The sequence below is a fragment of the Anaeromyxobacter diazotrophicus genome (assembly GCF_013340205.1).
GTDB lineage: Bacteria > Myxococcota > Myxococcia > Myxococcales > Anaeromyxobacteraceae > Anaeromyxobacter_A > Anaeromyxobacter_A diazotrophicus.
This window is the reverse complement of the sequence record NZ_BJTG01000002.1, coordinates 525001-580323: the sequence shown is the minus strand read 5'-3', so window position 1 is coordinate 580323 and position 55323 is coordinate 525001. Positions and strand designations below refer to the sequence as shown.

Annotated in this window: 49 protein-coding genes, 1 tRNA gene and 2 rRNA genes (2 of these 52 cut by a window edge); 20 read left to right on the top strand and 32 right to left on the bottom strand. The window is 74.6% G+C overall.

Features of this window, described 5'->3' with window-relative positions:
* The 4 genes in view from HWY08_RS05675 to rfbB are tightly spaced (at most 3 nt apart) and all read right to left on the bottom strand, a layout consistent with a single transcriptional unit that may run on beyond the window.
* Positions 1 to 274: the 5' portion of an ABC transporter ATP-binding protein gene (locus HWY08_RS05675; RefSeq protein WP_176063797.1), read on the bottom strand. The gene continues 491 nt to the left of window position 1, outside the view; only the first 274 of its 765 coding nucleotides appear in the window; its start codon is at positions 272 to 274; its stop codon lies beyond the left edge, outside the window.
* Positions 275 to 277: 3 nt separating this feature from the next.
* Positions 278 to 1075: an ABC transporter permease gene (locus HWY08_RS05670; protein WP_235969469.1), complete on the bottom strand. Its 798-nt coding sequence runs from the start codon at positions 1073 to 1075 to the stop codon at positions 278 to 280.
* The gene (locus tag HWY08_RS05665) at positions 1072 to 1971 is read right to left on the bottom strand and encodes an SDR family oxidoreductase (protein WP_176063794.1); all 900 of its coding nucleotides are present in this window, start codon (positions 1969 to 1971) and stop codon (positions 1072 to 1074) included. Before HWY08_RS05665 ends, HWY08_RS05670 begins: the two co-directional genes overlap by 4 nt.
* The gene (rfbB, locus tag HWY08_RS05660; RefSeq protein WP_176063792.1) at positions 1968 to 2981 is read right to left on the bottom strand and encodes a dTDP-glucose 4,6-dehydratase; all 1014 of its coding nucleotides are present in this window, start codon (positions 2979 to 2981) and stop codon (positions 1968 to 1970) included. The genes HWY08_RS05665 and rfbB overlap by 4 nt, the downstream gene beginning before the upstream one ends.
* Positions 2982 to 3138: 157 nt before the next feature.
* Between rfbB and HWY08_RS05655 the strand changes: the two genes are divergently transcribed.
* From HWY08_RS05655 to HWY08_RS05645, 3 genes are all read left to right on the top strand, one after another.
* Positions 3139 to 6375 (top strand): glycosyltransferase, encoded by a 3237-nt coding sequence (locus tag HWY08_RS05655; protein ID WP_308469064.1) that lies wholly within the window; start codon positions 3139 to 3141, stop codon positions 6373 to 6375.
* A gap of 115 nt (positions 6376 to 6490) precedes the next feature.
* Entirely contained in the window at positions 6491 to 7915 is a 1425-nt protein-coding gene (locus HWY08_RS05650) for a DUF2142 domain-containing protein (protein WP_176063788.1), read from the top strand.
* Positions 7916 to 8006: 91 nt separating this feature from the next.
* A complete protein-coding gene (locus HWY08_RS05645; protein WP_176063785.1) occupies positions 8007 to 8792 on the top strand; it encodes a glycosyltransferase family 2 protein in 786 nt (261 codons plus the stop codon).
* Positions 8793 to 8815: 23 nt separating this feature from the next.
* Here the strand turns inward: HWY08_RS05645 and HWY08_RS05640 are convergent, their stop codons facing one another.
* From HWY08_RS05640 to HWY08_RS05620, 5 genes are all read right to left on the bottom strand, one after another.
* The gene (locus HWY08_RS05640) at positions 8816 to 9208 is read right to left on the bottom strand and encodes a hypothetical protein (protein ID WP_176063783.1); all 393 of its coding nucleotides are present in this window, start codon (positions 9206 to 9208) and stop codon (positions 8816 to 8818) included.
* Positions 9209 to 9277: 69 nt separating this feature from the next.
* Complete coding sequence (locus HWY08_RS05635) at positions 9278 to 9667, bottom strand: DUF2304 domain-containing protein (protein ID WP_176063781.1); 390 nt, start codon at positions 9665 to 9667, stop codon at positions 9278 to 9280.
* Positions 9664 to 10386 (bottom strand): glycosyltransferase family 2 protein, encoded by a 723-nt coding sequence (locus HWY08_RS05630; RefSeq protein WP_209005118.1) that lies wholly within the window; start codon positions 10384 to 10386, stop codon positions 9664 to 9666. Before HWY08_RS05630 ends, HWY08_RS05635 begins: the two co-directional genes overlap by 4 nt.
* Positions 10387 to 10478: 92 nt before the next feature.
* Positions 10479 to 11501, bottom strand: a complete 1023-nt coding sequence (gmd, locus tag HWY08_RS05625; RefSeq protein WP_176063778.1) for a GDP-mannose 4,6-dehydratase — start codon at positions 11499 to 11501, stop codon at positions 10479 to 10481.
* Positions 11498 to 12448, bottom strand: a complete 951-nt coding sequence (locus HWY08_RS05620) for a GDP-L-fucose synthase family protein (protein ID WP_176063776.1) — start codon at positions 12446 to 12448, stop codon at positions 11498 to 11500. Before HWY08_RS05620 ends, gmd begins: the two co-directional genes overlap by 4 nt.
* 176 nt (positions 12449 to 12624) lie before the next feature.
* On the opposite strand from HWY08_RS05620, the gene HWY08_RS05615 reads away from it, so the two are divergent.
* The gene (locus HWY08_RS05615; RefSeq protein ID WP_176063774.1) at positions 12625 to 13710 is read left to right on the top strand and encodes a glycosyltransferase family 4 protein; all 1086 of its coding nucleotides are present in this window, start codon (positions 12625 to 12627) and stop codon (positions 13708 to 13710) included.
* Here the strand turns inward: HWY08_RS05615 and HWY08_RS05610 are convergent.
* Together HWY08_RS05610 and HWY08_RS05605 are read right to left on the bottom strand one after the other, a co-directional pair.
* Entirely contained in the window at positions 13676 to 15061 is a 1386-nt protein-coding gene (locus HWY08_RS05610; RefSeq protein ID WP_235969468.1) for an O-antigen ligase family protein, read from the bottom strand. The two genes, HWY08_RS05615 and HWY08_RS05610, sit on opposite strands and share 35 nt — an antisense overlap.
* 2 nt (positions 15062 to 15063) lie before the next feature.
* Complete coding sequence (locus tag HWY08_RS05605) at positions 15064 to 16530, bottom strand: glycosyltransferase family 39 protein (protein WP_235969467.1); 1467 nt, start codon at positions 16528 to 16530, stop codon at positions 15064 to 15066.
* 78 nt (positions 16531 to 16608) lie between these two features.
* Here HWY08_RS05605 and HWY08_RS05600 point away from each other — a divergent pair, with 78 nt between their 5' ends.
* The gene (locus HWY08_RS05600) at positions 16609 to 17823 is read left to right on the top strand and encodes a glycosyltransferase 87 family protein (RefSeq protein ID WP_176063771.1); all 1215 of its coding nucleotides are present in this window, start codon (positions 16609 to 16611) and stop codon (positions 17821 to 17823) included.
* On the opposite strand, the gene HWY08_RS05595 is transcribed toward HWY08_RS05600, so the two are convergent.
* The 9 genes from HWY08_RS05595 to HWY08_RS05555 all read right to left on the bottom strand — a co-directional run bounded on the left by HWY08_RS05595 (position 17814) and on the right by HWY08_RS05555 (position 27039).
* Complete coding sequence (locus HWY08_RS05595; protein ID WP_176063769.1) at positions 17814 to 18893, bottom strand: LptF/LptG family permease; 1080 nt, start codon at positions 18891 to 18893, stop codon at positions 17814 to 17816. The genes HWY08_RS05600 and HWY08_RS05595 overlap by 10 nt on opposite strands.
* A complete protein-coding gene (locus HWY08_RS05590) occupies positions 18890 to 19996 on the bottom strand; it encodes an LptF/LptG family permease (protein ID WP_176063767.1) in 1107 nt (368 codons plus the stop codon). The genes HWY08_RS05595 and HWY08_RS05590 overlap by 4 nt, the downstream gene beginning before the upstream one ends.
* Before the next feature lie 2 nt (positions 19997 to 19998).
* Positions 19999 to 20511 (bottom strand): 5-(carboxyamino)imidazole ribonucleotide mutase, encoded by a 513-nt coding sequence (gene purE, locus HWY08_RS05585; RefSeq protein WP_176063765.1) that lies wholly within the window; start codon positions 20509 to 20511, stop codon positions 19999 to 20001.
* Positions 20508 to 21782: a phosphoribosylamine--glycine ligase gene (purD, locus tag HWY08_RS05580; RefSeq protein WP_176063763.1), complete on the bottom strand. Its 1275-nt coding sequence runs from the start codon at positions 21780 to 21782 to the stop codon at positions 20508 to 20510. Before purD ends, purE begins: the two co-directional genes overlap by 4 nt.
* 11 nt (positions 21783 to 21793) lie before the next feature.
* On the bottom strand, positions 21794 to 23368 hold the full coding sequence (gene purH, locus HWY08_RS05575; RefSeq protein WP_176063760.1) for a bifunctional phosphoribosylaminoimidazolecarboxamide formyltransferase/IMP cyclohydrolase: 1575 nt from the start codon (positions 23366 to 23368) through the stop codon (positions 21794 to 21796).
* 98 nt (positions 23369 to 23466) lie between these two features.
* Positions 23467 to 24036 (bottom strand): sigma factor-like helix-turn-helix DNA-binding protein, encoded by a 570-nt coding sequence (locus tag HWY08_RS05570; protein WP_176063758.1) that lies wholly within the window; start codon positions 24034 to 24036, stop codon positions 23467 to 23469.
* Between the two features lie 69 nt (positions 24037 to 24105).
* Entirely contained in the window at positions 24106 to 24618 is a 513-nt protein-coding gene (locus HWY08_RS05565; RefSeq protein ID WP_176063756.1) for a MerR family transcriptional regulator, read from the bottom strand.
* 165 nt (positions 24619 to 24783) lie between these two features.
* Positions 24784 to 26376 (bottom strand): serine/threonine-protein kinase, encoded by a 1593-nt coding sequence (locus HWY08_RS05560; RefSeq protein ID WP_176063754.1) that lies wholly within the window; start codon positions 26374 to 26376, stop codon positions 24784 to 24786.
* A 96-nt stretch (positions 26377 to 26472) separates the two neighbouring features.
* Entirely contained in the window at positions 26473 to 27039 is a 567-nt protein-coding gene (locus tag HWY08_RS05555) for a hypothetical protein (RefSeq protein ID WP_176063753.1), read from the bottom strand.
* A gap of 246 nt (positions 27040 to 27285) precedes the next feature.
* On the opposite strand from HWY08_RS05555, the gene HWY08_RS05550 reads away from it, so the two are divergent.
* The 3 genes from HWY08_RS05550 to HWY08_RS05540 all read left to right on the top strand — a co-directional run bounded on the left by HWY08_RS05550 (position 27286) and on the right by HWY08_RS05540 (position 31643).
* Positions 27286 to 29379, top strand: a complete 2094-nt coding sequence (locus HWY08_RS05550) for a heparinase II/III family protein (protein WP_176063751.1) — start codon at positions 27286 to 27288, stop codon at positions 29377 to 29379.
* A 78-nt stretch (positions 29380 to 29457) separates the two neighbouring features.
* A complete protein-coding gene (locus HWY08_RS05545; protein ID WP_176063749.1) occupies positions 29458 to 31161 on the top strand; it encodes a TldD/PmbA family protein in 1704 nt (567 codons plus the stop codon).
* On the top strand, positions 31158 to 31643 hold the full coding sequence (locus HWY08_RS05540; protein ID WP_176063746.1) for a hypothetical protein: 486 nt from the start codon (positions 31158 to 31160) through the stop codon (positions 31641 to 31643). The genes HWY08_RS05545 and HWY08_RS05540 overlap by 4 nt, the downstream gene beginning before the upstream one ends.
* Before the next feature lie 10 nt (positions 31644 to 31653).
* On the opposite strand, the gene HWY08_RS05535 is transcribed toward HWY08_RS05540, so the two are convergent.
* Together HWY08_RS05535 and HWY08_RS05530 are read right to left on the bottom strand one after the other, a co-directional pair.
* On the bottom strand, positions 31654 to 32517 hold the full coding sequence (locus tag HWY08_RS05535) for a hypothetical protein (protein ID WP_176063744.1): 864 nt from the start codon (positions 32515 to 32517) through the stop codon (positions 31654 to 31656).
* An 8-nt stretch (positions 32518 to 32525) separates the two neighbouring features.
* Complete coding sequence (locus HWY08_RS05530; RefSeq protein ID WP_176063742.1) at positions 32526 to 33473, bottom strand: alkaline phosphatase family protein; 948 nt, start codon at positions 33471 to 33473, stop codon at positions 32526 to 32528.
* Between the two features lie 26 nt (positions 33474 to 33499).
* Between HWY08_RS05530 and HWY08_RS05525 the strand changes: the two genes are divergently transcribed.
* Positions 33500 to 33796 carry a hypothetical protein gene (locus HWY08_RS05525; protein WP_176063739.1) on the top strand — a complete coding sequence of 99 codons (297 nt, stop codon included), beginning with the start codon at positions 33500 to 33502 and terminating at the stop codon, positions 33794 to 33796.
* Between the two features lie 19 nt (positions 33797 to 33815).
* Here the strand turns inward: HWY08_RS05525 and HWY08_RS05520 are convergent, their stop codons facing one another.
* On the bottom strand, positions 33816 to 34688 hold the full coding sequence (locus HWY08_RS05520) for a hypothetical protein (protein ID WP_176063737.1): 873 nt from the start codon (positions 34686 to 34688) through the stop codon (positions 33816 to 33818).
* A 2-nt stretch (positions 34689 to 34690) separates the two neighbouring features.
* Positions 34691 to 37261 (bottom strand): TonB-dependent receptor plug domain-containing protein, encoded by a 2571-nt coding sequence (locus tag HWY08_RS05515; RefSeq protein ID WP_176063735.1) that lies wholly within the window; start codon positions 37259 to 37261, stop codon positions 34691 to 34693.
* Positions 37262 to 37343: 82 nt separating this feature from the next.
* Here HWY08_RS05515 and HWY08_RS05510 point away from each other — a divergent pair, with 82 nt between their 5' ends.
* From HWY08_RS05510 to proC, 4 genes are all read left to right on the top strand, one after another.
* Positions 37344 to 38573 carry an MFS transporter gene (locus HWY08_RS05510; RefSeq protein ID WP_176063733.1) on the top strand — a complete coding sequence of 410 codons (1230 nt, stop codon included), beginning with the start codon at positions 37344 to 37346 and terminating at the stop codon, positions 38571 to 38573.
* A gap of 72 nt (positions 38574 to 38645) precedes the next feature.
* A complete protein-coding gene (locus HWY08_RS05505; RefSeq protein ID WP_176063731.1) occupies positions 38646 to 39941 on the top strand; it encodes a 2Fe-2S iron-sulfur cluster-binding protein in 1296 nt (431 codons plus the stop codon).
* The gene (locus tag HWY08_RS05500) at positions 39928 to 41415 is read left to right on the top strand and encodes an FAD-dependent oxidoreductase (protein WP_176063729.1); all 1488 of its coding nucleotides are present in this window, start codon (positions 39928 to 39930) and stop codon (positions 41413 to 41415) included. The genes HWY08_RS05505 and HWY08_RS05500 overlap by 14 nt, the downstream gene beginning before the upstream one ends.
* 79 nt (positions 41416 to 41494) lie before the next feature.
* Entirely contained in the window at positions 41495 to 42328 is an 834-nt protein-coding gene (gene proC / locus HWY08_RS05495; RefSeq protein ID WP_176063727.1) for a pyrroline-5-carboxylate reductase, read from the top strand.
* A 38-nt stretch (positions 42329 to 42366) separates the two neighbouring features.
* Here the strand turns inward: proC and HWY08_RS05490 are convergent, their stop codons facing one another.
* Complete coding sequence (locus HWY08_RS05490) at positions 42367 to 43176, bottom strand: deiodinase-like protein (RefSeq protein ID WP_176063725.1); 810 nt, start codon at positions 43174 to 43176, stop codon at positions 42367 to 42369.
* Positions 43177 to 43305: 129 nt separating this feature from the next.
* Here HWY08_RS05490 and HWY08_RS05485 point away from each other — a divergent pair, with 129 nt between their 5' ends.
* On the top strand, positions 43306 to 43635 hold the full coding sequence (locus HWY08_RS05485; RefSeq protein ID WP_176063724.1) for a (2Fe-2S) ferredoxin domain-containing protein: 330 nt from the start codon (positions 43306 to 43308) through the stop codon (positions 43633 to 43635).
* Between the two features lie 7 nt (positions 43636 to 43642).
* On the opposite strand, the gene HWY08_RS22085 is transcribed toward HWY08_RS05485, so the two are convergent.
* Positions 43643 to 44479: a SirB1 family protein gene (locus tag HWY08_RS22085; RefSeq protein ID WP_176063722.1), complete on the bottom strand. Its 837-nt coding sequence runs from the start codon at positions 44477 to 44479 to the stop codon at positions 43643 to 43645.
* 128 nt (positions 44480 to 44607) lie between these two features.
* Here HWY08_RS22085 and HWY08_RS05475 point away from each other — a divergent pair.
* Positions 44608 to 44683, top strand: a tRNA-Asn gene (locus tag HWY08_RS05475).
* A gap of 155 nt (positions 44684 to 44838) precedes the next feature.
* Positions 44839 to 45192, top strand: a complete 354-nt coding sequence (locus tag HWY08_RS05470; RefSeq protein WP_176063719.1) for a response regulator — start codon at positions 44839 to 44841, stop codon at positions 45190 to 45192.
* 14 nt (positions 45193 to 45206) lie between these two features.
* On the opposite strand, the gene HWY08_RS05465 is transcribed toward HWY08_RS05470, so the two are convergent.
* Positions 45207 to 45800 carry a class I SAM-dependent methyltransferase gene (locus HWY08_RS05465; RefSeq protein WP_176063717.1) on the bottom strand — a complete coding sequence of 198 codons (594 nt, stop codon included), beginning with the start codon at positions 45798 to 45800 and terminating at the stop codon, positions 45207 to 45209.
* A 67-nt stretch (positions 45801 to 45867) separates the two neighbouring features.
* Positions 45868 to 46971, bottom strand: coding sequence for a methyltransferase (locus HWY08_RS05460; RefSeq protein ID WP_176063715.1), 1104 nt, complete (start codon positions 46969 to 46971; stop codon positions 45868 to 45870).
* A gap of 136 nt (positions 46972 to 47107) precedes the next feature.
* Between HWY08_RS05460 and HWY08_RS05455 the strand changes: the two genes are divergently transcribed.
* Genes HWY08_RS05455 through HWY08_RS05445 form a run of 3 tightly spaced genes read left to right on the top strand, consistent with a single transcriptional unit; the run spans position 47108 to position 51043 of the window.
* Complete coding sequence (locus HWY08_RS05455; RefSeq protein ID WP_176063713.1) at positions 47108 to 48481, top strand: carbohydrate porin; 1374 nt, start codon at positions 47108 to 47110, stop codon at positions 48479 to 48481.
* A gap of 11 nt (positions 48482 to 48492) precedes the next feature.
* Positions 48493 to 49773, top strand: coding sequence for a magnesium transporter MgtE N-terminal domain-containing protein (locus HWY08_RS05450; protein WP_176063710.1), 1281 nt, complete (start codon positions 48493 to 48495; stop codon positions 49771 to 49773).
* The gene (locus HWY08_RS05445; protein WP_176063707.1) at positions 49763 to 51043 is read left to right on the top strand and encodes an Nramp family divalent metal transporter; all 1281 of its coding nucleotides are present in this window, start codon (positions 49763 to 49765) and stop codon (positions 51041 to 51043) included. The genes HWY08_RS05450 and HWY08_RS05445 overlap by 11 nt, the downstream gene beginning before the upstream one ends.
* 5 nt (positions 51044 to 51048) lie before the next feature.
* Here HWY08_RS05445 and HWY08_RS05440 read toward each other — a convergent pair whose 3' ends face one another.
* A complete protein-coding gene (locus HWY08_RS05440; RefSeq protein WP_176063705.1) occupies positions 51049 to 52377 on the bottom strand; it encodes a DUF763 domain-containing protein in 1329 nt (442 codons plus the stop codon).
* Between the two features lie 118 nt (positions 52378 to 52495).
* Here HWY08_RS05440 and HWY08_RS05435 point away from each other — a divergent pair, with 118 nt between their 5' ends.
* Positions 52496 to 53194, top strand: a complete 699-nt coding sequence (locus HWY08_RS05435) for a UdgX family uracil-DNA binding protein (RefSeq protein ID WP_176063703.1) — start codon at positions 52496 to 52498, stop codon at positions 53192 to 53194.
* Here the strand turns inward: HWY08_RS05435 and mtnP are convergent.
* The 3 genes from mtnP to HWY08_RS05420 all read right to left on the bottom strand — a co-directional run.
* Positions 53191 to 54069 carry an S-methyl-5'-thioadenosine phosphorylase gene (gene mtnP, locus HWY08_RS05430; RefSeq protein WP_176063701.1) on the bottom strand — a complete coding sequence of 293 codons (879 nt, stop codon included), beginning with the start codon at positions 54067 to 54069 and terminating at the stop codon, positions 53191 to 53193. The genes HWY08_RS05435 and mtnP overlap by 4 nt on opposite strands.
* Positions 54070 to 54182: 113 nt before the next feature.
* Positions 54183 to 54299, bottom strand: a 5S ribosomal RNA gene (rrf, locus tag HWY08_RS05425).
* 136 nt (positions 54300 to 54435) lie between these two features.
* Positions 54436 to 55323, bottom strand: a 23S ribosomal RNA gene (locus HWY08_RS05420) (it continues 2112 nt past the right edge of the window).

The following is a 55323-nucleotide window of genomic DNA, read 5'->3' as shown; positions in this document are numbered from 1 at the left end:
AGATGCGGCCCTCGACCCGCGCCGTCCCCTCGGTGGGCCTCAGCACACCGGCGGCCACCTTGAGGAGCGTCGACTTGCCCGAGCCGTTGTGGCCGATGAGCCCGACCGACTCGCCGGGGCGCACCTCGAAGGAGACGTGCCGCAGCGCCCAGAAGTCCTCGTAGCTCTTCCGATGGCGGAAGCGTCCGAGCACCGCCTCCTTGAGCGTGTCCACCCGCTCCCGGTAGAGCCGGAAGGACATCCCCACGTCCTTGAACGAGAGCTTGCCGGGCATGGGTCAGAAGTGGTGGATGTGCTCGGCTTCCCGGCTCGTGAAGACGAGCACCCCCAGCCCCAGCACGAGCGCGGTGGCGAGGGCCGCCGGACCGAGCACCGAGGCTCCGGGAAGCCGACCCTCGTAGAGCGACAGCTGGAAGCAGCGGACGATCGGGGTGGCCGGATTGGCGGCGAGGATCCAGCGCAGCGATCGGTACGGGAGCTTTTCCAGATAGGACACCGGGTAGATGACGGGTGTCACGTAGAACCAGACCTGGATGAGGATGTCGATGAGGTGCCGCATGTCGCGGTAGAAGACCGTGAGCGAGCTGAAGAGCAGCGCCAGCCCCGACGAGAACAGCGTCACCAGGACCAGGGAGGGGAAGAGCCCCAGCCACGAGAGCCCGGGCGGCCTCCCCAGGGCCGCCGCGATGATGGCGAGCGGCACGAGCGAGAGGAGGAGGTCGACCAGCTTGGAGGCGACCACCGCCAGCGGGTAAACCATCTGCGGCACCGCCACCTTCCGGATCAGCCCCTGGTTGTTGAGGAGACAGTGGGCCGCACCGGTCAGCGAGACGGAGATGAGCGTCCAGGGCAGGAAGCCGGCGAGCAAGAACACCGGAAACTGCGGGACGTCGACGCGCATGATCGTCTTGAAGACGAGCGTGTACACGAGCATCTGGAGAAGCGGACTGAGGAGCGTCCAGCCCATCCCGAGCACGCTGCGCTTGTAGCGGACCTTGAGATCGCGCGAGACGAGCAGCGCGATGAGCTCGCGGAACTTCCACAGCTCGCCGAGCGGGCGGGCCAGCGTCGTCACGCGGCCCTCCGGGAGCGCCACTGCGCGTGGAAGGTGTCGAGCGCTGCCTCGATCGCGAGCGGCCGGCTACGGAGCAGCGCCGCGGCCCTATCGATCCGCAACGCCGAGCGGAGCGGCCGGGGCGCGAGCAGCTTCACGTCCGCGGTGCGGACCGGCACGATCTCGCCGCGCAGGCCGAAGCGCGCCGCGACCCGCTGCGCGAAGTCCACGCGGTCGAGGGAGGTGGCGCCGGCCGTGTGCAGCACGCCCTGGTAGTCGTGCTCGAGCAGCAGCTCGAGCGTCATCGCGGCGGCGCTCTCGGCCAGCGTGGGCGAAACCACCTGGTCGCAGAAGGCCGTCACCGGCTCGCCGCGCGTGAGCTTCTCCACCACCTGCGTGGCGAAGGTGTTCTTGGCGCCCGGGCGGCCGCTGTAGACGACGGCCACCCGCGCCACCGCGCGATCGGGCGCGAGGAGCAGCGCCGCCTCCTCTCCGCAGCGCTTGGTGCGGGCGTAGGCGCCGCGAGGGTTCGGCGTGTCTTCCTCGCCATACGGCCCCGCCTCGCCGTCGAACACATAGTCGGTGGAGACCGCCACCAGGCGCGCGCCGAGCGCGCGGCAGGCGCGCGCCACCTGCTCGCTGCCGCCGACGTTCACCCGCCAGGCGGCGTCCGGGTCGCGCTCGCAGCCGTCCACGTCAGTCAGGGCGCCCGCGTGCAGCACCGCATCGGCGCGGAACGCGCGGAGCGCCGCCTCGACCGTCTGCCCGTCGCCGAGATCGGCGTCGGCCCAGGAGAAGCGTCCGGCCGGCAGGCGGCAGGCGCCGCGGCCGATGGCCAGCACCTCGTGCGCGCCGGCGAGCTGCGCCACCGCAGCGCCGCCGAGGAGCCCGTTGGCCCCTGTGACCGCGACCCTCAACCTCGCACCCCGTACTGCTTCTCGTAATACTTGAGGTACTCCCCGGTGAGGATGCGCTCCCACCAGCCGCGGTGCTCGCCGTACCAGGCCACCGTGGCGGCGAGCGCGTCCTCGAAGCGGTGCCGCGGCGCCCAGCCCAGCTCGCGCTTCGCCTTGGCGGCGTCGATGGCGTAGCGCCGGTCGTGACCGGGGCGGTCCTTCACGTACTCGATGAGCGACTCGGGCTTGCCGAGGAGCCGCAGCACGGCCTTCACGATCTCGATGTTGTGCCGCTCGCTGGAGGCCCCGAAGTTGTAGACCTGCCCGGCCTTTCCCTGCTCGAGCGCCGCGAGCAGGCCGCGGCAGTGGTCCTCGACGTGGATCCAGTCGCGCACGTTCATCCCGTCGCCGTAGACCGGCAGCGGCCGGTCGCGCAGCGCGTTCGCGATCATGAGCGGGATGAGCTTCTCGGGGAACTGGTACGGGCCGTAGTTGTTGGAGCAGCGCGTCACCGTCACGTTCATCTTGAAGGTGTGCGCGTAGGCGAGCGCGAGCAGGTCTGAGCCGGCCTTCGAGGCCGAGTACGGCGAGGAGGGATCGAGCGGCGTCTCCTCGGTGAAGAAGCCCGTGGGGCCGAGCGAGCCGTACACCTCGTCGGTGGAGACGTGCAGGAAGCGCTTCACCTCGAGCTCGCGCGCCGCCTCGAGCAGCACCTGCGTCCCGCGGACGTTCGTCTCGATGAAGATGGCGGGCGAGAGGATGGAGCGGTCGACGTGGCTCTCGGCCGCGAGGTGCATCACCGCGTCGATGTGCTCGGAGCGGATGAGCTCGGCGACCAGCTCGCCGTTCGAGATGTCGCCGCGGACGAAGCGGTAGCGCGGGTTTCCGGCCAGGTCGGCCAGGTTCTCGGCGTTCCCGGCGTAGGTGAGCTTGTCGAGGTTGACGATGCGCCACTCAGGGCGCTCGGCCAGGAGGAGGCGCACCAGGTTCGAGCCGATGAAACCCGAGCCACCCGTGATGAGGATATTCATGGAAGTCTCGGACCTGGCGCTGCAAGCCGTTCGAGTCGGCCGCACGGCGCGCTTCACTCACGGGCCGCGCGCCTGAAACCCCTAGAAAGTTCCCGCTTCTAGCGCGCTCCGCTCGTCAGTGTCAAACCGAGCGCACACCGGCCTCCATGCCTTGACCATGAGAACACTGCCGGGTACTAAGGTCGGTCCTGCGAGGGGATTCATGAGAATCGTACAGGTCTCGACACTTTATCCGCCAGAGTTCTTCTCCGGCGGAACGCTGGCCCCGCATCAGGTCGCGCTCACGCTGAAGCGTCGAGGCCACGAGGTCAGCGTCTACTCGGGATCGTGCGTATTTGGAGTGCCCGCGCTCACCGAGAAGAGCTGGACCTACGAAGGACTCCCCGTTCACGCGCTCACGGTGACGGAGGGCTACGGCCACGTCCCCGCCAATTATCGCAATGCGTCGGCGGCGCAGCGTTTCGATAGATATCTCGCGGCCGTCCGCCCGGACGTGGTGCACTTCCACAGCATCCAGGCGCTGGGCGCGGACCTCCTGGAAGTCGCCCGGCGGCACGGAGCCGCGGTCGTCGTCACGATGCACGACGGCTGGTGGGTCTGCGCGCGTCAGTTCATGTTCACCGGGCCGCCGGCGAACCGGATGTGCCAGCTCGTCGTCGACCCTGCGACGTGCGATTGCATCGACGGCTTCGACTTCGTCGCCCGGCGGAAGTACCTGGCTTCCGCCCTGGAGAGTGCCGATCGCGTGCTCGCGGTGTCCGACGGGTTCGCCCGGGTGCTGGTGGAGAACGGCGTCGCGCCCGGGAAGGTGGTCACCTGTGAGAACGGGGTGGCGCCCGCCAAGCCGATCGCGCGGCGGCCATCGCCACGGGTGCGCTTCGGGCACTTCGGAGGACCCGATCCATGGAAGGGGGCCGCGACGCTCGCGCGCGCCATGGCGCTGCTCGACAGCGACGTCGCCGCCGAGGTCTTCGGGATCGAGGCCGACGCGTGGCGGAGCATGGGCGGCCGCTGGCCCGACCCGCGCGTTCACCTCCGGCCGCGCTTCGGCCCGCGAGAGCTGCCGGCGCTCATGGCGGATCTCGACGTCGTCGTCGTGACCTCGATCGGCATGGAGACGTTCTCGATCGTCGCGCGCGAGGCGATGCAGTACGGCCTCCCGGTGATCACGTCGACCACGCTCGGCCCGCAGGGCCTGGTGCGCGACGGCGAGAACGGCCTCGTCTACGAGCGCGGGGACGCGGAGGGCCTGGCCGCCGCCATGCGGCGGTTCGCCGAGGACCCGGCCTTCCTGGCGAGCAGCAGCGCGGCGGCTTCCGCCACGCCCATCCGAACCATCGAGCAGCAGGTCGACGACATCGAAGCGATCTACCGCGAGGTGGCCGCGAACCGCGACGCACCGATCGACGCTCCTCCGCTGCCCCGCTCGGTCCTGTTTCTCGCCGGGATGGACGGCGCGCCCTACCGCTATCGCGTCATGCACCTCTGCGAGCAGCTCGAGCCGCTCGGGATCCGCACGACCGCGCGGTTCGCTCGCGACGAGGAAGCGCTCGCGCTCGCGGGCGAGCACGAGATCGTGGTGCTGAACCGGGTGCCCTGGGATCCCTGGGTCGAGCGGGTCGTCGCGCGGGCCCGCGCCGCCGGGGCCGTCCTCGTCTTCGGAGTCGACGATCTCATCTTCGATCCCACCCTCCAGATCGAGGCCCTCAAGGCCTTGCCGCGGAGCACCGCGCGCGCCTACCGCCACGGCCTCAAGCTCTTCCACGAGACCTTCAAGGCCTGCGACGCGTTCCTGGGGAGCACCCCGGCGCTCACCGAGGCGGCGAGCGCGCTCGGCAAGCCGGCGTTCATGCACGGCAACACCCTCGGGCGCGAGCTCGTCCGGCTGTCGGAGGCGGCGCGTCTGGCGGCCTCGGAGGAGCGCGCCCGGCGCGCGAACGGCGTGGTCCGCGTCGGCTACTTCAGCGGGTCCTACGCGCACGACGCCGACTTCATGACCGCAGCGGCGGCCCTCGCGGAGGTGATGCGGCAGCGGCCGTCCGTGCGGCTCGTGCTGGGTGGGCACCTCCGCGTCCCGCCGGTGCTGCAGCCGTTCGAGGAGCGGATGGAGCGCCTGCCCTTCGTCTCCTGGCGCGAGCTTCCCGGGCGCATCGCGCGCATCGACATCAACCTCGCCCCTCTCGAGACGCCCTCTCGCTTCAACGACGCGAAGAGCGCGCTCAAGTGGTTCGAGGCGGCCGCGGCCGGCGTGCCCACGATCGCGTCACCCAGCGCCGCTTTCCAGGAGGCGATCCGACACGGTGAGACGGGCATGCTGGCCGCCACCTCGGAAGAGTGGTCGTCGGCACTCCTCGCCCTGGTGGATGACGCCGCGCTCCGGGCACGGATCGCCGACGCCGCGCGGACCGACGCGCTCGCACGCTTCGGCCCGGAGGTCGGCACGCAGGCCCTGGCCGACACGATGCGCGCGCTGTATGCGCTCGCCCCCGGCCCGATGCGGCGCCTGCCGGCGGTCACGGACTCCGAGCTGGCGGCCATTCGCGCCCGCGGCATCGGGATCGGACGGCCCGCCCTCGAGCCGTTCGACGCCGTCGCGGGGACGTCGCAGCTCTTGATGGAGAACGTCACACCGCCGCTCGGGCGCATCACGGCCAATCAGCCCGTGTTCCTGCCGACCGGGCTCCTGTATCGGGTCGACTTCTGCGTCGGGACCTACGGGCGCATCCACCGATACGATCTGGTGCTGCGCGTCATCGACCTCGCCACGGGCGAGGAGCTGGGCCAGGCCTCGCTCCCGGCCGAGCACGCTTGCGACAACAGCTGGCTCGCGTTCGAGCTGGACGAGATCCCGGTCCAAGAAGGTCGCCAGGTGCTGTTCGTGATCGAGGCTCCAGCGGCGCCCCGTCGCGAGGGCCTCAGCCTTTACTGTCACATCGGTGGGTGGCCGGGGGGCGTGGGCTGGGCCGGGGGTGCCCACGGGTTCAATCTCGCCTACCGGACGTGGTTGCGTCCGCCCGGCTGGCGCTCCGCCGCGGCGGTCGAACCCGCGACCGACCCCGAGCAGGTGGCGAGGGATGCGCGCCGCGCCGCCGCCCGCGCGGCCCGGCTGGAGCAGCGCTTGGCGATGACGGAGGAGCGCCTGAGGCGCATCGCGGCGGAGCCCTCGGGACTCGCTCGGGCGCTGCTGCGGACGCGACCGGGTCGCGCGCTGGCGCGCCTCGCCACCTTGGCGGAGGAGCCGGGTCCCTCGATGCCAGCGCGCGTCGTGCGGGGCGCCATCGCCAAGCTCGGCCGCGGTGACGACCAGGACGTCGATCGCAGGATGGAACGCGTCCGCGCGACGCTCGCCTACCGCGTGGGACGCCGGGTGTACCGGGGGCTGCGCCGGCGATGAGCCGCCGGCTGGGAGTCCCCACCTCGGCGCCTGGGAAGCTGCCCCCGCGTCCCGGCGCCGAGGCGAACAGCACCGCCCGCCGCGCTCGCCTTGCCCGCCAGTGCTGGACCCCACGATGACGAGTCCCGCCTCGCACCCCGACAAGCTCTTCCTCTACCTGGCCCTCTGCTTCGGCATCGTCTTCGCGTTCGTCGTACCGCCGATCCAGTTCGCGGACGAGGATAGCCATTACAAGAAGGCCTACGCGGTCTCGACCGGAGACGTGCTTCCGCATGCGGTCGTCGACGCGTCGGGAGCGCACTTCGGGAACCGCCTGCCGCGATCCGTCCTGGAGTTCGTCGATCAGCACCGCTACATGATCGGCCGCCCCGAGGCCAAGTACCGTTACTCCGACCTCTACCTGAGAACGGCGGCTCCCGCAGGGCACGGCGATCGAGCGTTCAACAGCCACTCGGCGGCCGCGCTCGATCCGCTCGTCTACCTGCCGTCGGCGCTCGGCATGCTGGCGGGCCGGCTGCTCTATGGCGCCGTCGGCGCCAGCGCGCTGTACACGCCGGCGGCGAACCTCTACTTCGGCCGACTCTTCAACCTGTTCTTCTTCGTGGCCTGCGTCACTGCGGCCATCCGCCTGACGCCCATCGCGAAGACGGCGTTCGCCGTGGCCGCCCTCCTCCCGATGTCGCTGGCCCTCGCGGCCAGCGTGAACCGTGATGCCACGGTCATCGCCGCCGCGTTCCTCTTCACCGCCTTCGTCCTGCACCTCGCCCACCGGAGCGAGCCGATTCGCCGCCGGGATCTCGTCGGCCTCTTCGCTCTTGGACTCGTGCTCCTGCTGGGGAAGCAGATCTACTTCTCCTTGATGGGCCTCCTCCTGCTCGTGCCGCCCGGGCAATGGGGGCCGGGGCGAGCCAAGTGGAGGTCCATCGCGGTCCTCGTCGGCGCTTGCCTCGGCCTCTACCTGCTCGAGTCCGTCTACGTCGCGGCGCTCGGACGTGGCGCAGCCTCCCCGGAGGCTACCGCCGTCCACCAGCAACTCGCGTACGTCCTGCACAACCCGGCGCGCTGCCTCTCGCTGATGGTCGCGACGCCGGTGCGCAGTCGCATCGGCTGGACGGTGGGCTTGATCGGCAACCTCGGGTGGCTGGACACGAACTTCCCCTACCCGTTCCTCGCCGTCCCCGGCGTCGCGCTCGCCGCGACGACCCTGTTCGATCCCGGAGGCGCCGTCGGACTGGCGCCTCGCCCGAAGCTCGTCGCGCTCGCCATCCTCCTCGCGACAGGGCTCGCGATCGAGCTCGGATTCTACGTGCTCTGGACCTCGCTGCCGAGCGAGGGCGGCGTCGGCGCGGACACGATCACCGGAATCCAGGGCCGGTACTTCCTCCCGCTGCTGCCACTCGCGATCGTCCTCGTCCGAAACGGCTGGACCGCGGGCTGGACCAAGGCGGGTGAGCTCGTCGACCTGCTCCTCCCCCCCGTGCTCACCGCGGTCCAGGTCGTGACCCTCTTCATCCTGGTGCTCAGGTACTGGATCCCCTGACGCCGCAAGGCCGTCGCTGCACCGGGGGCCCAGCCACCCGGCCGTTTGCGATGGTCTCCCGGCGGCGAGATCACTACACTCCGCGCTCCCCATGCCACGCCCGCTCCGCATCTCCGTGGTCACCCCGTCGTTCAATCAGGCGGCCTTTCTCCCCCGCACGCTCCAGAGCGTCCTCGGCCAGCAGGGAGAGTTCGAGCTGGATTACCGCGTCCAGGACGGCGGGAGCCGCGACGGGAGCGTCGAGTTGCTGGAGCGCCACGCCGGCCGGCTCCGGTTCAAGACCGAGCCCGATCACGGCCAGGCGGACGCGGTGAACCGCGCGCTGCGTGAGGCCGACGGCGACGTGGTGGGTTGGGTGAACAGCGACGATCTCCTCCTCCCTGGCGCTCTCGACCGCGTGGCGAAGGCCTTCCGGGAGCGGCCCGGGACGCAGTGGGTGCACGGTCGGTGCGAGATCATCGACGCCGAGGACAGGCCCATTCGCCGCTGGCTCTCGGCCTACAAGGACCGGCGCTGCCGCCGCTACAGCTACCGGAAGCTCCTCCTCGAGAACTTCGTCTCCCAGATGACGGTGTTCTGGCGCCGCGACGCGCTCGACGCGGGCCCCCTGGACGAGGCGCTTCACTACGCGCTGGACTACGACCTCTGGCTCCGCCTCGGGAAGCGCTCTGCCCCGGTCTTCATCGACGCCCCGCAGGCGGCGTTCAGGTGGTACGACACGAGCAAGAGCGGCGCCCGCTTCGACGTTCAATTCGAGGAGGACCTCCGGGTGTTCGAGCGCCACGCGCCGCCAGGCGATCGCCTGCTGCGCCTCGAGAAGCGCCTCCACACGGCCGGGATCGTCGCCGCGTACCGGGTGCTCAGGGCGTTCCGGTAGTCGCCCCGGGCGAGCGGTTCGACCTATTTCGCCACCAGCAGCAGGATCCCCCCGAGCACGACCGCGGCACCCGAGATCTGGCGAGCGGTCAGCCGCTCGCCGAGGATGAAGACGTTCGCGGCGATGACCGCGATGATCGAGGCGGAGGTCACCAGCGTGGTGATGGTGGTCGAGCTCCGGGACAGCACTGGGTCGCGGTAGAGCGCCTGGTTCATGAGGATGAAGCAGAGCCTCGCCGCGAACGCGAAGGCCGCTCCCAGGATGAAGTGCCAGTCCCAGATCAGGTTCCACACCGCGAGCGCGACGGACGGCGTGTCCTTCGCGAGGAAGCTACGGGCGCCGGTGAGCAGGATCGAGATGACGGTGACGGCCGAGAACAGCAGGGCGTAGGCGGCGACGAGCAGTCCGGTGGGCATGGGCGGAGCCGCGGAGCGGCGACGTGGAGCGAGGTGGAACGGCGTCGGGTGCGGCGGGGTGGGACGGCGTCATTCGCGCGCTGCCGCTCCGTCGAGCCGTTCGCGCAAGGTGTCGAGCTCCGCGCGCAGGAGCGCGCACTCCTGCGTCAGCCGACGGGTGCGGGCTGCCTGCCCCGACATCGAGACGGTGAGCGCCAGCAGGTTGAGGAGAACGTACACGAAGGCCAGCGCGAACAGCGCGTTCGACGGGACCTCGATGTTGAGCCCACGGGCGAACCACCGCAGGGTGCCGGGAAACAGCGTCGCGACGAGCGCGCCCGAGGTCGACACGAGCCACAGCAAGCTGTCCCGCAGGCTCAGCCGGTGGTAGCGGATCAGGTACACGAGCCAGCCGACGAACAGCAGGAGGACGGCAGCGGCGAAGAGCTGGAGATGCAGCGGCAGCCCAGGCGCGTTCATCTCGTCGCCTCCGTGCCGACCTGCTCACGCGCCACGCGCGCCGGCAGCAGCATGAGCGCGAGCGACACCTTGACGAGGTAGTACACCGTTCGCCAGGCCGTGATGGAGCTGCGGCCGTGCAGCCGCTCCTCCATGCGCACCGGGATCTCGCGGACCGCGAGTCCGCTCCGCACCGCCAGCGCGATGGCCTCCGGCTCCGGATAGTCGGACGGGTACTGTCGTGCGAACAGCGCGACCGCGCGCGCCCCGGCGGCGCGAAAGCCCGACGTCGGATCGGTCACGCGGGCGCCGCACCTGGCCCGAAGGAACCACGCCAGGTACCGGATCCCCGCGCGCCGAAGCGGCGTCGAGCGGAACCCGCCCTCGGCGAGGAACCGCGAGCCGATCACCACGTCCGCGGCCCCGGCGGCGAGCGGCGCCAGCGCCTCCGCGATGAAGCGCGGATCGTGCTGGCCGTCGCCGTCGACCTGGACCGCGGCGTCGTAACCGTGATCGCGCGCCCACAGGTAGCCCGTTTGAACGGCCCCGCCGATCCCCAGGTTCAGCGGGCTCCGGAGGACACGCACCCCGAGCGCGCGCGCGACCTCCGCCGTCGAGTCGGTTGACCCGTCATCCACCACGCAGAGATCGCACGCGGGGGCCGCCGCCCTGACGCTGGCGATGGCTCGGGGCAGGTTCCTTGCCTCGTTGTAGGCAGGCATGATGACCAGGGTGCGCACGTTTCACATTTAGCACGGTCCGCGGCGAACGTGCCGAGTCTGACCGGTCGTCTCCCCGTCCCTGCCGCCGCCGCGCGACGACGGCCTCGCGCTCAGCCGTGCCGCGACACCGCAGGCCCCGCGCCGGCACGCTGCTCGCGCGCAGCCAGCTCGAGATCCGACTCCACCATCATGGAGACGAGCGCCTTGAAGCTCGTCCTCGGCTTCCAGCCGAGCTGCTGCTCGGCCTTGGAAGCGTCGCCGAGCAGGAAGTCGACCTCGGTCGGCCGGTAGTAGCGCGGGTCGATGTCCACGAACTCGCGGTAGTCGAGCCCGAGGTGGCCGAAGGCCAGCTCGCACAGCTCGCGGACGGTGTGGCTCTCGCCCGTGGCGCAGACGTAGTCGTCGCCCTTGGGCTGCTGGAGCATGAGCCACATCGCCTCGACGTAGTCCTTTGCGAAGCCCCAGTCGCGCCTCGCCTCGAGGTTGCCGAGGTAGAGCTTCTTCTGCATCCCGAGCTTGATGCGAGACGCCGCGCGGGTCACCTTGCGCGTCACGAACGTCTCTCCGCGCCGCGGCGACTCGTGGTTGAACAGGATGCCGTTCGAGACGTGCATCCCATACGCTTCGCGGTAGTTCACGCCGATCCAGTACGAATAGACCTTCGCGCAGCCGTAGGGGCTGCGCGGGTAGAACGGGGTCTTCTCGTTCTGCGGCGGCGGCGAGGCGCCGAACATCTCGGACGACGAGGCCTGGTAGATGCGGGTGTCGCTGAGGCCGATCTCCCGGACGGCCTCGAGCAACCGGATGGTCCCGGTGCCGGTCACCTCGGCCGTGTACTCGGGCACGTCGAACGACACGCGGACGTGGCTCTGCGCGCCGAGATTGTAGATCTCGTCCGGGCGGACCTTCTTCAGGATGATGTTGAGCGACGACGCGTCGTTGAGGTCGCCAAAGTGGAGGAAGAGCCGCGTCCCCGGCAGGTGAGGGTCCTGGTACAGGTGGTCGATACGTCCCGTGTTGAAGGAGGACGAGCGACGGACCATGCCGTGCACCTCGTACCCCTTCTCGAGGAGCACCTCCGCCAGGTAGCTGCCGTCCTGCCCGGTGATCCCGGTGATGAGCGCCTTCCTCACTGGATCTCCCCGCGGTGCGCCTCGAACCAGGCCACCGTCTCGCGCAGCCCCTCCTCGAACCCGATCCGCGCCTTCCAGCCGAACTCCCGCTCGGCGCGGGAGGTGTCGAGCATGCGCCGGGGCTGACCGTTTGGCTTCGAAGTGTCCCACACGATCCGGCCGTCGAACCGGCACAGGCGCGCGACGAGCGGGACGAGCTCGCTGATCTTGATCTCGAACCCGGCGCCGAGGTTCACCGGCTCGCTCTTGTCGTAGCGCTCGCAGGCCGTGACGATGCCCTCCGCCGCGTCGCGGGCGTGGAGGAACTCGCGCGAGGCCGAGCCGTCGCCCCAGACCACTATCTGATGGTCGCCGCGCTCGCGCGCCTCGATGCACTTCCTTATCAGCGCCGGGATGACGTGCGAGCTGTGGAGATCGAAGTTGTCGCGCGGGCCGTAGAGGTTCACCGGGAACAGGACCGACGAGTTGAACCCGTACTGCTGCCGGTAGGCCTGGCTCTGGACGAGCAGCATCTTCTTCGCCAGGCCGTACGGCGCGTTCGTCTCCTCGGGGTAGCCGTTCCAGATGTCCTCTTCCTTGAACGGCACGGGCGCGAACTTCGGATAGGCGCAGATGGTGCCGAGCGCGACCAGCTTCTTCAGCCCGACCTGCCGGCCCACCTCGATGAGCTGAACGCCCATCATGAGGTTGTCGTAGAAGAACTTGCCCGGGTTGTCGCGGTTGGCCCCGATGCCGCCCACCCGCGCGGCCATGTGCACGAGCAGCGTGGGCCTCGCATCCGCGTAGAGCCGCCGCACGGCGGCCATGTCGACGAGGTCGTACTCCCTCGAGCGCGGCACGACAACCTCGCGGGCGCCGCGCCGGCGCAGCTCGTCGAGGACGAAGCTCCCAAGGAAACCAGCACCACCCGTGACGACGACCCGCTCGGTCGACCAGTCGAAAGACACTTGAATTCCCCCCGGAGATCGCCCGGTCTTCGGCGCGTTACGCGCTTCCTTACCGCAGCACCTGCGTCGCCGGCAACCGGTGGATCTTCGCGATGCCGGGGGCGCGCGGTGTGTGTGCGAGCCTCCCTCGGCGCGCGTGTCTTCGCCCCCCGCGCGTGCTATCTCTCCCCCGCCCCATGCGCATCGGCATCGACGCCACCCTGGTTCGCCCCGACCGGCTGACCGGGATCGAGCGGTACGCGCTCTCCCTCACCACCGCGCTCGCGCGGCAGGCGCCGGGGGAGCTCGTCCTGTTCACGCGGCCGGACGCACCCGAGGCGCTCCGGGCGCTGCCGGTGGAGCAGCACCGCTCGCCCTTCCGCCAGCGCGTCCCCACCGAGCAGGCATGGCTGCCGCTCGCCGCGGCGCGGGCGCGGGTGGACCTCCTCCACACCCTCGCCTTCCCCACCCCGCCCCTCTGGCGCGGGCAGGCGCTCCTCACCGTCCATGACGCCACGCCCTGGCTGCACCCGGACACCTGCTCGGCGGGCATGCGCTACTACTACGGCCCGCTCTTCCGGCAGGCGCTCGGGCGCGCGGCGGGGATCCTCACCGTGAGCGAGGCCTCGCGCGACGACCTCGTCCGCACCCTGGGCGTGCCGCGCGAGCGGGTGCACGTCACCCACAACGGCGTCGACCCGCGCTTCTTCGACGCGCGCGCGCCGGAGGGGCCGCGGTCGCCGTACCTCCTCGCGGTGGGGACGCTCGAGCCGCGCAAGAACGTGCCGGTGCTGCTCGACGCCCTGCGCCTCCTGCGCGCCGAGGGGCGCGACCTGCAGCTCGTCATCGTCGGGCGTCAGGGGTGGGCCGACGCCCTGCCCTGCCGCGAGCTCGCCGCACACGTCCGCCTCACCGGGCCGGTGCCGGATCGCGAGCTGGCGGAGCTCTACGCGGGCGCTACCTGCTTCGTCCTGCCCTCGCTGTACGAGGGCTTCGGGCTGCCGCTGGCCGAGGCGATGGCGGCGGGCGCGCCGGCGGTGGTGAGCGACATCCCGGCGCTGCACGAGCTGGGGGGCGACGCCGCCCTCTACGCGCCCCCCGACGCGCCGCGCGCCTTCGCGGACGCGATCGCCCAGGTCCTCGACCGGCGCGACGAGACCGCGGCCCGGGTCCTGCGCGGGCGGGAGCGGGCGCGGGGCTGCTCCTGGGACGCCTGCGCCGAGGCGACGCTGGCGGTCTACCGCACGCTCACGGCGGCGCGGCCGCGCTGCTGCGCGGGGTAGCCGCCCCGGCCCGGGGCCGTGCCAGCACGTAGCCGGCGCCCACCAGGCCTCCGATCGCGAACGCCGCCTCGCTCGCCCAGATGAGGTCGTGGACGAGCGACAGCACGAACAGGCCGGTGAGGCCCGCCAGCACCGCCGCGGCCGCGGCGCGGCCGAGCGGGTCGGCCTCGCGCCGAAGCCGCAGGAAGGCGCGGAAGAGCAGGAACCACCACGCGGCCACCGCCAGCGCGAACAGCGGGCCTCCCTCGGCCCAGGCCGAGAAGAGCACGTCGTGGCACCGGTCGCGCGTCTGGCCCACCGGGGCGAAGCGCTCGAAGTAGGGGTCGATGCGGACGCCCAGGGCGTTGAAGCCGGTGCCGGTCCACGGGTGCTCGCGCACCAGCTCGCGGCAGACGCGCCAGGTCATGGCGCGGTCGCCGTTCGCGTCCTCCGAGGTCGCGAGCCGCACGAGCCGCGCGCGCAGGCCGGGCGAGGCCGCCCCGGCCACGAGCGAGACGACCACCGCCAGCGGTACCGCCACCCGCGCCACCCGCCTCCCGGCGAGGAGCGCCACCGCCACCGCGACCACCGACAGGGCGCCCCAGGCGGCGCGCGACCCGCCCAGCACCACCGCCGAGCAGGCGGCGAGCGCGGCCACCGCGAAGAGCAGCCGGAGCCTCCGCCCCACCGGCGCGAGCAGCGCGAAGGCCCCCGAGAACGCGGCCACGACCAGCATCGCGTAGGAGAGGCGCGTGTACCACATGAAGAACCCGATGGCCGCGAACCGCCCGGGCGCGTCCGGCGCGGGCACGCGGCGCGCCACGCGGCGCAGCCCGAGCGCGTGGTTCGGGTCGAAGCCGGTGCGCACCTGCACCCAGGCCACGGCCGCCGGCAGGAGCGCCGCCGCGGCCCACAGCGCCAGGAAGGTCAGCGCGCGGCGGCGCGGGGCGGCCGGGTCCTCGCCGTCCGGGCCCGCCTCGAGCGCCAGCACCACCGCCAGCGGCGCCGCGAAGGCCCGCCAGAAGACGAGGTCCAGCGCGTGCAAGGGCGGGAAGCCGGCCAGCCACGGGACGACGATGGCGGCGATCGCGCCGCCGCACAGGATGAGCACCGGGGCGGCGACGAGGCCCGGCCGCCAGACGCGCCGGCCGCAGAGGGCGAGGCCGACGACGGCCCCCACCGCGACGGCGAGGCCGATCTGCATCCCCGCCACCGAGATGGGCAGGAAGACGGCGTGCGCGGCCAGGCCGGCCCAGGCGGCGCCGGCCAGGAAGCGGCGCGCCGGCGCGAGGCGCGCCGGGCCGAGCTGGCCCGCCGGCTCGCGGGCGGTGGCCGGGGCGGGGACGGTGGGATCGGCGGAGCGGCTCGTCATCCCTACCCCCGGTAACGGCAGCGCCAGAAGTCGAAGGTGGTCACGAGCACGCCGCCGCGGCGCACCTCCAGCGGCACGAGCTGCTCGAGCGGCTGGCACAGCTCGTCGCGGCGCAGGCAGTTCCGCCACTCGCGCCGGTCGAGCACGAGGAGCCCCTCGCGGCCCAGCAGCTCGCCGCCGCTCTTCCAATAGTCGTACTGCAGCCCCACCTCGCGCATCGCGTTCTGCGCGTAGGTCTCGGGCCGGCCGGGCAGGTAGTAGGCGAGCTCGCTGGCGGGCTTGTAGCCGCAGCCGAGCACGAAGCTCGGACCGGGCAGGCGCGCCCGCTCCTCCTCGACGCGCGCGGCGAGCTCCTTCCAGCCGGTGACGACGTCGTCCTTGGCCGGGAACGGGAGCGCCGGCACGAACATGGCGAGGTGCAGGTAGGCCGTGCCCGCCGCCGCCACCCCCAGGGCCGCCGCCGCGACCGCCCGCACCGCGCGCGCGCGCCAGCGCTCCAGGGCGAGCGCGCTCCCGGCGAGCAGCGCGGCGGGCCAGGCCGGCGCGGGCCAGTTGCCCTTCACCCACATGAACGGGGAGACGGCCGTGAAGAGCGCCAGCGCCGGGAGCGCGAACAGGGCGCACACCCGGAGGCCCGGCTCGCGCCAGCGGCGCGCCGCGGCGACGAGCGCGGCCAGCAGGGCGAGGAAGAGCACGGGGCTCACGGCGAGCGCCTGCAGCCCGAGGAAGCGCCCGAGCCGGTCCGCGGAGAAGGGCGTCATGGCGGCGCCGCGATCTCCGAACTGGAACCGGAAGCTCGCCCACCCGTGGCGCGCGTTCCACACCACCACCGGCGAGAACAGCGCGGCGGCGACGAGCACCGCCAGGTACGGCCAGGGGCCGCGCAGGAGCCTCCGGCCGCGCGGGTCGGCGAGGAGCACGAGCAGGATCTGCGGCGCGAGGAGCCAGCCCGTGTACTTGCCGAGCGCCGCCCAGCCCACCGCCACCCCCGCGGCGAGGAGCCAGGGGCCGCGCTCCTCGTCGAGGGCGCGGACCGTGAAGTAGAGGGCCGCCACCCAGCCGGAGAGGAGCGGGGCGTCCGGAGTGATGATCGACTGCCCCATCGCGAAGAGCGGGGTGAGGAGCGCGGCGAGGACCGCGAGCAGCGCGGCGCGGCCGCCGAAGAGGCGGCGGCCGGCGAGGAAGAAGAAGAGCGCGAACACCGCGCCGTGGACCGCCGCGGCGAGGCGCACGGCGCGCTCACCGTCGCCGAAGAGCGCGGTGGTGGCGCGGATGGTCCAGGCCGCGAGCGGCGGGTGGTCGAAGTAGGAGAGATCGAGGTGACGGGCGTACTGCCAGTAGTAGGCCTCCTGCGGGGAGAGCGCGACCGCCTTCGCGAGCAGGAGGTGGAGGCCGAGCGAGAGGGCCACGGCCGCGAAGGCGAGCACCTCGGGCGAGCGCCAGGAGCGCGGTGTGGGAGGCGGGTTCAAGGGGGCGCAGTCTAGCAGCAGCGGGTGCGCGGGGGGCCGGACCTGGCGCGACGCGGGGCCTCGTGCGACCCTCCATCGATGCTCAGCGTCCCCCGCCGCGAGGCCCTCGGCGCGCTCGCCTGGCCGGCCGCCCTGGCGGTCCTGGCGGCCTGGGGGCTCGCCCTCGCCGCGCACGGGCGCGGCGCCGACCTCGCCATCTACGTGCGCGCCGCGGCCAGGTTCCTCCGCGGCGAGGCGCTCTACCAGGCGTCCGACGGCGCCTGGGTGTTCAAGTATGCGCCACCCTCGGCGGTGCTCTTCGCGCCGCTCACGCTCCTCCCCGCCCGCGCGGCGGCCGCGGCGTGGAACCTCCTGCTCGTCGCCTCCCTGGCGGCGCTGGCGCCGCTCCTGCGCGCCCTCCTCGCCCCGGCGCCCGGCGAGGCGCGCGCGGCGCTCTCCGGCCCGGCGCTCGCCCTCGCGCTCGTGGCGGTGGGGCAGTCGCTCTTCCTCGAGCTCTTCTATGGGCAGGTGGACCTGCCCATGCTCCTCCTGCTGCTCCTCTCGGCCGCCTGGGCCGGCCGGGGCGCGCACCTCGGCGCGGGCGCCGCCTGGGCGCTCGCGGTGGCGCTGAAGCCGCCGGCGGTCCTCTTCGGCCTCTACCTCCTGCTCGTCCGCCGCCCGCGCGCCGTCGCGGCCGGCGCCGCCTTCGGCCTCGCGCTGTGGCTCCCGGTCCTCGCGCGCTACGGCGGGCCGGGGACGGCCGCGCTCGCCGCCTCGTGGAGCGAGACCGTCACCCGCACCACCCTGCCCTGGGTGCTGGGCGCGAACTCCCAGGGCCTGCCGACGCTGCTCCTGCTGGCGTTCGGCCGCCCGCCGGAGGCGCCGCACCTGGCGCTCGCCCAGGCGGGCGCGCTCGCGCTCACCGCGGCGGCGCTGTGGACGGCGCGCCGCTCCAGGCCGCGCCTCCTCGCCGCCACCTGCTTCGCCGTCGCCTTCACCTCCGCGCTCGCCTGGCGCGCCAACTTCGCGCTCGCGCTCCCCATGGTGGCCCTGGCGCTCACCGACCGGTCGCGGCGGCGGCGGGTGACCTTCGCGCTCGTCGCCGTCGCGGCCGCGGTCGAGCTCGCGGTGGTGGACGGGGTGGTCGGGCGCGCGCGGCTCGACCCGGTGCTGCTGGCGCGGCCCTTCGCGCTCGCCTTCGGCGCGCTCCTCGCGTGGACGCTCGCCTCGGCCCGCCTCGCGCCGGCGAGCGGCGGGGGACGAGCCCCCGCCCTACAGCGTACCGGCGCCGTCGGGGACGGGCGTCAGGCGTAGCGCCGCATCGCCAGCGCGCCGGCCGCCAGCAGGAGCGCATCGGGCGCCCAGGCCGCCGCGGCGGGCGGCAGCCGCCCCGAGGCGCCGAGCGACCAGCACACCCCCTGCAGCGCCCAGAACACGAGCGACACGCCCACCGCCTCGAGCAGCGAGGCGGTGAGGTGGCCCTTGCGCTCGCGGCGCAGCGCCAGCCCCAGCGCCACCAGCGCGGCCGGGAGGCCCGCCAGCGGGTACGACAGGCGGTTCTGCCACTCCAGCTCGAAGTCGTGGGCCGGCAGCCCGAGCGTGCGCCGCAGCGCGGCCTGCTCCCGCAGCACCGCGCGCCGCATCTCGGCCGGGCGGCCGGGGCGCACCGCGAAGGCGCCGGGGGGCTCGTCGAAGCGGTAGGTGCGGCTCGCGAAGGCGGCGGTCTGCACCGCGCCGTCGGCCGCGAAGGAGCGCTCGGCCACCTCGGAGAGGATCCACTCCCCGGCGACCGGCCCGGGCGCCATGCGGGCGGCGTCGATGCGGCGCGCGAGCCGGAAGGCGGGCGTCACCTCCAGGATGGTGACCCGCTCGAAGCCGCCCTCCCCGCCCACGCCGCGCAGGTGGTAGATGCGCCGCCCGTCGCGGCCCCGGAACCAGCGCTTCGGCTCCCGGCTGCGCTGGAAGCCGCCGGCGCGGTGGAAGCGGGTGGCCATGATCTCGTCGGCGCGGGCGGTGGCGTCCACCACCACCGCGTCCGCCATCCACCCCAGGCCCGCCGCCACCAGCGCCGCCACCGCCAGCACCGGCAGCGCCACGCGCCAGGGGCCGAGGCCGAGCGCGCGCAAGGCGGTGTACTCGCGCGTGCGGCGCAGCCCGCTCGCGGTCACCGCGGCGGCGAGCAGCATGGCGGCCGGCGCGGTCTGGTAGGCGACCGCCGCGGCGCGGTTCGCGTACAGCTCGAGCGCGGCCCGCACCCACCCCGGCCCGCTGAACGCGCTCGCGTTCTCGGCGAAGTCCACCACCAGGAACAGCGCCACCACCGCCGCCAGCGAGCCGGCGAAGGCGACGAGCGCGCGGCGCGCCAGGTGCAGGAAGAGCGTCACCGCACCGCCCCGGCCCCGCGGCGCTCCATGAGCAGGAGCGCCGCCGCCCCGGCCAGCGCCAGCACCACGTTCGGCAAGTTCGGGCCGAGCCACACGGTGAGCACCCCGCGCTGGGCGAGCCCCTCGCCCAGGCGCAGCACCGCGTAGTAGGCCACCACCGCCACGAGCGTCGCGGCGTAGCCGAAGGCGCGGCCGCCGCGGCGCGAGCCGGCGATGGGCACCGCCAGCAGCCCGAACACCACGATGGCGAGCGGCCCCGCGATGCGCCGGTGCAGGAACGCCCACCAGCGGCGCGCCTCGCCGGGATCGCGCGCGGCGCGGGCGCGCGCCGCGATCTCCCCCGGCCCGAGCTCGAAGGGCGAGCCGACCAGCCGGTTGCGGTCCGAGAGCGCCGCGCCGATGCCGAGCGTGATGGTGGCGCGCTGGTAGCGGGCCGCCACGTACTCCTCGGCGCGCAGCTCCTCGCGGTGCACCTCGCCGCGGTCGAGGACGAGGCGCAGGTCGTCGCCCTCCCCGGCCGGCTCGAGCCGCCCGCCCTCCGACAGCGCGAGGAGCGGCGCCGCCGGGTCGGTCCGGTCCGAGATGAGGACGTGCTGCCAGCGCCCGCCGCGGGTGGACTCGGCGTAGAGCGTGACGCCGGGCAGGTCCTCGTAGAAGACCCCGGCCCGCACGTCGCTGGTGACGTTCTTGCGGATGAGGTCGTTCACGCGGAGCCGCGCCGCGCGCAGCCCGGCCGGCTCGAGCCCGAGCCCGAGCCAGAGCGCCAGGGCCGCCACCGCCAGGCCCAGGACGAGCGGGACGCGCGCCAGGCGCGCCGGCGACAGCCCGGCCGCGCTCACCGCCACCAGCTCTCGGTCCTCGGCCAGCCGGCCCACGCCCACCACCGCGCCCAGCAGGAACGCGATCGGCAGCACGTAGCCGAGGAAGTGCGGGACGAGGTCGGCCGCCACCCGGAAGAGGTCGAGGGCGGAGACGCCCGCGCCCAGCAAGACGTCCGCCTGCGCCAGGATCTGGGTGGCGAGGAGGATCTGCGTGAGGAAGACCAGGCCCGCCAGGAACGGGAGCAGGATCTCCCGCGCCAGGTAGCGGTCGAGGAGCGACACGCCTACTTCTCGGCGGCGCCGAGCTTCGCCTGCAGCGCGGCGTCCTTCGCCTCCACGTCGCGCGCCATGCGCTCGCGCTGCTCGCGGACCTTGGCGGCGATGGCCGGATCGGCGCAGCCGAGGATGCGGGTGGCGAGCAGGCCGGCGTTGCGCGCGCCTGCCTTGCCCACCGCCAGCGTCCCCACCGGCACGCCGGCCGGCATCTGCAGGGTGGCGAGCAGCGCGTCGAGGCCGCGCAGCTCGGTGGCGGCGAGCGGGACGCCCAGCACCGGCAGCTCGGTCTCGGCGGCCACCACGCCCGCCAGCGCCGCCGCGGCGCCGGCGCCGCAGATGATGACCTGGATGCCGCGCCCGGCGGCCTCGCGCGCGAGCCGGCCGGTCCGCTCCGGGGTCCGGTGCGCCGAGGAGACGTGCACCTCGCAGGCGACGCCCATGTCGTCGAGCGCGCGCTTCGCCTCCGACATGACCTCCCAGTCGGAGTCGGAGCCCATCAGGATCATGACCTTGGCGTTCATGTGTAGGTCCCCCCTTGCAGCCCGATGTCCTTGCGGAAGTGCCCGCCGCGGAGCCGGACCCGCCCCAGGGCGGCGTAGGCCCGCGTCCGCGCAGCGGCGAGGTCGTCGCCCAGGGCGCAGGCGGTGAGCACGCGGCCGCCGGAGCTCACCACGCGCCCGTCCGGCGCGCGGGTGGTGCCGGCCTGGAAGATCTGCACGCCCTCGTCGAAGGGCCCGTCGAGCCCGGCCAGGACGTCGCCCGTCACCGGCCGCGCCGGGTAGCGCTCGGCCGCCAGGACGATCCCCACCGCCGGGCGGGGGTCCACGTCGAGGGTGATGCCGGAGAGGTCGCCCCGCGCGGCGGCGAGCAGCGCCGGCACGAGGTCGCCGCGCAGGCGCATGAGGATGGGCTGCGTCTCCGGGTCGCCCAGGCGGGCGTTGAACTCCAGCACGCGCAGGCCCGCGGGGGTGAACATGAGGCCGGCGTAGAGCGCCCCGCGGAAGGGCCGGCCGCGCTTCGCCAGCTCGCGGATGGCGGGCAGGAGCACGCGCGCCTCCACCTCGCGGGCGACCTCGGCCGTGACCTGCGGCGCGGGAGAGAAGGCGCCCATGCCGCCGGTGTTCGGGCCGGTGTCGCCGTCGCCGACGCGCTTGTGGTCCTGGGCCGAGGGGAGGAGCCGCACCCGTTCGCCGTCGGTGAGCGCGATGACGCTCGCCTCGCGCCCCTCCAGCCGCTCCTCCACCACCACCGTCGCGCCGGCCGCGCCGTGCACGTGCCCCACCAGCATGTCGCGCAGCGCGCGCTCCGCCTCGTCGAGCGACCCCGCCACCACCACGCCCTTGCCGGCGGCGAGGCCGTCGGCCTTCACCACCACCCGGCCCTGCCGCGTGCGCGCGAAGTCGAGCGCCGGCGCGAGCTCGGTGAACGTGCCGTGGGCGGCGGTGGGGATGCCGGCCGCCAGCATGACGTCCTTGGCGAAGGCCTTCGAGCCCTCGATCTCGGCGGCGCCGGCGGTGGGGCCGAAGACCGGGATCCCGGCCGCGGCCAGGCGGTCGGCGAGGCCCCCGACGAGCGGCGCCTCCGGCCCGACCACCACCAGGTCGGCGGCGAGCCGCAGCGCCGCGCCGGCCAGCGCCTCGACGTCGTCGGCGGCGATGGGCAGCAGCTTCGCGACCCGCGCCGCGCCCGGGTTGCCGGGGGCGCACCACAGCTCCTCGACGAGCGGGCTCTGCGCGATCTTCCAGGCGAGGGCGTGCTCGCGCCCACCGGACCCGACGAGGAGGATGCGCATGGCGGTGCTCCTCAGTGGCGGAAGTGGCGCATCCCCGTCGAGACCATGGCGAGCCCCGCGGCGTCCGCGGCGGCCACAACCTCGGGATCGCGCACCGAGCCGCCCGGCTGGATGATGGCGGTGGCGCCGGCGCGGATGATCTCCTCCACGCCGTCCTTGAAGGGGAAGAAGGCGTCCGAGGCGACGGACGAGCCGCGCACCTCGAGGGCCGCCTTCATGACGGCCGTCTTCACCGACTCGACCCGGCTGGTCTGGCCGCCGCCGATGGCGGTGGTTCGGTCGCCCTGCGCGAAGACGATGGCGTTCGACTTCACGTGCTTCACGACCTTCCAGGCGAAGAGGAGGTCGCGCCACTCCTGCTCGGTGGGCGCGCGGCGGGTCATGAGCTGGCACTCGTCGCGGCGGATGCGCCCGAGGTCGCGGTCCATCACGAGCAGCCCGCCCACCACCGAGCGCAGCTCGCGCGCCTCCTCCGGCCGGCGCTTCCAGCTCTCGCGCGGCTCGGCGAGGCGGGGACTCTCGAGGAGCCGCAGGTTCTTCTTCGCGGCCAGCAGCGCGCGCCCCTCGGGCGTGTACGACGGCGCCACCACGCACTCGAGGAAGAGGTCGGTGAGCTCCTTGGCGGCCTCGGCGTCCACCGGGCGGTTGAGCGCCACGATGCCGCCGAAGGCGGACACGGGGTCGCAGGCGCGAGCGCGGGCGAACGCCTCGGCGGGCGTGTCGCCCTTCGCGACGCCGCAGGGCGTGTTGTGCTTGATGACGGCGCAGGCGGTCTCGTCGAACTCCTTGACGCAGGCGAGCGCGGCCTCGAGGTCGAGCAGGTTGTTGTAGCTGAGCTCCTTGCCCTGCAGCACCTCGGCGTAGGCGATGGTGGGCTCGGCGGGCTCGCGGGTGGCGCGGTAGAAGGCGCCGGCCTGGTGCGGGTTCTCGCCGTAGCGGAGGTCCTGTGCCTTCTCGTAGACCACGCCCAGGACGTCGGGGAAGTGGCGCGGCTTGTCGGTCGGCGCGCCGCGCGAGGAGAGGTACTCGGCGATGGCCGCGTCGTAGGCCGCGGTGTGCGCGAACGCCTTGCGCATGAGGTAGAAGCGCGTCGGCTCGCCGACCACGCCGCTCTGCTCGATCTCGCCGGCCACGCGGTCGTAGTCGGCCGGGTCGACCAGCACCGCCACGTGGGCGGCGTTCTTGGCGGCGGCGCGCACCATGCTCGGCCCGCCGATGTCGATCTCCTCCACGCACTCGGCGAACGACTTGCCGGCCGCGACCGCCTCGCGGAACGGGTAGAGGTTCACCACCACGAGGTCGATGGGGAGGATGTCGCGGGCCTTCACGTCCGCCTCGTCGGCGGCGAGCCCGCGGCGGTAGAGGATGCCGCCGTGGATGCGGGGGTGGAGGGTCTTCACGCGGCCGCCGAGGATCTCGGGGGCCTGGGTGAACTCGCCGACCGGCTTCACCTGCAGGCCGGCGTCGGCGAGCGCGCGCTGCGTGCCGCCGGTCGAGAGGAGCTCGACTCCGCGGGCCGCCAGCCGGCGCGCGAAGGGCACGAGCCCCGCCTTGTCGGAGACCGAGAGGATGGCGCGACGAACCATGGAGCACCTCTTGCAGGGGGTGCCCCTTGTAGCGTCCGCGGGGGGGAAGTTCAAGGACGGCCTGAGGGCCGGGGCCTCCCCGCCGGGCCTCGACCGCGCTAGTCCTCGTCTTCCTGGTCGAACACCGTCGCGCGCGGCGCCACCGCCGGCGTGCGCGGCTCGTCCTCGGCGATGGTGCGCAGCTTGAGCAGCCCCCGCGTCTCGACCTGGCGGATGCGCTCGCGGGTGAGGTTCATGATCGTCCCCACCTCCTCGAGGGTGATGCCGCCGCGGTCGGCGACGTCGAGCGCGCAGGTCTCGTCGAGCTCCCAGATCTCCTTGTCGGGGAAGTTGAGCTTGATGGAGCCCGTCTCCGGGTTCACGTCCAGGTAGAGGTGGTGCTTGCAGGAGATGAACATGCACGGGCGCTCGCCCTGCGCGCAGTCGGCGCGCGAGCGCGGCCGCGACTGCTCGATCTCCTGGATGGTGGCCTGCAGCTCCGGGTCCAGCAGCCCCAGCGCGCGCTGCCGGCGCAGGTCGCGCGCGATCTCCTTGCGCGACATCGTCTTCGAGCGGTGCCGGCCAGGCTGACCCTCCTCGCCGGGCGGCAGCTCCCCCTCCACCCCCGCCTCACCCGCGGCCGGCTCCAGCGCCGCCTCGGGCCCCTCGCTCCGCTTCGCCTCGCTCATCCCACGCCTCCCATCCCCTGAACCGCCCGCCCGTGCACCGCCCGCCGCGCCCCGCAGGCGCCGGCGACGTCAACCGCTCACGCCCTCCAGCCCGGCCCGCCGCACCGTCGCGATCCGGCCGCCCACCTTCTCCACGCGCCGCAGCGCGGAGCGCATCTCGCGCTCGGCGCGCGCCAGCTCGCGCTCCACCTCGCGGCGCCGCGGGTGCGCCTGGGCGCGCTGCTCCAGCTCGGAGACGAGCGCGCCCCACCCGCCCTGCACCTCCTCGAGGCGGTGCTTCACCGCGACGAAGCTCTGCCGGACGTCGTCCAGCGTGAGCCCGTCGGCCAGCATCCGCTTGATGAGGTCGATCCGCCGCACCACCGCCACCGGGTAGAGCCCCGTGGAGCCGGTGTGCTTGCCCTTGCGGCCCACCCGGCGGCTCCGCGGCAGGAGCCCCGCCTGGACGTACTTGCGGAAGGTCGCGGCCGACAGCCGCGCGCCGCGGCTCTGGAACAGCTTCACGACCTCCCGGCTGGTCACGCCCCGGACGCGATCGCGCTCGAGGCGATCGAGGTCGGTGGAGGTGAGCAGGAAGGCCATCGTTTGGATTCGCTTGGAAATATTCTACTCAAAAGTTGACACTCAAAATACTCACTCGACCCGACGGATGTCAACGCGCGCCCCGGACGTGGGGCGCGCCGGTCCGTGTGGGTGGAGGTGCGATCCCGGCCTGAGCCGGTCAGGAGGCGGTCGCGGGAGACCCGCTCAGCGCTTCAGGCGCGGCGCCCAGCGCCGGCGCTCGCCGGCGCCGAGCGAGAGCTCCAGCTCGGCGGTCCCGGCCCCGGGGCGCTCGACGCGCAGGGTGTGCTGGCCGGGCAGGAGCTTCAGGTCGCGCCGCACCACGACCTCCTCGGCCGGCCCGCCGTCGACGCTGAGCATGGCCCAGGGGGAGACGTGGACCTCGAGGACGGCGGGGGTGGCGCGGGCGACCTTCGGGCGAGGGGGCGCAGGGGGTGGGGCCTCGGGGCGGCCCGCGGTCGGCGTCGCGGTCGGCGTCGCGGTCGGCGTCGCGGTCGGCGTCGCGGTCGGCGTCGCGGTCGGCATCGCGGTCGCGGTCGCGGTCGGGGTCGGGGTCGCGGTCGCGGTCGACATCGGGGTCGCGGACGGACTCGCGGTCGCGTTCGCGGTCACCGCCTCGGTGGCGGTCGCGTGCGCCGTCGCCCCCCGCGCTCCCCTCCACACCGCCGCGCCCCCCACCGCCGCGACGGCGAGCGCCGCGGCCGTCAGGAGCACGCCCAGGCGCCGCCGCGGGGCGGGCGGGAGCGCGGTCCGCGTGGACAGGTCCTCGAGCGCCACCTGCGCCGGCGGCGCCGCCCGGACGGCGGTCCCGGCGGCCTCGCGCACCAACGTGGGCGCCGCCGGAGCCCGCGCCGCCGGGGTGATCCCCTCCGGCCACAGCCTCCGCATGAGCGCGCGCAGGTCGAGGTCCTCGTGCCCCTCGGCGAGCTCGAGCCGCAGGCCCGCCAGCGCCTCGGCGAAGGCGTCGGCGGACGCGGTGCGTCGGGCGGGATCGCGCTCGAGCGCAGCCAGCGCCACCTCGTCGAGTCGCGGCGGCACCGCCTCGTTCCAGGCCGAGGGCGGGGAGAGCGGCTCGGGCGAGAGGAGCGCCGCCAGCGTGGCGGCGTCGGTGTCGCGCGCGAAGAGCCGGCGCCCCGCGCACAGCTCCCACAGCACCACCCCCAGCGCGAAGACGTCGGCGCGGCCGTCCACCGGCTCGCCCCGCGCCTGCTCCGGCGCCATGTACGCGAGCTTCCCCTTCACCGTGCCGGGCGCGGTCACCTCGGAGGCGCCCAGGGCGCGCGCGATCCCGAAGTCGGTGAGCTTCACCTCGCCCTCGAACGACACCAGGACGTTCTGCGGCGACACGTCGCGGTGCACGAGCCCGGCCGGCGCGCCGCCCTCCTCCAGCCGGTGCGCGTAGGCGAGCGCGCGCGCCACCTCGGCGCAGACGTGAACGGCGCGCGCCAGCCCCAGCCGCGCCCCCTGCTCGCGGCAGCGGTCCACCACCTCGCGCAGCGTGCGCCCGCGCACCAGCTCCATCGCGATGTAGTACCGGCCGTCCACCTGGTCGAAGTCGAAGACCTGGACGATGTTGGCGTGGGAGAGCCGCGAGGCGAGCCGCGCCTCCTGCACGAACATCCGGACGAAGTCGCCCCGCGCGTCGTGGTCGCCGCGGATGAGCTTCAGCGCGACCTCCTTCACGAAGCCCTCCGCCCCCGGGGCCTCCGCGCGCCACACCTCGGCCATCCCGCCGGAGGCGACTGGCTCGACCAGGCGGTATTTACCGAACGTGCGCACGCGCGCCGCATCTTACCGCAGCGCGCGCGCACGCCCAGCAAACCTGTCGCCGGCCCACGCCTGACCACACCGCCGCCCCGGGGGCGGCGGGGCCGTTCACGAGGGGTCGATGGGCTCGAGCTCGAGGATCGGCTCCGGCGCGGCCGGCGCCGGGCGCGCCGTGGCGCGGCGCGGGAGCGGCGGCGGCGTGGGCCGGGGCGGGACGGCGGCCCGCGTCTGCCGGGCGATGGGCGGGATGACCACCGGCCCGTGCTGCTCGAACGAGGCGGCGCGCAGCCGCACGCGCTCGAGCCGCTCCAGCGCCTCCGCCAGCGCCTCGTCGAGCCACTCGTCCGCCGCGAGCCGCTCGCCCTGGCTGATGGGCGCTCCGCGCGTCTTGAGCGCCTGCCACAGGCAGCGGTGGAGCAGCTTGAACTCGCGCGCCAGCTGGGCCGGCGCCGCGCTGGACCGCACCAGCACGGCGCAGCGGGTCCACGCCTCGCGCGAGCGGCGCGCCTCGGCGTCCCCGCCGAGCGCGAGCGCCATCTCCCGCAGGAGCGGCGCCACCGCGAACGCGAGCGCCGGCTCGCGGACCGCGAGCTCGCGCTCGACGGCCTGCCGCCAGGTGGTGCCGATCTCCGTCCGGTGCTCCTCGAGCAGCAGCCCCATGCCAGTCGCGCTCACGCACTGCCTCCTTCGGGAGTCGAGCTCGGAACCGGCCGAACCCTGGACCGGAATCGAGCAAGGAATCTGCCAACGCGAAGGCGCGGGTTCCACGGCCCTCCGGGGAAAACCGTTTCCCACCCGAGGCGGCGCCTGGGCTCACCGCGTCGCCGCGCGCGCCCTGCCTCCGGCCAGGCATCCGCCAAAGCGCGTCCGCCCATCGGCGGGCGCGCCCCTCTGGCCAGCTCCTTGCTGCGAGGCCACCCCATGTCCCCCTGGCCGCTCCCCCTGAACTACCTGGCGGCGCGCGTGCCGCCCGGGCGCCTCCTCGCGGGAGCCACGCGCCGCGCCTGGCGCAGCGTGCGCGCGCGGGCGGAACCCGCGTCCCCTCCGGCGCGGGAGCTCCTCGACGGGATCGGCTGCGCCTCGGCCGCGGAGCTGTCCCGCCGGCTCGGGAGCCCCGGCCGAGCGCTCGTCGCGTACGACCGGTTCGGGCTGGCGGAGGCGCTGGCGCGGCGCTTCCCGGCGGAGCGGGAGCGCGCCGTCGCGCGCGCGGAGGAGGCGCTCTCGGGCCGGTGGACCATCTTCGGGCGCGAGGTCGAGGTCTCGCGCGACGGCGGAGGGACCGACTGGAACCTCGACCCGCTGACCCGGCTCCGCTTCCCGCCCTCCCCGGTCCGCGGCACGCTCTCGCCGAGCGTGCAGGGGGCCGACCCCAAGGCCGCCTGGGCGGTAGGGCGCGGCGAGCAGTGGGTGGCGCTCGGCTGCGCCGGCGTGGCCGCCCCGGAACGTGCCGCCCGCTACGCCGAGGCCTTCACCGCGTCCCTGCGCGACTTCGCGGCCGAGAACCCGCTGGGCGCGGGGGTGCAGTGGGCCTCCCCGATGGAGGCCGCGCTGCGCCTCGTGTGCGCCGGCCAGGCGCACGCGCTCCTCTCAGGTCAGCCCGCCCTGGCGGACCCCCCTCACGCGCTCGCCCTGGCGCAGCTCGCGGTGGGGACGGCGCGCCTCCTCCTCGCGCGGCGGGAGGACGCCGGCGCTATCCCGAACAATCACCTCGTGGCCGACCTGGTGGGGTTGCTCGCCGCCGCGGCGCTCCTCCCCGAGTGGCCGGAGGCCCCCCGCTGGCGCGCCGCCGGCGCGGCGGGGCTCCGCCGCGAGATCCTCGCCCAGACCCACGCCGACGGGACGAGCTTCGAGGGCTCCGTCCCCTACCACCGCCTGGCGCTCGAGCTCTTCACGGCGGGGGCGCTCCTGGCGCGGCGCGCCCGCGCGCGGCTCGGCGAGGCCTACGCCCGGCGGCTGGCGGCGATGTACGCCGCCGCGCGCGCGCTCCTCTTCCAGGGCGGCGCGCTCCCGCAGCTCGGCGACCACGACTCGGGCCGGGTCCTCGCCTTCCGCGCCAGGCCCGCGCTCGACGCGGGCTACCTCCTCCCCCTCGGCGCGGCGGTGACCGGGGACGCGGCGCTGCGACTCCGCCCCGGGGTCGAGGACGCCGAGGAGGCGCTCTGGACCTGCGGCCCGGCGGCGCTCGAGCGGCTGGCGGCGGCGCCGCCCGGCCCGCCGCCGCGCTCGGCCAGCTTCCCCGAAGGCGGGTTCCACCTGCTGCGGCGCGGCGGGGCCGAGGTGGCCCTGTCGTGCGGCCGCAACGGGCAGGCGGGCGTGGGCGGCCACTCGCACAACGACAAGCTCGCGTTCGAGCTGCGCCTCGGGGGGGAGCTCGTGGTGTGCGACCCAGGCTCGCCCTGCTACACGGCGGACCCCGCGCTGCGCGACGCGTTCCGCGCCACCCGGGCGCACGCCACGGTGGCGCTGGACGGCGCCGAGCAGGCGCCCATCCCGCGGGGGCGGCCCTTCGCGCTCCCGGACGCCGCCCGCGCCGTCCGGCTCGCCTTCGCCTCGGGCGCGGAGGGCGAGCGCTTCGCGGGCGAGCACCAGGGGTACGCGCGCCTCGGCGTGGTCCACCGGCGCGAGCTCCTCCTCGCCGACGGCGGGCTCCTCGTGCTGGACCGGCTCCTCGGGGCGGGCGCGCACGAGGTGGAGCTGCGCTGGCCCTTCCCGGACGAGGAGGCGCGGCTCAGGCCGCTCACCGCCGGGGAGCGGCTGGGCGTGTGGGCGATCCCGGGGACGCGGCTCCAGCCGTTCGACCTCGAGCGCGCGGTCGAGGTCGGCCCCGCCGCGTCGCCGCGCGCGGTGCTGGTCGTGGCGGGGTCCGGCCCGCTCGCGGCGCGCCTCGCGCCCGCCGGCTACGCGCCGGGCTACGGCGAGCTGCGCCCCTCGCGGACGGCCGTCTTCACCGGGCGGCTCGCCTGCCCCGCGACGCTCTGCACGGTGGTGCTCTCGCCCGGCGCGGGCGCGCCCTGAAGGTGGCGCGGGCGAGCGGCGCGCGCGGCCGCGCGGCACGGCGGGGCGCGCCGGCGCGTGCTAAAGGAAGGGCCTTCCATGACCCTCGCCCCACTCCTCGCGCTCGCCCTCCACGCCGCCGCGCCCGACCCGCGCCTCGCGCTGCTCGCCGCCATGGAGCAGGAGGGCGCCCGCTCCATGCAGCGCCTGCGCATCGCCGGCTACGAGGCGCCCTTCTTCCTCTCCTACCAGCTGAAGGACCTGCGCCACGAGGAGGTGGGCGGCCGCTTCGGGGCGGTGGTGGACGACCTCACCCGCCACGACCGGCGCGTCCACGCCGACGTGCGGGTGGGCAGCTACGATCTCGACTCCTCCTCCCGCGACGACGTCTCCATGTTCCTCGGGCCGGAGGGGCAGACCTGGTCGGCCCCGCGCGACGCGCCGCTCGACGACGACCCGCAGGCGCTGCGGAACGCGCTCTGGCTCGTCACCGACGAGAAGTACAAGGAGGCGCTCTCGAGCTACTTCAAGAAGAAGTCGAAGGGCGTCTACCGCGCCGACGACCCCGACCGCGCGCCGTCGCTCACCCGCGAGCCGCCGCAGCGCCACGTGGACCCGGTGCGCCCGTTCGACTTCGACCGCGCGCGCTGGCGCGCCGAGGTGCGCCGGCTCAGCGGGCTCTTCCGGGGCCACCCGGACGTCTTCGACGCCTCGGTCAAGGTGACGGGCGAGAAGCAGGTGCGGTGGTTCACCTCCAGCGAGGGGAGCGCGCTCGTCACCGAGGAGACCGTCTACGCCGTGCACGTGCAGGCGGTGGCGCGCGCGGTGGACGGGCAGCTGCTCGAGAACAGCCGCGACTTCTACGCCCGCGCCGAGGCCGCGCTGCCGCCGCCGGACCGGCTCGAGCGCGAGGTGCGCGCGCTCGTGCTGGAGCTCGAGGCGCTCCGCACCGCGCCGGTGGTCGACCCCTACACCGGGCCCGCCATCCTGGCGCCGGAGGCGACGGGGGTGCTCTTCCACGAGGCGGTGGGGCACCGGCTCGAGGGCGAGCGCCAGGACGACGACAAGGAGGGGCAGACCTTCAAGGGCCAGGTGGGGAAGGCCATCCTGCCGGCGTTCCTCTCCGTGCTCGACGACCCGACCCAGCAGGCCGAGGGCGAGGTCGCGCTCAACGGTGCGTACGCCTACGACGACCAGGGCGTGCCGGCGCAGCGGACGGTGCTGGTCGAGGACGGCGTGCTGCGCACCTTCCTCCTCTCGCGCCGGCCGGTGAAGCCCTTCACCCGCTCGAACGGCCACGGCCGCAGCCAGGGCGCGATGCCGCCCATCGCGCGCATGGGGAACCTCGTCCTGCGCTCGAAGAAGCAGGTCCCCATGACCGAGCTGAAGCGGCTGCTGCTGGAGGAGGCGCGGCGCCAGGGGAAGCCCTACGCGCTCGTCATCCAGGACATCACCGGCGGGAACACGAACACCATGTCCTACGGGTACCAGGCCTTCAAGGGCACGCCGCGGCTCGTCTACCGGGTGGACGTCGCCACCGGGAAGCAGGAGCTGGTGCGCGGGGTGGAGCTCGTCGGCACGCCGCTCTCGAGCGTGAGCCGCGTGCTCGCCACCGGCGACGAGGTGCGCGCCTTCAACGGCTACTGCGGCGCGGAGAGCGGGTACGTGCCCGTCTCCACGGTCGCGCCGGCGGCGCTGGTGAGCGAGATCGAGCTGCAGCGCGTGGCGCGCGCCAACGAGCGCAGCCCCATCCTGCCGGCGCCGTGGAGCGAGCGCCCCACCGCCAGCGCGGAGGCGCGATGACCGCCGCCCCGCGCCCCCTCCCCTTCCCGCTGCCGCCCGTCGAGGAGGTGCTCTCGCGGACGCGCGCCGAGGCGCTGTCCGCGCTGCGGGCGGCCGGCTGGCGGCCGTGGGCCGTGCCCATCGGCCTCGACGCCGAGGGCCGCCGCGTCCTCAACGTCGACCTGAGCGAGCCCGACGTGTCGTGGGGCGAGGAGGGCGAGGTGGTGGCGGTGGCGCACCTCGAGGCGGACCGCGCCGGGAAGGTGATGCTGCTCGAGGTGACGGCGGCCGTGCCGGTGCCCGCGGAGCAGGTCGCGGCGGCGCTCCTCGGCGAGCCCGGCCCGGCGCGGCTGGGCGGCAACGCCGAGGCGCGCGAGTGGGTGTGGGGGCCGGAGACGGGCGGCGGCGGCGCGGTGGCGGGCGAGCCGGTGCGCCTGTGGATCTGCGCCGAGCGCGCCTACGGCGACCGGCTGTGGGCGGTGGCGAGCGTGGTGCGGCGGTAGACCGCCTGCCTCACCGCCCAGCCCAGTCCTGCCACGCGACGTAGCGCCGGAACTCGCCCTCGAACTCCGCCGGGGTGAGGCCGATGGCGCGCCGGAAGGCGCCGGGGAAAGCGTGGCCCTCGCGCATCCCCGCCAGCACCTGCCGGACGCGGTCCGCGCCGTACCGGTCGAGCAGGAACTGGAAGGCGAGGTGCGCGGCTCCGTACACGAGCTCGGGCTGCGCCTGGTAGAGGGGCTCCGGGTCGGCGATGGGATCGCCCGCCGCGCCGGCCCTCGCGCCGCCGGCGCTCCCCGCCACCCCGTCGGCGGCGCCCCCGGACGGCCGCGCCCAGAACGCGCGCAGCTCCGCGGGCCGCGTCCGCTTGTAGCCCTGGCCGGCGGTCACGCTCGCCATGCCCTCGCGGAACCAGAGCGGGATCTCGAGCCATGGCCAGGACCAGGCGCTGCCCGCCTGCTGGTACATCGCGCAGTGGGTGAGCTCGTGCGCGAGCAGCTCCTCGAGCTCGGCGGCCGCGGGCGGGAAGAAGCGGTTCCAGGTGCGCGGCGACTGCAGCTCGATGGCGTCGTAGCGCGCCCAGGCGCGCAGCCAGGGGTAGCCCGGCCGGTGGACGGCGGCCTCGAGCGCCGCGTGGCTGGGCTGCAGCACGATCGTGACCGGCGCGCGCAGGGGGCCCCACTGCTCGGCGCGCGGGACCGCCCACGCCAGCGCGGCGGCGACGCGGCGGGCCTCCCGCTCGTCCTGCGGCCCGTACTCGAGACGGACGGTGGCGCCCCCCACCGCGACCGCCTCCACCCGCGCCGGCGGCGCCTCGCGGACGCGGGGCGCGCACGCGGCGAGCGCGCACAGCAGGGCCGCCGCGGCGCGCGGGCACATGCGTCCATCTAGCCCCCGGCGGCGCGGTCCGGCAAGGCGCCCACCCCGGCCAGGGTGAGGAGGAGCGGGGCGATGTGGGTGAGGTCCATCACCTCGCCCAGGCGCGCCGCCGCCGCCCCGAAGCCGAGCACCGGCACGGGCGCCAGCGTGTGGTTGCGCGCCGAGAGGTCCTCCACGTTGCCGTGGTCGCTCGTCACCACCAGCGCGACGTCGGGCGGCAGCGCGGCCACGAGGGCGCGCAGGAGGGCGTCCACGCGCGCGAGCGCGTCGAGCGCGTGGTCCATCGAGCGGGCGTGGCCCGCCTCGTCGGTCTCGTAGAACTCGAACAGGGTGAGGTCGTGGCCGCGCGCGATGCCGAGCAGCGCCGCGGCGGCCTCCTCGGGCGTCCGCTCGGGCACGCGCGCGCCGAGGGCGCGGGCGCGGCGGCCGGTGATGTCGTGGGTGAGGCCGCGGCCCGCGCCCGCGTCGTCCCAGGTGCGGAACGGGCCGGCGCCGGCGGAGAAGGCGACGGTGGTGGCCGACGCGCGCGGCCGGCGCCGCCCCAGCAGCGCCGGCTCCGGCTCTCCCTCGCAGGGGAGGTCGAGCGCGCGGAGGTAGGCCACCGGGTAGGCGTTCGCGAAGGTGCCGCGGCGGCCCGCCTCCGCCAGGCGGCGGAAGATGGATGCCCGGCGCAGGAGGTCCCGGAGCGGCGCGTTGGGGAAGCCGAGCAGGTGGTGCCCGAGGGCGCGGGGGGCGTTCTCGCCGGTGAGCAGCGTGGCCTGCCCGGTGGCGGACTGCGGCCGGCCCGGGACGCCGAGGCAGGCGTCGGCCAGCACGGCGCGGCCGCCCCCCGGCAGCGGCGCGCCGGACCCGTCGGCGAAGCGGGAGAGCAGGTGGTCGACCCGGGCGAGCGGGTTCACCTCGGGATCGCGGGCGCCCGCGCCGACGCCGTCCACGAAGACGAAGATCACGGGCATCGGGCTCCGTATAATGCCCGAGGACCATGCGGACCCGCGCCCTGCTCCTCGCCGCCTGCGCCGCGCTCGGCTGCGCCACGGCGCGCGCGCCGGGCCCGGGGGCGCCGCGGACGGACGCGCGCGGGCCGGCGGCGGCCGCGGCCGCGGCCGCGGTCATCACCCCCGGCCTCGCGGCCGCGGAGGTGCGCAGACGGCTCGGGGACCCCCAGCGCGTGGAGCACGTCCGCTCCTCGGCCAGCCCGGGCGCGAGCTACGACCGCTGGCGCTACCCGGACCGCGAGGTGGTGCTGCTCGACGGGCGGGTGATCGACGTGGTGCCCTGACGGCGGGGCGAGCCGGTCGCTACGGGCTGAACGGCACCGCGTACGGTCCGAACACCGCCGCGCCGCCGCGGTCGTCGTGGGCCACCACGTACACGCGCGCCGGGGTGGCGCGGTCCGCGACCTTGTCGTCCTTGAGGTTCACGCTCTCGTCGAGGCCCACGCCGCGGTCGTAGTCGAACCGTCCGTCCGTGGTGAAGAACGACACGAAGAGCTGCTCGCTCACGGTGCGACCGGAGGAGTCCTGGTACCGCTGCACGCTGTCCGGCGAGAGCGTGACGCGCACCTCGAGCTGGCCGCCCTTCGGGACCGCCGGCGCCTGCTCGCCTGGCGCAGCGGGCGGGGACATCGGCTGCCCCCCGATGGTGATCGCGGTGACGGCGGGCGGCGCGTTCCGGTCCGCCGGCGCGCCGCGCGGGTAGAACGGGACGCGGAGCACCGCCTCGCGCGACGAGCCGTCGGACGCGGTCACCACGTAGCGGAAGAGCGTCTGGAGCTGGTCGGGGACCTGGGTGGGCAGCGGGGAGCCCGGGACCGCGTCGACGCCGTAGGTGGCGAGGCAGCTGGCGGCCTCGGCCCCCGGGTCGGCGCTCACCGTGCCGTCCGCCGCCGGATCGAGCCGCCGTTCGCACGCCGGCACCGCGCAGACGTCCCCCCCGCTGGCCCCGACCGTGAACGGGCAGAAGCTCCAGGTCTCCGTGGCGATGGTCGCCCCGCGCGGCGGCAGGCGGTAGGCGCTGACGCGGACGCTCTCCCCCGGCCCTGCGTCGAGCGGCGTGGCCAGGAGGGCCAGCACCCGCAGGTCCTGCAGGAGCGACCGCGGCGGGAGATCGCCGGCGCAGCCGGCCCCGACGACGGCGACGAGCGCGAGCGCTGCGAGCCTGAGCTTCGTCATGGTCACCACTCCGCCTTCACGCCCAGGATGGGCAGGATGGGCAGCCCGGTCGCCGGCGTCTTCTCCCGGTAATCGTAGCGGTAGAGCCAGCCCTCCTGGTTCGAGCGGTTGAGGACGTTCTGCACGTCGAGGTACGCCGAGAGCTTCCAGCGCGGGTACGTCCAGAAGCGGTCCACCCGCACGTCGAGCGACTGGAAGCTGCCGAGCCGGCCGGAGTTCGTCGCCCCGTAGCGCGGGACGTAGACGTCGGTGGTCGCGTCGTAGACCGAGTCGTTCACGGGCGTGTAGGGGTTCCCCGAGACGAGCCGGTACCGCCCGCCCAGCGCCCACTTCGAGGAGAGCTGGTAGCTCGCCAGCGCGGTGAGGATGTGCGGCTGGTCGAAGCTGAAGAGCCGCTCGGGATCGCCGGGGCGGTCGGTGCGGAACGAGCGCTGGAAGGTGTACGCGATCCACCCGAAGAAGCGCTCGCCGAGCCGCGCCTTGAGCAGCACCTCGACGCCGTAGATGCGCCCCTTCCCGGAGTTGAGGTAAGCGGGCTGGGACGGGTCGAGGTTCACCGCCTGGTTCTGCACCACCACCCGCGTCAGCTCCTTGTAGAACCCGGCCACGTCGAGGTCGACCCCCTGGCGCACCCGCTGCTCGAAGCCCAGCGAGTACTGGTAGCTCCGCTCGGCCGCCAGGTGCGGGTTGCCGACGGCCGCGCTGCTCTGCGGCGCCGAGGGCGGCTGCTGGTAGACGCCAGCCGCGGCCTTGAGGACCGTGCCGTCCACCACCGTGAAGCGCACCATGAGGCGCGGGTCGAGGCTCCAGCGGCGGATCCCGCTGTCGTAGTCGAGGCGCAGCGACGGGAGGATGGACAGGTCCTCCCGCGGCGAGAGGCGCAGCTCGGCGAAGGCCGCCGGATCGTAGAGGGCACTGTGGAGGTCCGCGCTGACGCGCTGCTGCGTCGAGATCGGCGGGGGCGGCTGCCCCTCGGTGGGCGGCCGGGGCACGTCGAGCGCGACCTGGTAGAAGGCGTTCTGCAGGTCGAGCCCCGCGCGCGCCTCCACGGTCCGGGTCGCCTCCCAGACGAAGGTGCTCCGGGCGTCGAGGCGGTAGCTCGTGAGGTCGAAGAAGAGCCCCGGCCCGATGGCGAAGTTCGTCTGCTGGAGCCCCAGCGCCAGCCAGCTCTCGTGCCGGAGCACCGGCGTGAAGACGTGCGACCAGGTCGCCTCGAGCTCGTGGTAGGCGAGGCGCGTGGTGAGATCGCCTGCCAGCGTCGGGTCGTTCCCGGGCCGCTTGATGACGGCCGCCAGCGAGTCCTGCGAGCCGAAGAAGAGCAGGCGCACCTTGTCCCGCGCGTCCGGCTGGTAGGTGGCGAGGAGCTGGTAGTCGTAGAAGCGCGGCGCGGTCGTGAAGGAGACGGCCGAGTTGGAGCCGACGACGAGCGGGAGCAGCGTGTCGATCCAGGAGCGCCGGAACGCGCCGCCCACCGACCAGCTCGACGAGAGCGGCGCCTCGAGCGCGACTCCGGCGTCGTAGAGGTTGAAGTCCGCCTCGCCGCGGACGAGGTCCTTCGACGGGTCGCGCACCCGCGCGTTGACGATGCCGCCGGTGAGCCGCCCGTAGTCGGGCGCGAAGTTGCCCGGCACGAACTCGACCGACTCGAGGAAGCGCGGCGCGAACGTGCTGCGCAGCCCGCCGAAGTGGTAGAGGATCGGGATCTCGAGCCCGTCCACGAAGGCGGCGCTGTCGCCCGGCGCCGAGCCGCGCAGGATGAGCTGGCCGCCCAGGTACGACGGCCGCGCCGCGCCGGGCAGGTTCAGCACCGCCTTGAGCGTGTCGCCCTGCGAGCCGGGGAGCAGCGCCAGCTCGTCGGCGGGCACGACCTGCTTCGTCACCTCGCGCCGGACGCGGTCGCCGCGCACCACCGCCGTGTAGCCGCCGCCGCCCGGCGCCGCCTGCAGGTAGAACGTCTCCTCTCTCACCTCGCCCGGCTTCGCGGCGACTTCGGCCGCCAGCCGGTCGTGGCCCGCGGGGAGCGCCACCAGCCGGAAGGCGCTGGCTGGCACCTCGAGCTGGAAGCGGCCGTCGGCGCCGGTCACCGCCTGCGCCACCGGCTCGCCCTCCACCTCGGCCGCCACCTCCACCCCCTCGAGCGGCTTGCGGGTGCCGCGCTCGAGGAGCAGGCCGCCGAAGCGGACGGGGGCCGGGGGCGGCGGCGCGGGCCGCGCGATGCGGAGCTTGTAGGTGATGGCGACCGGCACCGGCTCGCCGGTGGTGAGGCGCGCCGGCTCGAAGGCGTAGCGCCGCGCCGCCGCCAGCGCGGCGCCGTCGAACGGCTCGCCCGCCCCCTCGACGAGCGCCACCCGCTCGACGTGCCCGTCGGCGGCGACGTCGAGCTGGAGCACGACCGTCACCTCCGGCGCCGGGAAGACGGTGCCGGGCGGCAGCTCGGGGGGGACGTCCTGGAGGAGCCGCGGGGGCGCGGCCAGCGCGGGCGCCTCGTCCGCGGCCGCTGCGACCGCGGGGGTGGCGAGGCCGAGCGCGACGGCGGCGGCGAGGGCGAGCGGGCGCAGGCGGGGCGGCAGCACGTCCGGGCACCTACCAGATCCGCAGCGCCCATCGGCGAGAAAGATCTGCGGCGAACCGCCCGTCCCCTAGAATCCAGCCCCGATGACCGACTCGAAGGGAGAACGCGGCGATCCGCACGAGCGGCACGCTGCCCGGCGGCGGCGCTCGACGCTCGCGCTGCTCGCGTTCACGGCCGGCGCCACCGTCGCGAACATCTACCTCCTCCAGCCGCTGCTGGCGGTGGTGGCGCGCGAGTTCCGGACCACCGCGCGCGCCGCCGGGCTGGTCTCGATGCTGACGCAGGTCGGCTACGGCTCGGGCATGTTCTTCCTCGTCCCGCTCGGCGACGTGCTGGAGCGGCGGCGCCTCATGCTCGCGCTGCTCGGCGCGGCGACGCTCGCCCTGCTCCTCGCCGGGGCCGCCCCCACCCTGCCGCTCCTGGCGCTGGCCTCGCTCGTGGTCGGCGCGGCGAGCGTGGTGCCGCAGCTGGCGGTGCCGCTCGCGGCGCACCTCGCCCTGCCGGAGGAGCGCGGCCAGGCGGTGGGCACCGTCATGGGCGGGCTCCTCGTCGGCATCCTCCTGGCGCGCACGGTGAGCGGCTTCCTCGGCGCGCACCTCGGCTGGCGCGCCGTCTACGTCATCGCCGCCGGGTTCATGGTGGCCCTGGCGGCGGCGCTGCGCCTCTTCCTGCCGCGGAGCGAGCCCGGCGAGGCGCTGCCCTACCCGGCCCTGCTCCGCTCCATCTTCACCCTGCTGCGCGAGGAGCCAGTCCTGCGCGAGGCCTCGCTCCTCGGCGCCTGCGGCTTCGCCGCCTTCAGCGTCTTCTGGAGCACGCTCGCCTTCTTCCTCGAGGCGCGGCTCGGGCTGGGCGCCGACGTGGCGGGCCTCTTCGGCGTGCTCGGCGCGGGCGGCGCGCTGGCGGCGCCCCTCCTCGGGCGGCTCGCCGATCGCACCAGCCCGCGCGCCAACGCGGGCCTCATGCTGGCGGTCGCGCTGGCCGGGTTCGGCGCCTTCGCCCTGGCGGGGGGCCACCTGGCCGGGCTCGTGGTGGGGGTGCTCCTGCTCGACGTCGGCATCCAGGGGGCGCACGTCTCGAACCTGGCGCGCGTCCACGCCCGCCGCCCCGAGGCGCGCAGCCGCATGAACACCGTCTACATGGTGACCTACTTCGTGGGCGGGGCGCTCGGCACCGCGGTCGGGACCTGGGCCTGGACCAGCTTCGGCTGGGCCGGGGTATGCGCCGCCGGCGCGGGGTTCATCCTCGCGGCGCTGGCGCGCTGGTCGCTCGGCGCGCGCGCCGCGGCGGCGCCCGCGGCCGCACCGGGCCGGTAGCCCACCCGGGCGTAGGCCCGGAGGTCGCGCGCGCCGCGGGGCGCGGCTATCTACCGCCCGCCGCGCCCCACGATGCCGCGCCTCGCCGACCCGCGCTTCGCGCCCGACTGCACCTTCGAGGTGGACGGCCGCCCGCTGCCGGCGCGCGCCGGGGAGAGCGTCGCGGTGGCGCTGCTCGCCGCGGGCGAGGCGCTCGTCGCGCGGAGCGCCAAGTACCACCGGCCGCGCGGTGCGTTCTGCCTGGCCGGCTCGTGCCACGCCTGCCTGGCGCGCGTCGACGGCGTGCCGAACCAGCGCACCTGCCGGGTCCCCTGCCGCCCCGGGCTCGTCGTGGAGAGCCAGCACGCGCTCCCCACCGCCCGGCGCGACCTCCTCGGCGCGGTGGACCTCGCCTTCGCGCGCGGCCTCGACGTGCACCACCTCGCCACCTGGAGCCAGGTCGCCAACCGCGCCGCGGTGGCCTTCTCACGCCGCCTGGCCGGGACGGGGGCGCTCGCCTCGGCCCCGCCTCCGCCCACCGCGCCGGCCGCGCCCGACGAGGCGTTCGACGCGGTGGTGGTCGGGGGCGGTCCGGCGGGGCTCGCGGCCGCCGAGGCGCTCGCTGACGCCGGGCTGCGCGTCCTCCTGGCCGAGTCGGACGGCGCGCTGGGGGGCCGGCTGCGCGCGGGGCTGGCGCTCCCCGGCGACCCGCCGCTCGCCTGGGCGCGCGAGGTGGCGGCGGCGGTGGCGCGGAGCGGCGGCGAGGTGGCCACCGGGCTCACCGCGCTCGGCGTCTGGCGCGACGGCGGGCTCCCGCGCGTCCTGCTCCGGCCGGAGGGCGGTCCGCCGCGGCTGCGGCTCGCCCGCGCGCCCCGGCTCGTGCTCGCCCCCGGAAGCTTCGCGCTCCCGCCCGTCTTTCCCCGCAACGACCTGCCCGGCATCTTCGCCGCGCGCGCCCTGGCGCGCGCGCTGGCGGAGGACGGGGTCGTGCCCGGCGCGCGGGCGCTCGTCGCCGGCGGCGGGGCCGAGGCGGCGGCGGTGGCGGCGCGGCTCGAGGCGGCCGGCGTGGCGGTGCGCCGGGCGGAGGAGGTGCTCCTCGCGCACGGGCGGCGGCGGCTCGCGGCGGCGACGGTGGGCTCGGAGCGCGTGCGCTGCGACGCGCTCGCCTGGGCCGGGCCACGCGCGCCCGCCTCCGAGCTGGCGCGGCAGGCCGGAGCGGAGGTCGAGCTCGAGCTCGTGAGCGGCGGCTACCGGGTGCGGGCGGCCGCCGACGGCGCCACGGGGGTGCCCGGCCTGCGGGTCGCGGGCGAGGCGACCGGCCCGGCCACGGCGGCGGAGGCGGCGCGCGCGGGGCGCCGCGCCGGGGAGGCGGCGCGTGCCGACGGCTAAGACCCTCCTCTGCGCCTGCGAGGACGTGACGCGGGCCGAGGTGCGGCGCGCCTTCCAGGCGGGCCACCGCGACCTCGAGTCGGTGAAGCGGTACACCGGCTTCGGCACCGGCCCCTGCCAGGGCAAGAGCTGCCTGGCGCTCGTCGCGCAGGAGCTGCTGCGGCTCGGGGCCACCCCGGCCGAGGTGGCGCCGTTCACGATCCGTCCGCCCTGCGACCCGGTCGCGCTCTCGGCGCTGGCCGGGCTCGACCCGGCCTCGCTGCCGCTCGGCGGCGGCCGCGGCGAGCCGGCCCCGCGCCCGCCCGAGCAGCTCCCCCGCCCCTCGGCCGCGCTGCCGGCGCGCGCGGACGTGGTGGTGGTGGGCGGCGGGATCATGGGGCTCGCGCTCGCCAGCGAGCTCGCCCGGCGCGGGGTGACCGACGTCCTCGTCCTCGAGCGCGGCTACCTCAACGCCGGCGCCTCCGGGCGGAACGGCGGCGGCGTCCGCGCGCAGTGGACCACCCCCACCCTCATCCGGCTGGCGAAGCGCTCGCTCGAGCTCTGCCGGAGGTTCGCGGTGGAGCTGGGCGTGAACGTCTGGATGCGCCGGGGCGGGTACCTGTTCCTCGCGCCCGGCCCGGCGCAGGTGGGCTGGCTGGAGCGGACCTTGCCGGTGCACGAGGCGAACGGGCTCCGCACCCGGCTCGTCACGCCCGACGAGGCGTGCGAGGTCGTCCCGCAGCTCGACCGGCGGCGCTTCCTGGCGGCGTCGTGGAACCCGGACGACGCGGTGGTCTTCCCCTGGCCGTTCCTGTGGGGCTACGCGGCGCGGGCGCAGGCGCTCGGCGCCCAGGTCGCCACCTTCACCCGGGTCACCGGCTTCGAGCGGCAGGGGGCGCGGCTCACGGCGGTGGTGACGGACCGCGGGCGGGTCGCCTGCGAGACGGTGGTGAACGCCGCCGGCGCCTGGTCGAAGGAGGTGGCCGCCCTCTGCGGGGTGGCGCTCCCGAACCGGCCCACCCGGCACGAGATCCTGGTCACCGAGGCGATGACGCCCTGGCTCGGGCCGCTCGTGTCCGTGCTGGGGAACGGGCTCTACTTCTCGCAGTCGCAGCGCGGCGAGCTGGTGGGGGGGATGGGGGATCCCGAGGAGCCGGAGGGGCTCGAGCTGGGCACGAGCCTCCGCTTCCTGGCGCGGTTCGCGCGCGCGATCACGGCCTGCGCGCCCGCCACCGGCCACCTGCGCGTCGTGCGGCAGTGGGCGGGCTGCTACGACGTCACCCCGGACAACAACCCCATCCTCGGCGCGGCGGGGTTCGAGAACTTCCTCCAGCTGTCCGGGTTCGTCGGCCACGGCTTCATGATGGCGCCGGCGGTGGCGGAGCTCATGGCCGGCTGGATGGCGGGCGGGCCGCCGGACGAGATCTTCACCCGGTTCACGGTGGACCGCTTCGCGCGGGGGGCGCTGGCGCGCGAGGAGTTCATCATCGGGTGACGGGGTGGCGGGCGGGCGTGGTCGCGCGAGGCCCACCGGCCCCGCGCCAGAGCGGCGCCGATCGGCTACAGTCCCTCACATGTCACTCGGAAAGCGCATCGCGTTCCTCGGCGCCGGCAACATGGCCGAGGCACTGGTGAAGGGGCTCCTCCGCGCCGGCGTCGCCGAGCCGCGCGAGATCGTCTGCAGCGACCGCAACGAGGCGCGCGGGCCGGAGCTGAAGCAGCGTTACGGGGTGGAGTTCACCCGCTCCAACCGCGAGGCGGTCGAGCGGTGCGAGCTCGTCGTCCTGTCGGTGAAGCCGCAGGTGATGAACAAGCTCCTGGCCGAGATCGCGCCGGTGCTCGACGACAAGAAGCTCGTCATCTCCATCGCCGCCGGGGTGCCCATCGAGGCCATCGAGCGCAAACTCGGCCACGGGGTCCGCATCGTCCGCACCATGCCCAACACCCCCGCCCTCGTCGGCGCGGGCGCCACCGCGCTCTCGGCCGGCGAGCACGCCACCGAGGCGGACCTGGCCCAGGCGCGCGCGCTCTTCGACGCCATCGGGAAGACGGCGGTCGTGGACGAGGGGCTGCTCGACGCCGTGACCGGGCTCTCCGGCAGCGGGCCGGCGTACATCTTCCTCATCATCGAGGCGCTCAGCGACGCGGGCGTGAAGGTCGGCCTGCCGCGCGCCACCGCCCAGGAGCTCGCCGCGCAGACGGTGCTCGGGTCGGCGAAGCTCCTCATCGACACCGGCGAGCACCCGGGCCGGCTCAAGGACCAGGTGACGAGCCCGGGCGGCACGGCCATCGCCGGCCTGCACACGCTGGAGGCGGGCGGCCTGCGCACGACGCTCATGGACGCCGTCGAGGCCGCCACCCGCCGCTCGCGCGAGCTGGGCGAGAAGTTCCTGGAGAAGGACGACTGACCGGCGGGCGCCCGCCCGCGTGCTCGCCGGCGTCCGCGCTAGGCGAGGCGGCGGCGCGCCGGGCGGAGGACCCAGCGCAGGCCGGCCCACAGCCCCGCGGTCACCGCGGCGCCGGCGGCCACGGCCGCGAGGCGCCCGAGCGGCGTGAGCGCGCGCCAGGCCCAGGCCAGCTCCGCCGCCGCGTACACCACCGGCGCCTCGCGCCGGAGGTCCTCGAGCGCGCTCGGCCCCGCCGCCCGCACCACCTCGTCCACGCGCGAGAGCCCGAGCGCCATCGGCACCACCCGCCGCTCGCGCTCGAAGGGGTGCTCGGGGGCGCCGCGCGCGATGGCCGCCAGCGCCGACCGGAGCACGCGCTCGTCGTTCGACCACAGCGTGCGGAAGGCGACGTTCCCGTTCGCGTCCATGAGGTGGGCGGCGTTGGCGTTGGCGCCGAGCGCCCGGTGGAACCCGCCGTCGAGGTCGTCCACCGCCACCGTCCAGGCGATCCCGTCGCGCGCGCGCAGCACCCGGGCGTTGCGCATCTTCTCGTCGAAGGTGGAGGGCTGCGGGATGTGCTCTCCGGGGTGCGCTTCGCGCACGTACACCGTCACGAACGCCACCTCCTCGCAGAACTCCTGGTGGAGCCGGGAGAGCACCCCGTCCGCGCTGGCCGTCATGGGGTCGGTGAGCGAGCCGAAGGTGAACAGCACCGGCCGCTGCCCCATGAAGTCGGCCTTGCGGACGCGCCCCCCGGACACCGTCGGGAGGTCGAAGTCGGGTACCTGCCACCCCGGCTCCTGCCCGGCCCGGAACGAGAGGTCCTGGATGAGCTGCTCCCGCCGGAAACGATCGAACCGGTAGTCCACGGGGATGCCTCCTCGCGCCGCGCGCCAGGAGAGAAGATGGCGCCTCGCCGGCGCCCGCGCGTCCCCCACCCCCGGGAAGGCGCGTGGGGCGCGCGAGCCCGGGCCCGCGCGGGCGATTAGACCTCGGGGGTGCGCTTCCGACATCACGTCTTCGTGTGCGAGAACCGGCGCCCCGCCGACGACCCCCGCGGCAGCTGCGCCTGCAAGGGGAGCGAGGCGATCCGCCGGGCGCTCAAGGAGGAGCTGAACCGGCGCGGGCTCAAGGGGCAGGTGCGCGCCAACGCCGCCGGCTGCCTCGACGCCTGCGCGTACGGACCGTCGATCGTCGTCTACCCGGAGGGGATCTGGTACGGCCACGTCACCGTCGAGGACGTGCCGGAGCTGGTCGAGCGCCACCTCGTCGGCGGCGAGCCGGTGGCGCGCCTCATGGTCCCGGAGCTGAACCGCCGGTCGGGGTGAGGGCGCGTCAGTTGAGGTAGCCGGCGTTTCCCCGCAGCTGCTCGCAGAGGTCGCGCACCTCGCCGGCGTCCTCGGCGTGGGGCGCCGCCGCCAGGTAGAACTCGAGGTCCGAGAGGGCCGCCGACTGGCCGCCCAGGCGCGCCTCGACGAGGCCGCGGTCCCGCCGCTCCGCCGGGTCGTCGGGTGCGAGCAGCACCAGCCGGTCGGTGACCCACAGGGCGCGGACATCGTCGCCCGCCTCGACGTAGATCTTCTTCAGGTTGTGCAGCATGCGCGCGAGGATCTGCCGCGCCGAGACCGCGTCGAGGTGGCGCGGGTCGAGCGGCCGGCCCGGGGCGCGCGCCTGGAAGCGGGCCACGCACTCCTCGCCGGAGAGGATCTCGCCGCCGTGGTACGGGTCGATGAAGACCTCGCGCGAGCCCGCGACGTACTTCACGAGGAAGTGCCCGGGGAACCCGACCCCGTGCAGGGTGAGGCCGACCCGCGAGGCGACCTCGATGTAGACGAGCGCGAGCGTGATCGGGATGCCGAGCTGCCGCTCCAGCACCTCGTTGAGGAACGAGTTGCGCGGGTCGTAGTACGCCTGGTCGTTGCCGCGGAACCGGTGCTCCTCGAACAGCACCGCCCGGAGCGCGCGCAGCACGCTGGCGCTGTCGCGGCGCGCCGGCAGGCGGGCCTCGACCTCGGCGGCCAGCTCGCCCAGCTGCCCCAGGTAGCGCGCCGGCTCGAGGTGGGGGTACTCCTCCGCCGCGAGCGCGAGCGCCGCCTCGGCGAGCGGGACCTTCCGCCGGGCGATGAGCGCCGCGAAGCGGCGGCGGGCCGGGTTGTCGCCGAGGGCGGGCACGCGCCGAGTATATCGACTCGCCCGCGGCCGGCTCCTCCCCCGCCCGACCGGGGAGCCCGGGCGACGAGAGATCGCGGGAGATCGTTGACAGCGGGGGGGCCCCTTCGTAGGATTCGCGCCCCGGTCATTCCCCAGTAGCTCAGTTGGCAGAGCAGGTGACTGTTAATCACCGGGTCGCAAGTTCGAGTCTTGCCTGGGGAGCCAGTTTTCCGAGCCGTTCGAGAGGCCCGCCGCGACGCGGGCCTCTCTTTTTTTCTGGCCGTCGAGGGGCGGCCGGGCGGGCGCCTGGGCGCCGCGTCCGGGTAGAGGCCCCCCTCTGGCCCATGCTTCTCCTCGGCCGGAGAGCATCTTTCGTGGGAATGGCACACCGCAAGGTCATGGTGGTCGAGGACGATCACCTCATCCGCGAGGCCATCGCGGAGGCGCTCGACGAGGAGGGCTTCGAGGTCCTCGAGGCGGCCAACGGACGGGAGGCGCTCGAGAAGCTGCACCGCGAGCCGGCCTCGCTGGTGCTGCTCGACCTCATGATGCCGGTGATGGACGGCTGGCAGTTCCGGGAGGCGCAGCTGCACGACCCGGAGATCTCGAGCATCCCGGTGGTGGTGCTGTCGGCGGTGAAGGACGAGAAGGTCCCGGCCGAGCGGCACTTCTCGAAGCCCTGCGACCTCGACGAGCTGCTCGACACGGTGTGGGAGTTCACGGGCGGACCGTAGCGGACCACCGTCCCTCACAGCCGCGTCAGCGTGGCCACCCAGGCGCGGGCCCCGCCGGCGTGCAGGCGGCTCTCGAAGCGGCCAGGGCGGATGCGGGTCAGCACGAAGATCCCCCGGAACGCCGTCTTGAGGTCCCACTCCGAGACGCGGCGCGGCCCGGCGCCGGGCGGCTCCTCGTCGCTGAAACACAGCAGCTGGACCTGGCCGCCGGAGCCGACGGCGTCGCCGAGCGAGCGGGCGTAGCGCTTGCGATCGTCGTCGTCGAAGACGTGGAAGAGCCCGCAGTCGAGGACCGTGTCGAAGCGCTGGCGCAGCGCCGCGAGGTCGAGCGCGTCGGCGACGGCGAACGGCACCGCGAGCCCGCGCGCCGCGGCCTTGGCCTGCGCCCGCGCGATGGCCGCCGGCGCCCCGTCGACGCCCATCACCGCGAGCCCGCGCGACGCCAGGAGGAGCGCGTTCTCGCCCGTGCCGCAGCCGGCGTCGAGCACGGTGCCGCGGAAGGCGCCCTCGTCCGCCAGCCGCACCACCTCCGGCTGCGGCGCGCCGAGGTCCCACGGCGGGTCGCCGGCCTGGTAGGCGGCCTCGAAGTCTCGGACGGGCCCGCTCATGGTCGCTCCTCCCGGCGGCGGTCGCGGCGCCGGCCGGCGGCGGACCTCGCCCGGCGGCAGTATCGCCTCACCCGACCGCCTCCACCAGGCTCACCGCCGCCGCGAGCGCGCGGACGGGCCCGGGGCTGAACCCCGCCCGGGCGAGCAGCGCCTGCAGCTCGGCGGCGCTCCGCTGCCGGCCCTGCTCGCAGACGGTCATCATCTGCACGTCGGTGAGCGCGCCCGGCGAGCTGGCCTCGGCGCGCTCCAGCAGCACCTCCGCCACCAGGACCCGCGCCCCGCGGCGCGCCGCCCGGCGGCAGGCGGCGAGGATGCGCAGGCAGGCGGCGTCGTCCCAGTCGTGCAGCACGTCCTTGAGGAGGTAGGCGTCGCACCCCGGCGGCACCGCCTCGAAGATGCTGCCCGCGTGGCAGGTGACCCGCCCGGCCACGCCCCGCCCGGCCAGGAAGGCCGGCGCCTCGGCCAGCACCGCCGCCTCGTCGAGGAGCACGCCGCGCGGCCGGGGGTGGCGGCGCAGGATCTCGGAGAGGAGGGCGCCCCGGCCCCCCGCGACGTCGCAGACCAGGTCGAGCTCGCCGAAGGGATAGCCGGCCGCGATGGCGGGGGCGTCGAGCTCGGTGACGTGCCCCATCGCCTCGGCGAAGGTGCGCCGCTCGCCGTCGTGCCGTGCGAGCCACTCCCACACGCTGGCGCCGTGGACCCGGCGGAATGCGCTCTGGCCGGTGGCGACGGTCGCCTCCAGGTCCGCCCACGCCGCCGCGTTCGACCCCGAGCCGAGGTACGCCGCGAGCGCGCCGGCCGATGCGGGCGCCGCGGCGCGGAGCGCGCGGGAGAGGCGGTTGTTCGCGAACTTCCCGTCGGGCCGGAGCGCGAACACGCCACCCGCCGCCAGGGCGCGCAGCACCCGGTGCAGGACGTCCGGCTGCACGCCGGCCTCCCGCGCCAGCTCCTGGGCCGCGCGGGGACCCGCCTCCAGGCGCTCGGCGATCCCGAGCCGGACCGCCTGGCGCAGGAGCTGGGTGCGGGCGACGCCCATGGACTGCTCGAAGAGCGGGAGCTGCGGCGGCACGATCGCGTCCGCCAGCGCGAGCAGCCCCCGGCGCAGGGCGACCGCGGCCCGGAGGACCAGGCGAGGCGGGCGGAGCGGCCCGGGGCGGGCGAGTTCGAGCATGCCCGCTCGTAAGCGGGGCGCGGCGCGCTCGCACCCGGCGCGGCGCGCTTTGTTCGTTTGACACCCTCGGGGCGCCAGCGTAAGTACGGCCAGTTTTCCCGGCGGAGATCCTCTCGGACATGCAGGCGCCCCCAAGATGCGACTCCGCCCTCCGCGCCGACGTGCGTCCCGCCGCGCGCTCCTGATCGCCGTCGCGGCGTGGGCGCTCGCGCCGGGGGTGGCCCGCGCCGACGAGCCGGGCCGGGAGCTCGTGGCGGCGGCCGGCCAGGTGACCGCGGTGGGCCAGTGGCACCCTGCCCTGCGCTCGCCGTACGCGAGCCGCGACCTCAGCTTCGGCCCGGGCGCCGCCACCGGCTGGTCGCTCACCACCACCCTCTTCCTCGGCGCCGCGCCCTGGCCGGGCGGGACGATCGTCGTCGCCCCCGAGTACGCGAACGGCCGCGGCATGCCCAACGCGAGCGGGCTCGGCGGCTACGTGGACGGCGACATCGTGCGCGTCCCCACCCTCGGCTCGAGCCCGTACCTGGCGCGCGCCTTCTACCAGCACGTCCTGGCGCTGTCTCCGGAGCGGGTCGCCGCCGAGGCGGGCGATCCCGAGGCGCGCTTCATGGCCGCCGGCGCCGCCGGCCTGGGCGGCGCGAAGCCCGCCTCGCGGCTCGAGCTGACGGTCGGCAAGCTCGGCGCGAACGACGTCTTCGACCTCGCCGACGCCTCGAGCGACCCGCGCCACCGCTTCATGAACTGGGCGCTCATGAACGAGGGCGCCTGGGACTACGCCGCCGACGTGCGCGGGTACACCTGGGCCGCGCTGGCCGCGCTCGAGACCCCCGGGTTCGCCCTGCGCGCCGCGCTGGCCATGATGCCGACCCGCGCCAACGGCCCGGACCTCGACGGCGACCTCGCGCACGCCCGCTCCGAGATGGTGGAGGGCGAGGTGCGCTGGGGCGCCGGCGGGGCGCCGGGCTCGGCCAAGCTGCTCCTCTTCCTGAACCACGCGCGGATGGGCTCCTACCGCGACGCGCTCGCCGCCGCGCCCGCCGGTTCCCCGGACGTCGCCGCGGCGCGGCGGCGGGGCGCCCTCAAGTACGGGGCGGGGCTGCTCGTCCAGCAGCAGCTCGCGCCGGGCGCGCTGGGCTTCGCGCGCGCCGGGGCGAACGACGGCGCGACGGAGAGCTTCGCCTTCACCGAGATCGACCGCTCCGTCTCCGGCGGCGTCGAGCTGGCGGGGGCCGGCTGGCGCCGCCCGGCCGACCGGGCCGGGCTGGGGCTCGCCGCGAACGGCCTCTCCCGCGCCCACGCCGACTACCTGGCCGCCGGCGGGCGGGGGTTCCAGCTCGGCGACGGCGCCCTGCGCTACGCGTGGGAGTGCCTGGCCGAGGCGTACTACTCCTTCGCCCTGGCGAGGCCGCTCCGCCTCGACGCCGACCTCCAGGGGATCCTCCACCCGGGCATGAACGCCGACCGGGGGCCCGCCGTCGTCGCCGGCGTGCGCCTGCACGCGCATCTGTGAGGGAGCCGCGCATGTCCACGTCCATCCCATCCTCCGGCAACGGCGACCCGCGGTTCCTCTTCCTGTCCGAGCTCCTCGGCCGCGCGGTCGTGGGCGCGGACGGCGCCCGGGCGGGCAAGCTCGTCGACCTGGTGGTGCACACCGGCGAGCCCTACCCGCCCGCGATCACCGCCGTCCTCGCGGCCGGCAAGGAGCGGCGGGAGGTGCCCTGGGCCGCGGTGGCCGAAGTGACCGGGGACGCCATCCACCTCGCGCCGGGCGCCCCGAGCACCGCGGCCGTGGCCGAGCACGGCCCGGACCGGCTGTCCGTCCGCGAGGATCTCCTCGACCGGCAGATCGTGGACGTCGAGGGCGCGAAGCTGGTGCGCGTGAACGACGTGCACTTCCTCGTCACGCGCGGCCAGCTCCGCGTCGCCCACGTGGACGTCGGGTTCCGGGGGCTGGTGCGCCGGCTCGGGTGGGAGCGGGCGGTCGACCGCGCCGTGCGGACGGTGCGGCCCGCCGCGCACTACCTCGTCGCCGACCAGCTCCTGCCGTGGAAGCTGGTCCAGCCGCTCGACAGCGCCCCGGGCCGCGTGCGGATCGAGGTGGCGCAGCGCGCGCTGGCGCAGATCCACCCCGCCGACCTGGCCGAGATCATGGAGGAGCTCGACCGCGGGCAGCGCGGGCGGCTCCTGCAGCGCCTGGACGCCGAGACCGCCGCCGAGACGCTGGAGGAGGCGCCGCCGGAGGTGACGGCGCAGCTCCTCGAGGAGGTGCCGCCCGACAAGGCGGCCGACATCCTGGAGGAGATGGCGCCCGACGAGGCGGCCGACGTCCTCGGCGAGCTGCCGCACGAGGCGCGGCAGGAGCTCCTGGGCGCCATGGAGCGACCCGAGGCGCGCGAGGTGCAGCGCCTCCTCGGCTACGCGCCCGACTCCGCCGGCGGCCTCATGACGCCCGATCGCATCGAGCTGCGGCCGGAGGAGACGGTGGCGGACGCGCTGGCGCAGATCCGGCGGCGCGCGGACGACCTCCCCCTCGTCTACGAGATCTTCCTCACCGAGCGCTCGGGCCTGCTCGTCGGCGAGTGCAACCTGCGCGACCTGCTCCTGGCGGAGCCGGCGGCGCGGCTGGCCAGCATCGCGCGCGAGCCCCCCGCCACGGTCGAGCCGAGCGCCCGCCTGCGCGACGTGGCGGACGCGGCGGCGAAGTACAACCTCGTGTCGGTGCCGGTGGTGGACGAGCTGGGGGTGCTGCAGGGCATGGTGACCGTGGACGACATCCTCTCCGAGGTGCTCGATGACCGCTGAGCCCCAGCTCGCGGCCACGGCCGCCGCCCCGCGGCGGCACCTGTGGCGCAACGTGCTGGTCTTCCTCTCGGTGGTGGGGCCGGGGATCATCACCGCCAACGTCGACAACGACGCCGGCGGGATCACCGTCTACTCACTGGCGGGCGCGCAGTACGGGACCCGGCTGCTGTGGACGCTCCTCCCCATCACCGTGGCGCTCATCGTGGTGCAGGAGATGAGCGCCCGCATGGGCGTGATGACGGGCAAGGGGCTCGCCGACCTCATCCGCGAGAGCTACGGGGTGAAGGTCACCTTCTGGATCATGCTGGCCCTGCTGGTGGCCGACGTCGGCAACACCATCGCCGAGTTCTCGGGCGTGGCGGCGAGCGTCTCCATCTTCGGCGTCCCACCCTGGATCTCCGTCCCGCTCACCGCGCTGGCGGTCTGGCTGCTGGTGCTGAAGGGCACCTACCGCCAGGTGGAGAAGGTGTTCCTGGTGGCGTGCGTGTTCTACGTGGCCTACCCGGTGAGCGCGATCCTCTCCCACCCGGACTGGGGGGCGGTGCTGAAGGAGACCGTCACCCCGCGCTTCGAGGCCGGCGGCGGATACGCCGCGATGCTCATCGGCGTGGTCGGCACCACCATCGCCCCCTGGATGCAGTTCTACCTGCAGTCCGCGGTGGTGGAGAAGGGGATCAAGCCCGAGCACTACAAGCACTCCCGGCTCGACGTGATCGTCGGCTGCGTCATCACCGACGTGGTGGCCTTCTTCATCATCGCCGCCTGCGCCGCCACCCTGTTCAAGGCGGGCGTCAAGGTGGACACGGCGGATCAGGCGGCGCAGGCGCTGGCCCCGCTGGCGGGGCGCTACGCCTCCTGGCTCTTCGCGTTCGGCCTCTACAACGCCTCGTTCTTCGCCGCGTCGATCCTTCCGCTCGCCACCGCCTACTACATCTGCGAGGCGTTCGGCTGGGAGTCGGGGATCGACAAGAAGTGGGGCGAGGCGCGGCAGTTCTACGGGCTCTACACCGGGATCGTGGCGCTGGGCGCGGCGGTGGTCCTCGTCCCGCACCTGCCGCTGCTCAAGATCATGCTCGTCTCCCAGGTGGTGAACGGCATGCTGCTGCCCTTCATCCTCATCTTCATGCTGCTCCTCGTGAACAAGCCGAAGCTCATGGGCGAGCACCGCAACGGCCCCTGGTTCAACGCCATCGCCTGGGCCACCACCGCCATCATGATCGTGCTGACGCTGTACCTGGTGGCGACGGGGGTGCGCGACCTGTTCGCGTAGCGCGCTCAGCGGAACAGGCGCAGCTGCGCGGGGACTGTCCGCGTCCGAGCCGTCGCGGTCGGAGTCGCGGTCGAGTTCGAGGTCGCGGTCGGAGTCGCGGTCGGAGTCGCGGTCGCGGTCGCGGTCGCGGTCGCGGTCGAAGGCCCAAACACGCTCCTGCCGCCCACTTCGGCGCTCCTCGCGCGCTCGTCCGCGAGGAAGTCCTGGAGCCCGGGCCCGCTCGCCGCGGCCTCCAGCCGGCGCGCCTCCGCGTCGAGGCGCCGCAGCGCGGCCAGCTTGTCGTCCTGGCCCAGCCTGGCGCGATCCACCGCCTCGCGGAGCACGGTCACGGTGCGGTCGTAGACCCGCAGCGGCACCGGGAAGGGGTGCCCGTCCTTGCCACCGTGGGCGAGCGAGAACCGGGCCGGGTCGCTGAAGCGGCAGGGCGCGCCGTGCAGGACCTCCGCCGCCAGCGCCAGGGCGAGCACGGTCCGCGCGCCCACGCCCGGCACGAGCAGGAGCGCCTGGAAGTCGGCCGGGCCGCGCGCCGCCGCGGCCGCCATCGCGCCGTGCAGGCGCCGCAGGAGGACGTCGCTCGGGCGCACGTCGTGGTGCGCCGGGAGCTGGAGCGCCGGCAGCGCCCCGCGGTCGCGGAGGCGCCGCACCTCGGCCACCACCGCGTCCGGGCCGCTCCGCGCCAGCTCCACCTGCGCCGCCCGCGCCCCGGCCGCACGCGGGTCGGTGAGGTTCACCACGGCGCCGCCTGGCTGGCCCTCGATCGCGGCGTGCGGCGCCTCGACGAAGCTCTCCAGCCCCTCCGAGAGCCAGTGGTAGCGCCGCGCCCGGCGGGAGCCGGTGTTCATGCCCTGCTGGACGACCGCCCAGCCCCCGTCGTCGGTGACCACGAAGGCGTGCAGGTAGAGGTCGAAGCCGTCCTGCACCGCCGCCGTGTCCACCTTCGCGACGAGGCGGCTCGCGCCCGCCAGCGCGCCGCCGTCGAGCCCGGTCAGCTCGCCGACCCGCGCCAGCTCGTCCGGCGTGCCGCGCGCGTGACGGCCGCGCCCGCCGCAGACGTGAACCCCCAGCTCGCGCTCCACCGGCGCGAGCCCGCGCTTCAGGGCCCCGAGCACGCTGGTCGTGATCCCGGAGCTGTGCCAGTCCATGCCCATGAAGGCGCCGAGCGACTGGAACCAGAACGGGTGGGCGAGCCGCCTCAGCAGCTCCGCCCGCCCGTACTCGAGGACGAGCGCCTCCACCATCACGCGCCCGAGGCGCGCCATCCGCGCGCGGAGCCAGGGCGGGACGTTGCCGCCGTGCAGCGGCAGATCGGCCGTGCCCGCCCGCTGGCCGGCCATCCCGCCCGGCGCCCTCGGCGGCGCCCGCCCTGCCCTCGCCGCGTTCATGAGCTCCGCCCGCCTCGAGCATAAGGCGGCCCACTGACGCGCGCGGGGGCGGTGGCCAGCTTGTGAGGCGATGGCCCGGCGCACTCCGCACCCCGCCGACGGCGGCGAGGCCGCCTCGGCGGCGCCCTTCGTGCCCGCGCACGCCTCGCTGGCGCGGCTGCGCGAGGCGGCGGCCGGGTGCCGCGGCTGCCACCTGTGGGAGCGCGGCACCCAGACCGTCTTCGGGGTGGGTGGCCGCGGCGCCGACGTGGTGCTCGTCGGCGAGCAGCCCGGCGACCGCGAGGATCGCGAGGGGCACCCCTTCGTCGGCCCGGCGGGGCGGCTGCTCGAGGCCGCGCTCGCCGAGGCGGGGCTCGACCGCCGGCGCGTCTACCTCACGAACGCGGTGAAGCACTTCAAGTGGGAGCCGCGCGGGAAGCGGCGCATCCATCTCAAGCCGAACGCGGCCGAGGTGAGCGCGTGCCGGCCCTGGCTCGAGGCGGAGCTGGAGGCGATCCGGCCGCTGGCGGTGGTGTGCCTGGGCGCGACCGCGGCCCAGGCCCTGCTCGGCAAGGGGTTCAAGGTGACCGAGCACCGCGGCGAGGTGCGCTCGACCGCGCTGGCGCCGCTCGTCATGGCCACCGTGCACCCCTCGTCGATCCTGCGGGCGCGCGACGACGAGGCGCGGCGGGCGGAGCGGGCCCGGTTCGTCCAGGACCTCGAGGTCCTGCGCCGGGCGCTCGCGCGTGCGGCGGGGGGAGCGCGCGAGGGCGCGCCGCCCCCGGGCTAGAGGTACTTGCCGAGGAGCGGTCGGAGCTTCTCCTTCACGTCCTCCGGCAGCTTGGCGCGATCGGACCAGATGGCGAGCGCCAGCGCCGACTGGCACGGGCACCCCTTCTCCGCGAGCGCCGGCACCTGCGGGATCGTGCGGCGGATGAGCTCGAGCGCGTTCTGGGTGGCCACCTTCACGTTCCCCAGGATCTCCTCGATCACCTTGGCCTGGTCGAGGTGCGCCGGGTACTGGCGCCAGCAGTCGTAGTCGGTGGGCAGCGCGACGAGCGCGTAGCAGATCTCGGCCTCGCGGGCGAGCTTCGCCTCGGGCATGGCGGTCATCCCGATGAGCGAGGCGCCCCAGGCGCGGTGCAGCTCGCTCTCGGCGCGGGTGCTGAACTGGGGGCCCTCCATGCAGACGTAGGTGCCGCCCTGGTGGACCCGGGTGGAGAGCCCGGTGCCGCCGCGCACGAGCACGTTGCGGAGCTGCGTGCAGAACGGGGAGGCCAGCTCCACGTGGACGGCGAGCTCGTCGTAGAACGTGCCCGGCCGCCGGAAGGTCTTGTCGATGATCTGGTCCGGGATGACGAGCGTGCGCGGGGCGAGCTCCTCGCGGAGGCTCCCCACGGCCCCGCTCGCCAGGATGTGGGTCACGCCCAGCTTCTTCAGCGCGAAGATGTTGGCGCGGTAGGGCACGCGCGAGGGGCTGTGGAGGTGGCCGTCCCCGTGCCGCGAGAGCAGCGCCACCGGGACCCCACCCACCTCGGTGACCGTGATCGGCCCGGACGGCCGCCCGAAGGGCGTCTCGACCTCGACCGCCTCGCCCCCTCCGAGGGCGCCGAGCGCCTCGCCCAGCCCGGTACCGCCGATCACACCCACCATCACGCTCGCCATGCACCGCCTCCAACACGTCGCGCTGCGAGAAGCGTCGCAGTCTAGCGCGGAGCGCAGCGGCTCCGAACCCACAAAAAGGAAAAGCCCGCCACATGGGCGGGCTTTTCGAAAAGATGCGGCGGCGACCTACTCTCCCACACGGCTTCCCGTGCAGTACCATCGGCTCTGGTGGGCTTAACTTCCGTGTTCGGGATGGGAACGGGTGTGACCCCACCGAAATAGCCACCGCAAACCTTATAAAGATCTGGCAGCACGAGCTGCCTGACAATCGAAACGAAGGGTAACCGAAGCGACCAGCGCGGCGGTCGCGGTCCTTGTGGACCTCGACCTCGACCTCGACAGAAGGCCTTACGGCCTGAGAAAAGAGAGACCAAGCCTCACGCCCGATTAGTACCGGTCAGCTGAGCGCCTCACAGCGCGTACACCTCCGGCCTATCAACCTCGTCGTCTTCGAGGGGGCTTCAGGGGGCTTGCGCCCCGGGAGAAGTCGTCTTGAGGTTGGCTTCCCGCTTAGATGCTTTCAGCGGTTATCCGTTCCGCACATAGCTACCCAGCGATGCCTCTGGCGAGACAACTGGTACACCAGCGGTGCGTCCATCCCGGTCCTCTCGTACTAAGGACAGATCCTCTCACTTCTCCTACGCCCACGGCAGATAGGGACCAAACTGTCTCACGACGTTTTGAACCCAGCTCGCGTACCGCTTTAATTGGCGAACAGCCAAACCCTTGGGACCTGCTCCAGCCCCAGGATGCGATGAGCCGACATCGAGGTGCCAAACCGCGTCGTCGATGTGAACTCTTGGACGCGATAAGCCTGTTATCCCCAGAGTACCTTTTATCCGTTGAGCGATGGCCCTTCCATACAGAACCACCGGATCACTATGACCTGGTTTCCCACCTGCTCGACCCGTCGGTCTTGCAGTCAAGCTCCCTTATGCCATTGCACTCGTCGTCTGGTTTCCAATCAGACTGAGGGAACCATAGCGCGCCTCCGTTACTCTTTGGGAGGCGACCGCCCCAGTCAAACTACCCACCAGCCATTGTCCCCAACCCCGATGAGGGGTCTAGGTTAGACACCAGAAATCGCCAGGGTGGTATTTCACCGTTGCCTCCCCCCAAGCTAGCGCCCGGGGTTCATAGGCTCCCACCTATCCTACACAAGCAATTCCTAGTGTCAGTGGCAAGTTGTAGTAAAGGTTCATGGGGTCTTTCCGTCTTGCCGCGGGTAAACTGCATCGGCACAGCTATTTCAAT

What these genes read in the sequence shown, in the direction of transcription:
- HWY08_RS05635 (WP_176063781.1), bottom strand. Translation starts at nt 9,667, where the DNA reads ATGAACGCGCCTGGGCTGCCGCTGCATCTCCAGCTCTTCGCCGCTGCC.
- purE (WP_176063765.1), bottom strand. Translation starts at nt 20,511, where the DNA reads ATGAACGCCAAGGTCATGATCCTGATGGGCTCCGACTCCGACTGGGAG.
- HWY08_RS05655 (WP_308469064.1), top strand. Translation starts at nt 3,139, where the DNA reads ATGAGAACACTGCCGGGTACTAAGGTCGGTCCTGCGAGGGGATTCATG.
- HWY08_RS05450 (WP_176063710.1), top strand. Translation starts at nt 48,493, where the DNA reads ATGTCCACGTCCATCCCATCCTCCGGCAACGGCGACCCGCGGTTCCTC.
- HWY08_RS05645 (WP_176063785.1), top strand. Translation starts at nt 8,007, where the DNA reads ATGCCACGCCCGCTCCGCATCTCCGTGGTCACCCCGTCGTTCAATCAG.
- HWY08_RS05565 (WP_176063756.1), bottom strand. Translation starts at nt 24,618, where the DNA reads ATGGCCTTCCTGCTCACCTCCACCGACCTCGATCGCCTCGAGCGCGAT.
- rfbB (WP_176063792.1), bottom strand. Translation starts at nt 2,981, where the DNA reads ATGAATATCCTCATCACGGGTGGCTCGGGTTTCATCGGCTCGAACCTG.
- HWY08_RS05520 (WP_176063737.1), bottom strand. Translation starts at nt 34,688, where the DNA reads ATGACGAAGCTCAGGCTCGCAGCGCTCGCGCTCGTCGCCGTCGTCGGG.
- HWY08_RS05650 (WP_176063788.1), top strand. Translation starts at nt 6,491, where the DNA reads ATGACGAGTCCCGCCTCGCACCCCGACAAGCTCTTCCTCTACCTGGCC.
- HWY08_RS05510 (WP_176063733.1), top strand. Translation starts at nt 37,344, where the DNA reads ATGACCGACTCGAAGGGAGAACGCGGCGATCCGCACGAGCGGCACGCT.
- HWY08_RS05640 (WP_176063783.1), bottom strand. Translation starts at nt 9,208, where the DNA reads ATGCCCACCGGACTGCTCGTCGCCGCCTACGCCCTGCTGTTCTCGGCC.
- HWY08_RS05540 (WP_176063746.1), top strand. Translation starts at nt 31,158, where the DNA reads ATGACCGCCGCCCCGCGCCCCCTCCCCTTCCCGCTGCCGCCCGTCGAG.
- HWY08_RS05550 (WP_176063751.1), top strand. Translation starts at nt 27,286, where the DNA reads ATGTCCCCCTGGCCGCTCCCCCTGAACTACCTGGCGGCGCGCGTGCCG.
- HWY08_RS05440 (WP_176063705.1), bottom strand. Translation starts at nt 52,377, where the DNA reads ATGGCCGGCCAGCGGGCGGGCACGGCCGATCTGCCGCTGCACGGCGGC.
- HWY08_RS05525 (WP_176063739.1), top strand. Translation starts at nt 33,500, where the DNA reads ATGCGGACCCGCGCCCTGCTCCTCGCCGCCTGCGCCGCGCTCGGCTGC.
- HWY08_RS05505 (WP_176063731.1), top strand. Translation starts at nt 38,646, where the DNA reads ATGCCGCGCCTCGCCGACCCGCGCTTCGCGCCCGACTGCACCTTCGAG.
- HWY08_RS05535 (WP_176063744.1), bottom strand. Translation starts at nt 32,517, where the DNA reads ATGTGCCCGCGCGCCGCGGCGGCCCTGCTGTGCGCGCTCGCCGCGTGC.
- HWY08_RS05465 (WP_176063717.1), bottom strand. Translation starts at nt 45,800, where the DNA reads ATGAGCGGGCCCGTCCGAGACTTCGAGGCCGCCTACCAGGCCGGCGAC.
- HWY08_RS05530 (WP_176063742.1), bottom strand. Translation starts at nt 33,473, where the DNA reads ATGCCCGTGATCTTCGTCTTCGTGGACGGCGTCGGCGCGGGCGCCCGC.
- HWY08_RS05600 (WP_176063771.1), top strand. Translation starts at nt 16,609, where the DNA reads ATGCTCAGCGTCCCCCGCCGCGAGGCCCTCGGCGCGCTCGCCTGGCCG.
- HWY08_RS05445 (WP_176063707.1), top strand. Translation starts at nt 49,763, where the DNA reads ATGACCGCTGAGCCCCAGCTCGCGGCCACGGCCGCCGCCCCGCGGCGG.
- HWY08_RS05435 (WP_176063703.1), top strand. Translation starts at nt 52,496, where the DNA reads ATGGCCCGGCGCACTCCGCACCCCGCCGACGGCGGCGAGGCCGCCTCG.
- HWY08_RS05455 (WP_176063713.1), top strand. Translation starts at nt 47,108, where the DNA reads ATGCGACTCCGCCCTCCGCGCCGACGTGCGTCCCGCCGCGCGCTCCTG.
- HWY08_RS05615 (WP_176063774.1), top strand. Translation starts at nt 12,625, where the DNA reads ATGCGCATCGGCATCGACGCCACCCTGGTTCGCCCCGACCGGCTGACC.
- HWY08_RS05460 (WP_176063715.1), bottom strand. Translation starts at nt 46,971, where the DNA reads ATGCTCGAACTCGCCCGCCCCGGGCCGCTCCGCCCGCCTCGCCTGGTC.
- HWY08_RS05610 (WP_235969468.1), bottom strand. Translation starts at nt 15,061, where the DNA reads ATGACGAGCCGCTCCGCCGATCCCACCGTCCCCGCCCCGGCCACCGCC.
- HWY08_RS05545 (WP_176063749.1), top strand. Translation starts at nt 29,458, where the DNA reads ATGACCCTCGCCCCACTCCTCGCGCTCGCCCTCCACGCCGCCGCGCCC.
- purD (WP_176063763.1), bottom strand. Translation starts at nt 21,782, where the DNA reads ATGCGCATCCTCCTCGTCGGGTCCGGTGGGCGCGAGCACGCCCTCGCC.
- HWY08_RS05470 (WP_176063719.1), top strand. Translation starts at nt 44,839, where the DNA reads ATGGCACACCGCAAGGTCATGGTGGTCGAGGACGATCACCTCATCCGC.
- proC (WP_176063727.1), top strand. Translation starts at nt 41,495, where the DNA reads ATGTCACTCGGAAAGCGCATCGCGTTCCTCGGCGCCGGCAACATGGCC.
- mtnP (WP_176063701.1), bottom strand. Translation starts at nt 54,069, where the DNA reads ATGGCGAGCGTGATGGTGGGTGTGATCGGCGGTACCGGGCTGGGCGAG.
- purH (WP_176063760.1), bottom strand. Translation starts at nt 23,368, where the DNA reads ATGGTTCGTCGCGCCATCCTCTCGGTCTCCGACAAGGCGGGGCTCGTG.
- HWY08_RS05570 (WP_176063758.1), bottom strand. Translation starts at nt 24,036, where the DNA reads ATGAGCGAGGCGAAGCGGAGCGAGGGGCCCGAGGCGGCGCTGGAGCCG.